This window comes from Pseudoxanthomonas sp. SORGH_AS_0997 (genome assembly GCF_031453535.1).
Taxonomy (GTDB): domain Bacteria; phylum Pseudomonadota; class Gammaproteobacteria; order Xanthomonadales; family Xanthomonadaceae; genus Pseudoxanthomonas_A; species Pseudoxanthomonas_A winnipegensis.
In genome coordinates this window covers 2,684,722-2,741,791 of the sequence record NZ_JAVIZI010000001.1, presented here as the reverse complement: position 1 = coordinate 2,741,791, position 57,070 = coordinate 2,684,722, and the positions used below count along the sequence as shown (strand labels likewise).

Below are 57,070 nucleotides of genomic sequence, written 5' to 3'. Positions count from 1 at the left end.
ACCGAGCTGGTCACCGGCGCCCCCGTGCTGGCCGATGCCAGCGCCGCGCTGGATTGCCGGATCAGCCAGATCAGCGATGTCGGCACCCACAGCGTGTTCTTCTGCGAGGTGGTATGTGTCGCGATGGCCGCGCAGGCCGGCGGCCTGGTCTGGTTCGACCGCGCCTATCACGCCCTCGGCGCCGGCTAGACCGCCGCGGCCTGAACGGGCGGGCTGCCCGCTTGCGACCCGGCGGGCGTGATACCGCTGTCCGCGTGGGTGGTGCGTGCTTGCGCTAGCATGCGCCGCGGGGCGATTGGCGATCGATCAAGGACTGAACCCTGCCGCGTCTGCGCGGCGGGATTTTTCGTGCCCGCGGCGCCTGCTGCCGTGGAACCCCCGCGGGGCCGCCCGCGCGCCGGGCGGTTGCGTTATGAGCAACAAACTCCCCGCCATGTGTTATCGACCTGCCACCACAGCCGAAACAGTATCGGTCTGCGGATTGCAACAGAGCGCGATCCCGTGTCGCCGGTGCCTGGGGAGGGGCCGGCTGCAAGGAGTTGTGGTCACGACGGCCGGCTTGGCCGAGCACTTCAGTCAGACGAATGCGCGTCCGCGCATCGCCCAACCGCTCCATACCTCACTGGGGAACCCATGAATCCGAAGTCCAACCGTCGATCGGGCCGCCATGCCGCCGACCTCGCACCCTCCCAGCTCCATCGCGCCGTGCTGATCGGCCTGGCCCTGCTGGCGCCATGGTCGGCTGCCGCCCAGGACACCGCAGCCGCCGACGCGACCTCGCCCAAGCTGCTGGGCAACGTCAAGGTCACCGCCAGCAAGATGTCCGCGGCCAGCACCGTGCAGGACACGCCGATCTCGGTGCAGGCACTGGGCCAGGAGGACTTCGACAAGACGGCCGCGACGGATTTTTCGGATTTCTATCATCAGATCGATGGCCTGTCGGTCCAGGACAACGGCCCGGGCGACAAGCGCTACGTGATCCGCGGCATCACCTCCAACGGGGCCGGCACGGTCGGCGTGTACCTGGATGACGTGGTGATCACCGGCTCCAACGAGCAGGATGGCGGCGGCCAGCAGGCCGACGTGAAGCTGTTCGACCTGGACCGCGTGGAGGTGCTCAAGGGCCCGCAGGGCACCACCTTCGGCTCAGGTTCGCTGGCTGGCACCATCCGCTACATCACGGCTCAGCCCAACACTTCGAGGTTCGAAGGCAAGATCAACACCTCGGTGCGTGCCACCAAGGGCGCCGACCTGGGCTACCAGAGCGATGTGGCGATCAACCTGCCGATCGTGAAGGACATCTTCGCCGTGCGCGTGGCCGGCTTCGGCACCGAGCTGCCGGGCTGGATCGACAGCAAGTTCGAGAAGGGCATCAACGGCGAGACCAGCAAGGCCGGGCGCGTCTCGGCGCTGTGGACCCCGACCGACGACCTCTCCATCACCGCCATGGCGATGCAGCAGAGCACCCAGCAGGACGGCAAGAGCTACTACAACCTCACCGGTTACGACGGCAGCGTCATCTCCCGCGGCAGCCACTACAACCAGGCGGACCTGACCCGAAACCCGTGGGACGAAAACACCCACCTCTACAACTTCAAGCTCGAATACGCACAGCCTTACGGCACCTTCACCGCCACCGCCTCGCGCTATGACCGCAAGACCAGCTACAGTCGCGATGCCTCGTACGTGGCCGGCCTGTACTTCGGCCTGGATCCGGAAACCACCGGGCGGAGCAGCCTGATTCAGCCCAACACCCGTGCGGTCAACACCTACGAAGCACGCTTCGCTTCGACCTTCAACGGGCCGGTGCAGTTCCTGGCCGGCCTGTACCAGCAGAACCAGAACCGCCTGTTCCGCAGCGTGTGGCCCTATTCCGATGCCTCGGGCAATCCCGAGATGGGCGGCCCGACTCTGCTCGAGCGCACCCTTCAGACCGGCCTGAAGGAGCAGGCCGCGTTCACCGAAGTGTCCTGGGCGGTCAACGACCAGTTCGACCTGACCGTCGGCGGCCGCTACTACAAGTTCGACCTGGAATCGCAGCCGCGCAGCATCACCCGCGCCGGCGGCAGCCCCGGCACCGGCTATGGCCTGGCCGGCAGCTCGTCGGACAACGGCTTCATAGGCAAGTTCAACGCCAGCTACAAGTTCACCCCCGACGTGATGGGCTACCTGCAGATCGCGCAGGGCTTCCGTCCTGGCGGTGTCAACGACCAGACCGCTGCCGAGCTCGCCAACGTCACGATCCCGGGCGGCTACGACGCCGACTCGCTGATCAACTACGAGCTGGGATTCAAGACCAGCTGGCTGGACCAGCGCCTGATCTTCAACGCCGCGGCGTACTACATCGACTGGAGCGACATCCAGGTCACCTCGCAGGCGACCTCCGGGACGCTGTCCTTCCCGTACACCGCCAATGGTGGCGGCGCGGACGTGACCGGCTTCGAGTTCCAGCTGCAGGCCCAGCCCACCGAGGGCCTGACCCTGGGCGTGTCGGGCAGCTACAACGACTCCAAGCTGTCCAAGAACAATCCGGCGCCCAGCGACGGCAACAAGGGCGACCGCCTGCCTTACTCGCCCAAGTGGACCGCCTCGGCCAGCGCCGATTACGCGTTCTCGCTGGCCAGCCTGGGCGAAGGCCTGGAAGGCAACATCGGGGCCGACTACTCCTACACCGGCGCGCGTGCCACCGACTTCAACGACAGCGTCAATACGTACATGCCGCTGGATGCGTACTCGCTGCTGGGCGCGCACGTGAGCATCGGCAAGGGCCCGTGGACGATCGCGCTGTCCGGTTCCAACCTGACCAATGACGACACCGCCATCAACTACGATGCGGTGGCCTACGGCGCCACCCCGTGGAACGTGTACATCAATCGTCCGCGCACCTTCGTGCTGAGCTTCTCCTACAAGCTGTAAGCGTTGTCCCCGGCGAGGCCGCCGTCCCACGACGGCGGCCTCGCCGTTTGATGTGAATCCCGAGAATTCAAGGCTGGTCTCCATGCTCCAACGCCTGTCGCGCGCCACGCTCTCCCTGCTCGCCATCGCGCTGTGCGCGCCGGCGATCGCGGCCGACGCCGCGTCCCGCCTATGGCTGGATGCCAGCAAGCCGGCTGCCGAACGCGCCCGCGCGGTGCTAGCGCAGATGACGCGGGAAGAAAAGCTCAAGCTGCTCAACGGCGACGTGGAACTGGACGACATCGGCACCGGCGTCAATCCGTGCATCGGCCACATCGCCGCCAATCCGCGGCTGGGCTTGCCCGAGCTGTGCATGGCCGATGGTCCGGCCGGCGTCAGCAATGGCACCACCGGCGTGACCGTGTTCCCGGCGCCGATGATGGCCGCATCGAGCTGGAGCCCGGACCTGCTGTATCGCTACGGCGTGGCGCTGGGCGCCGAGCACGCCGGCAAGCGCCACAACGTGGTGCTGGCACCGACCATCAACATCGCGCGCTCGCCGCGCTGGGGCCGCCTGGCCGAGACGCTGAGCGAGGATCCGTTGCTGACCGCGCGCCTGGGCACGGCGATCATCCAGGGCGTTCAGACCCACCCGATCATGGCCGACGCCAAGCACTTTGCCGCCTACAACCAGGAAACCGACCGCTTCGGCGATGCGCCTGGCTACAGTGCAGTGGATGTGCAGGTGGGGCAGCGGGCGCTGCACGAGATCTACTACCCCGCGTTCAAGGCGGCCGTGCAGGACGGCAAGGTCGGCTCGGTGATGTGCGCCTACAACCGGATCAACGGCGTGTATGCGTGCGAGAACGCGCAGGGCTTCGATGTGTTGCGCAAGGACTGGGGTTTCGATGGCTTCATCGTGGCCGATTGGTACTTCGGCCATCGCAGCCTGCTGCCGTCGGTCAAGGCGGGCCTGGATATTTCCATGCCGGGCGGCAAGAACCCCTTCGGATTCGAGGAATTCTACGGTGCGCCGCTGACGGCTGCGGCCGAGGACGGCCGCGTCACCGATCGCGATATCGATCGCCTGGCGCTGAGTGTGCTGACACCGATGTTCCGCCTTGGGCTGGTCGACCATCCGCTGCCGCGCGAGGTCAAGGCCGATGTGCGTACCCCCGAGCACACCGCGCTGGCGCGCGAGATCGCCGAGCGCGGCACCGTGCTGCTCAAGAACGATCGCGACGTGCTGCCGTTGTCGCCTTCGCTCAAGACCCTGGCGGTGATCGGCGATGACGCGGGTGCCAATGTCAGTGCGACCGAGCGCTACGGCGGCTTCGTCAACTATCCGGGCATGCGGATCGTGACGCCGCTCGACGGCCTGCAGCGCCGCGCGCCCAGGACCACCCAGATCAATTACGCCCCCGGCACTGCCGGCATCAAGCCGCTGCCGCTGATGGAGGGTCGTGCGTTGCAGGGCCAGGGCTGGACCGCGCGTTACTACGCCAACAACGACTTCGCGGGTGCACCGGCGATCACGCGTACCGAAGCGACGATCGACATGATCGACAAGGTGCCCGAGTCGCTGCCCAAGCCGTTTTCCGCGCGCTGGAGCGCGACGCTCGTGCCGAAAAGCAGCGGCCTGTACCGCTTCTCGGTGACCGGCGGCAGCGACCTGCGTCTGTTCGTCGACGGCGTGGAGATCGCCAGAACCTGGAAGCAGAGCTTCAGCGGCACCAGTCACGGCATCGCCCAGCTGACCGCCGGCAAGGCGGTGCGGCTGCGTGTGGATTACGCCAGCGGTGCGGGCCTGTCGCATCCCGGTGTGCGCCTGGGCTGGGAGCCCGCCTCCGATTCGAAGATCGTGGCCGCGGTCGAAGTGGCGCGCAAGGCCGAGGTTGCGCTGGTGTTCGTCGGAGACCACGTCTCCGAAGGCATGGATCGCACCTCGCTGTCGCTACCGGGTGATCAGGACGCGCTGATCGCCGCCGTGGCCGCGGTCAACCCGAGGACCGTGGTCGTCCTCAACACGGTCGGCCCGGTCACGATGCCCTGGCTGAACCAGGTCGCCGGGGTGGTGCAGGGCTGGTATCCGGGCGAAGAGGCCGGCAACGCGATCGCCGCGGTGCTGTATGGCGATGTGGACGCCACCGGCCGCCTGACCGTGACCTTCCCGCGTGGCGAAGACCATCCGCTGCTGCTTTCGCAGGCGCGCTTCCCCGGCGTCAATGCCCAGGCCGATTACGATGACGGTCTACTGGTCGGCTATCGCGGCTATCACGCCACGGGCGAGCAACCGCTGTTCCCGTTCGGCTACGGCCTGTCGTACACGCGCTTCGCGCTGTCCGAGTTCGCGCTGAAGCCGGTCGCCGGCCAGCAAGTGCCCGGGGCCAGCGTGCGCGTCACCAACATCGGCAGGCGCGCCGGCACCCAGACGGTCCAGCTGTACCTGACCTATCCGGCCAGCGCCGGCGAGCCGCCGCGCCAGCTGGTCGGCTTCGCCCAGGCCACCCTGGCGCCCGGTGCGAGCGCGGTGGTGGAGATTCCGGTCTCGGCCGCCGCCGGCAGGGTCTGGGACGCTGCTGCCAACGGCTGGAAACGGCCTGCAGGCGGCTATCTGCTTGAAGTGGGAACCTCGTCCGCGGACATCGTCGACGCCAGAACGTTCTGAGCGATACGCGGCGCGTCATGCCCCGGCGCGCGGGAATGGAGCACCTATGCTAATGTCACGGACGCGTTGCGCGCGGTAATACGCGAACGCTGTCATTCCAGCGCAGACGGAGCGAAGCGTCCGCCTGCCCACCAGCCGTTGCTGCGGGCCGCTTCAGCAGCACATCCCGCAGCGGCTTCGCGCCGGGTCCGATCTTCCTCGAGTGGACCAGACAGAGATCCAGTGGCACCGTGACGGCCTGCGGCAGGACGCGCACCAGTTCACCCGCGGCCAGCGCTGCGGGCGCGTCTCCATCGGCAGGCGCGCGGTTCCTGCGCCAGGCAGCGCGAATGCCAGACGCGAGACCGTGCTGCCCCTTGCACTGCCAGCCGCGCGTACAGCGCCCAGTTGGCGGGGCGGCGCGAACAGCCTCGCCCATCGCCGGGGCGCGTGCGCGGCCGCCGCAAGCGGCAGTCGCTGTCCGCGCCGGCCGTCTTGGCGACGAGGTCCCGGAGAGCAGCGCTGCGCCTGAAGCGATCCCACTGATCGAACGCTGTCGCGACGCCGGCGCGATCCATGCGCACCGCAACACCGCGCACTGGTCACCGCGTGCATCGTGCCGCTGCTGGTCCAGCGCCAGGTCGATCTGCTGACCTCGATCGGGGGGCCGTCCACGGGCACCGCCTGGGGAGGTAGTGCGGTTCTCAGCCCTGGATCGAGATGAAGATGATCACCAGCCCGACCGGCACGATGTAGCGCACGGCCATGCGCCAGGCGGAGAGCAGCGCCGGATGGGTCATGCGCAGCTCCTTGGCCACCACCTCGCGCGACAGCGCCCACCCGGCGATCAGCGCCACCATCAGGCCGCCCAACGGCATCAGGATGTTGGAGGTAAGGTAATCGAGCAGGTCGAACGGCGTCTTGGTGGAGGCAACGCCCAGCCAGGTCAGCGGATGCACGTCCTTCCAGCGGTTGAAGGAGAACACGGTGATGGAGCCGGTCAGCCAGATCGCCAGGCCCGAGAGCCAGGCGAGCCTGCGGCGCGAGGTGCCGGTGCGCTCTTCCAGCCAGGCCACGATCGATTCCTGCATCACGATCGTGGCGGTCAGCGCTGCAAAGGACAACAGCATGAACAGCAGCGCGCCGAACACCGCACCGCCGGGCATCTGCGAAAACGCGACGGGCAGGGTGACGAAGATCAGGCCCGGGCCCTGCGCGGGCGCCAGGTCGAACCGGAATACCAGCGGAAAGATCGACATGCCCGCCAGCAGCGCCACCAGCCCCTGCGCCATCGCCACGGTGACCACGGCCTTGGAGATCGAGTACTCGGGCTTCATATAGGCGCCCATGGTCATCATCACGCCGACGCCGATGCCCAGCGAGAAGAACGCCTGGCCGACCGCGGCGATCACGATGTCCCAGCTGATCAGCGAAAAGTCCGGCACGAACAGGAACCGCGCGGCCTTGCCGGCGCTGCCGTAGCTCACCGCGAAGACCAGCAGGCCGATCAGGATCAGAAAGCGAAGCGGTGTCAGGATCCCGGCCACGCGCTCGATGCCCTTGTTGACGCCGAAGCTGATCACGAAGGCGGTGGTGGCGACGAAGAAGCCCGAGCACGCCAGCATGGCGATGGGGCTGTCCATCATCGTAGCCTGCATCTGCGTGGCGCTTTCGGCGTCGACGCCGGAAAAACCGCGGGTGATGGACAGGACGAAGTAGTACAGCATCCAGCCGCAGACCACGAAGTAGAAGCTCAGGATCAGGAAGATGCTGGTCAGCGCGAGCCAGCCGAACGACTTCCACGCCTTGCCGATGCCGTAGCGTTCCACCAGCACCTGCATGTTGCCCACCACGCTGCGCCCGCCGATGCGGCCCAGCAGCATCTCGGCCATCAGCGCCGGGATGGCCAGCACCACCAGTGCGATGAAGTACAGCGCCACGAACAGGCCGCCGCCGTTGACCCCGGCCAGGTAGCTGAACTTCCAGACGTTGGCGATGCCCGCCTCGGTACCGATGGCAGCGATCAGGAACAGCAGGTTGGACGACCAGGCGCGGCGTGCGGGGGCTGCGATGCTCATCGGGTCACTTGTGCAGGTCGTACTTCATGATGCGGCCGTGGCGGCCTCCGATGTCGCGCTCCAGGCCATACACGTCGCCCAGTGGGCCGGTGCGCCGTGCGGTGACGGCATGGATCAGGGCGAGGTCTTCGGCATCCAGCGTCACGGTGCCCACCCGGCGATGGGCGTCCAGGTGCGCGGCGCTGGTGGCGCCGACGATCGCGGCGGCCACGTTGGGGCGGGTCAGCACGGTGGCGCTGGCGATCGTCGCGATGTCGCAGCCATGTTTGGCGCCGACAGCGGCCAGGGCATGCAACAGGTCCTGGTACAGCGCCCAGCCGCCGAAGTCCTCGATGATGAGCTTGTACTTGACCAGCGAGCGGTTGGCGAAGGTCCCGGTCGGCTCCGGCTTGCCCAGCCAGCGCTCGGACAGGAAGCCGCCGGCGACCGTGCCGTAGCACAGGAAGGCGATGTCGTTGGCCTGGCAGAATGCGTCCATGCCGTGCTCGGGGCGATGGTCCAGCACCGAGTACTGCACCTGGTGGCTGAGCACGCGCACGCCCGCATCAAGCAGTTCGGCCAGATGCGGCACATCGAAGTTGGTCACGCCGATGTGCTGGATCTTGCCCGCCCGCTGCAGGCGCGCCAGTTCCAGTGCCGCTTCCACATAGCCTGGAATCTCGAAGTTCCACCAGTGGAACTGCACCAGGTCCAGCGATTCCTGCTTGAGGCGGCGCAGCGATCGATCGATGCTTGATTCGACCAGCGCCGGATCGACGCGGTCCAGCGCGGCCAGGTCCGGCACGAACTTGGTGTGCACGCGCACCGATTTGGCCAGCGCGGGATAGGCGGCGCGGAAGTCGCCGATCATCTCTTCGACGCCGGTGTAGATGTCGGCGCAGTCGAAGGTGGTGATGCCGGCCTCGACGAAGCTGGCCATGTCCTTGAGCGCCTGGTCGCGGTCGATCGCGCCATGGTCGCCGGACAGATGCCAGCCGCCCTTGATCAGGCGCGAGATGTCATAGCCCGGCGCCAGCGTGGCGCGGGGCACACCGGTGGTGGCGCTCGCGGACGCCGGGAGGGCGACGGCGGTGGTGTCGGCGCGCCTGAAGGTGCGCTTGCCGGTGCGGGTGATCTTCAGGCGCACCGGGCAGTTCGGATCGGGGTTGGCGATCTCCTCGTCGGAGGTCATCCAGTCCAGCGGCGCGGTCTCCCGCTGCTTGGCCGCCAGCAGCGGCAGCACCGCCGACAGCGAGTAGATCGAGAATCCCTGGCCTGGCGGCAGGTAGAGCATCTCGCCCTTCAACTCGAAGTAGTCGCCCGGCTGGGCGCCGCTGTAGACCTTCACGCCCGGCGGGGCCACGGCTTCGACCTTGAGGTCGTAGAGTTCAAAGCTGTCGTTGTGTTCTGCAGCCACGGATTCCTGTTGCTCCATTGGGGCGAGAACGTGCCGGTCTCCATGCCCCTAAAGCGGGGCGGCGGCGCCATTCTCAAAAGGTGGTTGGGCAACGAGAGCATCCGTGAATCGAGTTGCCATTAGGGGCTGAGTTAGTTGCCGCGGCCGCAACGTTCTGTCGCCTAGGCACGGATCAGCGGGCGATGCGACCCTTGTCCAGCTGCGGCAGATCGCGCAGGTAGCTTTCCAGCATGGTCATCAGCTGCGCGGGGCCTGGCGGCAGGCGTCGGCCCAGGCGCCGGATCAGCGAGACCGGCGTCTGTTCGCTGAAGGCCGGGTTGTCCAGCGGCAACGCCACGAACTGACCCTTGGCCAGTTCCTTGGACGCGGCCAGCACCGAGAACAGGGTGATGAACTGCCCGGAGTGCAGCAAGTCGCGGATCATGTTGATCGAGTTGGAGGTCACGCACGGCTCCAGCGTGATCTGCTCGGCGGCCTCGCCCTGGCGCAGCAGCTGGCGGGTGCGGTTGGAGGCCTCGGGCAGGCAGAGGTTGTAGCTGGCCAGGTCGGACAGCCTGACGCTGTCGCGGCTGGCCAGCGGATGGTTGTGCTTCATCACCACGCACAGCGGCTGCGGTACGGCGTGCTGGATGCGGATGCGCGGATCGTCGGTCGGCCCATATATCAGGCCAAGGTGGGCCTCGTCCTCGGCCACCATGCGGGTGACCTCGTTGGAAGACACCACCATATGCACGCTCAGAGTGATGCCGGCATGGCGTTTGGTGAAGGCCGAGACCACCTCGGTCAGGCCCTTGCCGATGAAGCCTTCACCCAGGGCCAGCTTGACCCGGCCCGAGCGCAGCGATTTCAGGTCGGCCAGTTGCGACTCGAAGTTTTCGCCGTGAGCCAGTTGCTCCTGGTAGAAGCGGACGCCCAGCTCGCCGGCCTCGGTCAGGATGATGTTGCGGCGGCCGTGTTCGATCATGGTCACGCCAGCCTCCGCTTCCAGCTGCGCGATCTGGCGGCTGATCGAGGACACCGCCACCCCCAGCTTGTCGGCCGCCGCGCGCATGGAGCCCAGTCGGTGCGATTCGTAGAGGTAGCGGAAATTGAGGCTGTGCATGGCGGCCGGCGGCGGGGAACGCGACGCTGCTTTTATAGCAGGCACGGATCGCACGCGCCCGACGCCGGCGCGCAAGGCATGGCCTGGCGCGGCCTTCGCGATCGCTGCGCAGTTGGCGCCGTCCGATGAGGCGACATCGCGTCCTCGGGATCCGTCCCAGGCACCACTCGCGCCAGGTCGACCGGTCGCACGTCTACAGCAATCCCGCCCGACTTGTCCCTGAGTGCGTTTCGGGTGAATCGCTCGGAGCGGCGTAGTACCCTCTCCGCTTCGTACTGGCTTCGATGTGCAGGTCCAATAGATGCGCGAACGTGTTGCGGCGACCCCGCGCCGGCGCCGCAGCGCCTGGCCCAGATCGATCCCGCGCTCGGCAGCCTGGCCCAGTTGCGGGTATCTTCATAATGCAGGAAAGCCTCGCTCGCATACGATGGCGTGCGCGTATCGATTCAACGATGTAAGTGACTGATGTGAAAAGGGAAAAGGTTGTCCGTAGCGCCTATGATGGACTGGACGGACAGCTACGCCGCAGAAGGATTTTCGGGGCATTGGTACGTTATAGGTACAAGCCGAAAGCGCGCAGGAACAGAAAAGCCACCCTTGGCGGCTTTCTCGATGGTTTCACTGACGGGCAGCTGCGCAGGGTGTGCCCCCACACGCGTTGCTGGAGCCTATGGCCAACAAGCACAGTGCCAAGCCGCTGCCGTGACGCACTCGCCAAGGCCGCGACACCCCGACGTGGCTGAGTGGTGGGCTAGCGGTGAACACATAAGGCCAGATGAAGACACAAGAGAAGAAGCCGCCCAAAGGCGGCTTCTCTATTTACGCTTTACGCTCGCGGCAGGTTCGCCGCCATTTCCCTGTCTTTATAAAGCCTCTGATATAGCTTTTTTGCTAGGTCGTATTCGATTGGCGTACTAGTCTTCTTGAGTACGTCGTTCACTGTAATGCCGTCCTCGCACATGCTATATGAACCGCACTCAATCGCACTGGTTAGTCCTCCCGCGCCGCAGCCCCCAGACAGATCGCAAACAAGCATTTGCGACGCGATCCATTGGGCCTTGCTCAGTGCAATCTTTTCGCTCGCCGTTTCTGCGAGGTCTTGCCCGAACTGCCATTGTCCGCCATCGTTATCGCTTGATCCTGCCAAAATGCTAGCCGCGTTATAAATGGCCGAGGGGCTCTTGGAGGTTAGAAACAATTGCTCGGCAGATGCACGCTCAGCGCGGTTCAAACCCTTGCCGCTCGCAGCCTCCCAGGCAAGATCTTGAGCGAGGTTTACATCGTTCTCTCCCATAGCAAGCAGCTCATTCTGATAGGACTCAGAGCTTCCCGAGAAGTCCTTGCAAAAAGATTGCACATAGCGGCTGTAGACTTGATGCGACTGGGAACCGGCCTGCAGTCCGTATGACTTTTCGCTTGCTCTCCGGGCCCCGTCCTCACAAACACGAGCCGCGCTCACCAAATACGCGAGCCCTTGAGCTTTATCTGCAGGGCTCGCATTAATCACTCGCTGCCGCAATGACTCAAAAGAGCTCGAACCTTCCAAGGTGAGCCTCATTCCCGGAGCTCCAGGAATAGCCCGATCCACCTGAGGTTTGATGTTATTCACTTCAGCGGCTGGGCGGCTCTCAGCCTTTGCCAGCGCCTCAGTGGTCGCGAGCTGCTGCTCATGGCGGATAAAGATAAACGTGCCCGCTGCCAGAGAAAATAATGCGGCTGCTGTGGCCAGATATGACGCTTTCATTTGCATATCCCTGTCGCTACGAATTGAAGGCTTCCAGACGAAGTGATTCTGGTGTATTTCTGAGATTGTCCGGTCGTCGACATGAGGAGGGTTACCGTTTTTCCTAATTCCAGATAAGGGTCTACGCTAATATAATATTGCACCTCACGTCTCAAAACCACGTCTTCATCAGAGCATTCCCTATTCATGCTTCGAATTTGTTTAAGCTTTGTATTAACAGATACTCCTTCCGCAATTGGGACAAAGACGCCACCGCCAGCACCGCCGCCTCCAGAACCACCACTACCGGAACCTGGGCCAGTTCCGTTAATTGGACCCTCGTCTTCCCAGCATACGACTTGAGGGACGTTGTCTACATAGCCTGTCGTGCAAGTCTGGCCTGGCGATGTTTGGACTGCCAATGCTCGAGTAGTCACTAGCAGTCCTATGCCCACCAAGAGAACAGAAAAAGTGCTGCGCCAACTGCGAAGATCCATCTGCTGGTCCTTGTCGAATTGTTGGAAACAGATCCGTCACCAAGCGGCCAACCGCCGCGCCTTCCTTTTTTTATCTTGACGGGAGACCGCGGCAACATGTTGTGCGCGTCCTGGGACTAGTTGCAATGCCAGTTTTGGTCACCAGAAGCCGCTACCCCCGATGGACCAAGTCGCATGATTTACACCCCTCGGCCTTGGGTTGTCGTTGCTCGTCTCGCGAGTCCGCCAATTCACGGACGTCGTAGACGTCGCCGGACTGGGTCGTGTCGACCGCCCTCACCTAGGTCGGCTCCTCTAGCCGCCGGTCGATCAGCTGCCTGACCGATCGTCCTCATCGCTCACCGTCAAGCGCACCGCCTTGGGCCTCGGACGCGACCAATTTTTCGCTCATTCGATCGTCCCACGCCTTGCCGCCGTATTGGTGGGGGAGGTGGGGTTTGGGACTTGTGACATTTGCGGAGCACAATGGCGCGGTACTTGCCGCCGCGCGCTTGGTAGGTTGCCATCGGTGCACCGCGCCAAGGTGTACCACTGCGGGTGGTGTACCAGTGGTACAGCGCTGGGGAAAACGGGCGAAGATCAGGGAAAAATCGAGAATGTTGGCAGTAAGAGATGCAGGCTGAGCTACTGGAAAATAAGGGAAATGGCGCATTGAAGCTGTCTGTGGCCCCCATGATGGACTGGACCGACCGCCATTGTCGGGCGTTCCATCGGGTGCTGGCGCCGGGCGCCTTGCTCTATACCGAGATGGTCCATGCCAATGCGGTGCTGCAGGGCGATCGGGAGCGGCTGCTCGGCTATGACGCCTCCGAGCATCCGGTGGCGCTGCAGCTGGGCGGCAGCGAGCCCGAGCGGCTGGCCGCGGCCGCGCGCATCGGGCAGGACTACGGCTACGACGAGGTCAACCTCAATGTCGGCTGTCCCTCCGACCGGGTGCAGGCCGGGCGCTTCGGTGCCTGTCTGATGAAGGAGCCGGCGCTGGTGGCCGAATGCATCGCCGCCATGCGCGCGGCGGTGTCCATCCCGGTCACGGTCAAGTGCCGGCTGGGCGTGGACGAGCTGGAGGACTACGCGCACTTCGCCGGCTTCATCGACACGGTCGCCGCGACCGGCTGCGACACCTTCATCGTCCACGCGCGCAAGGCCTGGCTCGATGGCCTGTCGCCCAAGGAGAACCGCGAGATCCCGCCGCTGCGCTACGAGTGGGCCTACCAGCTCAAGCGCGAGCGTCCGCAGCTGACGATCTCGCTCAATGGCGGCATCGCCGACCTGGAGGCGATCGCCACGCACCTGACGCAGGTCGATGCGGTGATGCTGGGGCGCGCGGCCTATCACGATCCCTATCTGCTGCATCGTGCCGACGCGCGGCTGGCCGGCACGCAGGTGCGCCCGCGCGAGGAGCTGCTGCGCGCGCTGCGCCCTTACGTCGAGGCGGCGCTGGCGCGCGGTGTCGCGCTCAAGCACATCACCCGCCACGTGCTGGGCCTGTATGCCGGCCAGCCGGGCGGGCGCCAGTTCCGCCAGATCCTGAGCGAAGGTGCGCATCGCCCCGGCGCCGACTGGTCGCTGGTCGAACGCGCGCTGGCCGCCACCGGCGCGCCGCTGACCGCCGCCGCCTGAGGCCGGTGCGCCGGTGATCACGCGCGATCCGCAGGCCTTCCTCGCCCTGGCGCGCACGCTCGCGCCGGACTGGGGCGCCGCCACGGCGCGGGGCGTTTTTCTGGTGTCGCCCGACGGTTTTGCCCGAGCCGAGGAATCGGCCCGCGACAATGTCTACATGGCGAACGAGGGCTTCGACGCGGCCGCGGCACTGGCCGAGCACCGCGCCCTGCATCAGGCGCTGTCGGCGCAGCTGCCGGTGGTTGCCTTCGCCGGCGATGCGGCCACGCCCGATGCGCTGTTTCCCAACAACGTTTTCGCCACCGTGCCGGGCCGCGCGATCGTCGGGCGCATGCGCCATCCGGTGCGCCAGCGCGAGGCTGCGCGCGGCGATATCCGGGCCTTCTTCACCGACGTGCTCGGCTATGCGCTGGAAGACCTCTCGACCCAGGCCCATCCATGCGAGCTGACCGGGTCGCTGGTGATCGACCGCGCGCGCGGCCTGGCCATCTGCGGACTTTCCGAACGCTGCGACGCGCAGGGCGCGGCGCTGATGCACGCCGCCTTCGGCCTGCGGGCCACGCTGCTGGTGGACTTGGCGCCGGGCGAGTACCACACCAACGTGGTCCTGGCGCTGCTGGCCGGCCGCGCCGCGCTGGTCAGCCCCGCCGGCTTCGCCGACCCGGCACCGCTGCTGGCGGTGCTGCAGGCGCTGTACGGTCCGCATGTGATCGGACTGGACGCGGCCGAGCAGCACGCCTTCGCCGGCAATGCGATCAGCCTGAGGCCCGATTCGGTGTGGATGAGCCGCACCGCGCACCGGGCGCTGCGCCCGGCGACGCTGGCGTCGCTGGAGGCGGCCGGCCTGGAGCCGCGGTCCGTGCCGCTGCCCGCCATCGAGGCCGCCGGCGGTTCGCTAAGATGCTGTGTGGGCGAGCTTTTCTGATCCGGCCCGGCGCCTGAACGAGTCCGCATCCCCGTTCAGAAAATTCAGAACGGATTCACCGCGGCGCCCCAAGACTGGCCCCTTCCTCGCCACCGGAGTGTCGGTCGCGGTTCATCCCACCGCGCGAATAGCCGTTACGATTCCGTTATGACCAGCTCACGCGCTCTAGATGCCCTTTTAACCGCCGCGCTCCTGCTCGGCGCGACGTCTGCGGCGTGGGCGCAGGTCGATCCGGGCATCGCCCCGGTCCTCCAGCGTGGCCCGGGTGGCCGCCTGGACGCGGCCGACGCGGTGCGCCGCGCCCAGGCCGAGAGTGGCGGGCGTGTGCTGGGCGCCGAGCGCGTGCAGTTCGACGGCCGCGACATCATGCGGGTCAAGGTGATGGATCAGGACGGGCGCGTGCGCTACATGGACAGCGACTCGATGAGCCGGCTCGACACGAGTCGCGGCGATCCGGGCCCGGAACGCGGCGACTGACTTCCCGCCGATGCGTCCACGCGGGCCTAACCCCCCTCGCCCTTAAGCTGAACGGCATGGCGAGCCGTTCAGCTTGCCACCCCATACTCAGCAACGTCCCCATTTCAGTTAGGAAGACTCCATGCGCATTCTGCTGGTCGAAGACGAAGCTCCGCTGCGTGAAACCCTGGCCGCTCGCCTGAAGCGCGAAGGCTTTGCCGTCGATGCCGCGCAGGACGGCGAGGAAGGCCTGTACATGGGCCGCGAGGTGCCCTTCGACGTGGGCATCATCGACCTGGGCCTGCCCAAGATGTCGGGCATGGAGCTGATCAAGGCGCTGCGCGATGAGGGCAAGAAGTTCCCGGTGCTGATCCTGACCGCGCGTTCGAGCTGGCAGGACAAGGTCGAGGGCCTCAAGCAGGGCGCCGACGACTACCTGGTCAAGCCCTTCCACGTCGAGGAGTTGCTCGCCCGCGTCAACGCGCTGCTGCGCCGCGCCGCCGGCTGGAGCAAGCCCACGCTGGAGTGCGGTCCGGTCGCGCTGGATCTGGCCGCGCAGACGGTCAGCGTCAACGGCAGCAATGTCGATCTGACCAGCTACGAGTACAAGGTCCTCGAGTATCTGATGATGCACGCAGGCGAGCTGGTCTCGAAGGCCGACCTGACCGAGCACATCTACCAGCAGGACTTCGACCGCGACTCCAACGTGCTGGAGGTCTTCATCGGCCGCCTGCGCAAGAAGCTCGATCCGGACGGCGCGCTCAAGCCGATCGAAACCGTGCGCGGCCGCGGCTACCGCTTCGCCATCCCGCGCAACGAGGGCTGATGCCCGGGGCCGCGCCTTCCGCGCAGGCCCCGGCGGCAGGGCGCGAACGCATCGTCCGGTGGCGCCCGCGCTCGCTGCGGGCGCGCCAGCTGCTGGCCGCCAGCGTGGGCCTGGTGGCGTTCCTCGCGCTGGCCGGCGTGGCGCTGGACCGCGCCTTCGTCACCACGGCCGAGGACAACCTGCAGCGGCGCCTGGAAGGCTATGCGTATTCGTTCGCCAACAAGGTGGACTTCGCCCGCGACGGGTCGCTGATTAATCCATCGGATGCGGCGACGGTGATTGATCCGCGCTTCGGCCAGCCCGGTAGCGGGCTGTACGCGCAGATCGTGCTGCCCAATCCGGAGGCCGGCTGGGGGTCGGATTCGACTTTGGGCCCGTATCTGCCGCAGGGCAAGATGCTCAAGCCCAACGACAAGGTCTTCGAAGGCCCACTGGACATGGTCCAGCTGGACGGGCGCGACGGGGCGATCTATCGCTTCGGCCTGGGCACGGTGTGGGCCGCGCGCGGGCCCAAGAGCGAGTTCTCCTATTCGATCTACGTGCTCGAAGACACGCAGGTGCTCGACTCGCAGCTGCAGACCTTCCGCCATGCGCTGTGGGTCTATCTGGGCAGCGCGGGCGTGGTGCTGCTGCTGCTGCAGGGGCTGATCCTCAACTGGAGCCTGCGCCCGCTGCAGCGCGTGATCAATGAGCTCAAGCGGGTCCAGCGCGGTGAAGCCAAGGGCATGACCGAGCACCATCCGCGCGAGCTGGAGCCGCTGACCGAGAGCATCAACGCCTTCATCGATTCCGAGCGCGAAAACCTGGAGCGCCAGCGCAACACGCTGGCCGACCTGGCGCATAGCCTGAAGACGCCGCTGGCGGTGCTGCGCGCGCAGCTGGACGACGGCGTGCACGCCAATGCGCTGCGCGAGGAGCTCAACGTCCAGCTCAAGCGCATGAACGATCTGGTGTCCTATCAGCTGGCGCGCGCGGCCTCCACCGGCCACAAGCTGTTCTCGGCGCCGGTGGACATCGAGCCGCACGCCGACCAGATCGTGCGTGGGCTGGAGAAGGTCTATGCGGCCAAGGGCGTGATCTGCGAGTTCGAGATCGATCCGTCCGCGCGCTTCCACGGCGAGGTGGGCGACCTGCAGGAGCTGATGGGCAATCTGCTGGAGAACGCGTTCAAGTGGGCACGCTCGCGCGTGCTGCTGACCGTCGCGCCGATCAATTCCGCCGGCAATCGCCGCGCCGGCCTGCTGCTGGCGGTGGACGACGATGGCCCGGGCATCGCCGAGGACAATGTCGCCAATATCCTGCAGCGCGGCGTGCGCGGCGACGAGCGCGTGCAGGGCCATGGCATCGGCCTGTCGATCGTGCAGGACCTGGTGCGTGGCTATCGCGGCGAACTGACCGTCAGCCGTTCGCAGGAGCTGGGCGGCGCGCGGTTCGAGGTGAAGCTGCCTGAGGGGCTGTGAGTCGGCCCCAGCTGCGCAGGCAGCTTGGGAAGTAACGTCCTTCTTCGACTTTGACCCTCCTTGTTCGCCGCCGAGCAGGCGACGGAGTTGGACATCAGGAGCCGCGGGCAACTTCCTACCGTCGCGAAAGCGGGAACCCATGGACGTTGCGCGACCTGGGCGGACGTCCATGGATCCCCGCGTTCGCGGGGATGACGGCTTTTTGTTCTTGCCGTGCTACCGGACTCGACGCAGCAAGCTTCCCAAGCGAGGTTTGAGCCCGCAAGCTTCCTGATCGATTCCCGATTCCCGATTCCCGATTCCCGCCGCCGCGCCGCGGCGTTAGAACAGCGCCGGCGGCGCGCCGTACAGCCTGACCAGGTGTTCGGCGACTTCCGGCATCGCCTCGCGCAGCACCTGCGGGGCGGAGAAGTGGTATTCGCTGACCACGGCGAAGAATTCCTCCGGCGACTCGGCCGCATAGCCGTCGATGCGGGTGCGCTTGCCGGCGTCCACGCGCAGGCACAGGGCGTCGTAGTGCTGCTGGAAGTCCTTGGCCCAGGCGCGCTGCCAGCTGCCGGGCAGGGGCGGGCTGCCGTCGAGCACGCCGTTGAGGCCGTCGAGCTTGTGCGCCATCTCGTGCACGGCCACGCAGTAGCCGGCGGCCGGGTCTTCGATATCGGCCTGGACGTCGGCCCAGGACAGGATCAGCGGGCCGCTGTCCCAGGATTCGCCGGCCAGTTCGTCCTCCCACTCGTGCAGCACGCCGGCCGCATCGACATGGCTGCGCTGCACGCGGAACGCCTCGGGATACACGATCAGCTGCGACCAGCCGCGCAGCCCGCCGATGCCGAACTCCAGCAGCGGCAGGCAGCACAGCGCGGCCAGCTGCACGCGTGCATGCTCGTCCAGCTCCAGGCCACCCAGCGCCGTGATGGTCTTCTGATGGAGAAAGCGCGCCGCCAGGGCGCGCAGTGTCTCGCGCTGGGACGGCTGCAGGCCGCGGACCCACGGCAGGCCGTCGCTGGCCTGCTGCCAGAGGGCGTCATCGAGGGAGGGCGGCTGGCCGCGCAGCCAGCGCAACAGCGGCTGGATCAGCGGAACATCCCGGGCAGGAAGCTGTTCCACTTGGGCGCGCGCAGGCGCAGCACGCCTTCGTCGTCGCCACCGCCGCCCTGGCTGGTCGCCGGTGCGGCGGCGTGGCCGTAGCCGGACGCCGGACTGCTCTTGTCCGCTGTCGCGCCGGTGGTGGACTCGCCGGCGCGATTGCCCGACGCTGCCGGTGCGGTCGCGGCCACGGCAGTGCGCCCGTTCTGGGCCAGCACGGGCGAGGCGACGCAGGACAGCAGCACAACGGCAAGGCAGGCGCGAAGCATCGGAAGACTCCGGGGCGGGGCACACAGCGGCGAAACCCGATCATAACGCGCTTTTGACTTCCTGTACGCCATGACAGCGTCCGCCGCGCCTCCCCATAATGGCGGCCTGATGACCGCCCTCCCTGTTCAGTCTCCCGCGTCCGCCGAGCGCGAGCGCCAGCTCCTGTCGCGCCTGATGCGGGGGCCGGTCTCCGGCGACCTGCTGGCGCAGGAGACCGGGCTGACTCGGACCGCCATCTGGAAGCGGGTCCAGGCCCTGCGCGAGGCCGGCATCGCCATCGCCGGCAGCGCCGGTCAGGGCTACGCGCTGCAGGGCCCGCTGGAATTGCTGGACGCCGATGCTCTACGCGCGGCGCTGCCGGCCCAGGCGCTCGCCCTGATCGCCCAACTGGAGGTGGCCTGGAGCCTGGATTCCACCAACAGCGAGCTCCTGCGCCGCACCAGCCCGGACCACGGCTGCGCCGTGCTGCTGGCCGAGCGTCAGACCGGCGGCCGCGGCCGCCGCGGACGCAGCTGGGCCTCGCCCCTGGCCGCGCATATTTATCTGTCGGTGGCCCGGCGCTACAGCGGCGGCCTGGCCCGGCTGGGCGGGCTGAGCCTGGTGGCCGGCGTGGCGGTGGCCGAGGCGCTGCGCGCCCTGGGCCTGGCCCAGGTGGGCCTGAAGTGGCCCAACGATCTGGTGGTCGACGGGCGCAAGCTCGGCGGCCTGCTGGTCGAGGGCGGTGGCGAGGCCGGCGGCCCGGTCCGCGCGGTGGTCGGCATCGGGCTCAACGTGCGCATGCCGCAGGCGCAGGGCGAGGCGATCGACCAGCCCTGGATCGACCTGGCGGGCGCGCTGCCGACGCCGCCTGCGCGCCAGGCGGTGGTGGTGGCGGTGCTGGCGCAGCTGCTGCCGGCGCTGGCGCTGTTCGACAGCGAGGGGCTGTCGCCGTTCCTGCCGCGCTATGCCGCGCTGGATGCGCTGCGCGGACGCGCGGTGACGGTGAAGCTGGACGAGGGCGATGTGGCTGGCACCGCCGAGGGCATCGCCGAGGACGGCGCGCTGCGCGTGGCGACCACGCAGGGCCTGCGCGTCTTCCACGCCGGCGAAGTCAGCGTGCGTCCGGCATGAGTCGGGAGGCGATGCCGCAGCGCTGGCTGCTCGATCTCGGCAACACCCGGCTCAAGGCCGCGCCGCTGCAGGCCGACGGCCGGATCGGCGCGGTGATCGCGCTGGATCACGGACGCGGCGCCCTGCTGGACCAGCTGCGCGCGCAGCTGCCTGCGTATGGCGCGTCGGCTTGCCTGGCCAGCGTCGCCGCGCCGGCCCTGACCGCCGGCGTGCTGGAGGTCATGCAGGAACGCTTCCGGCTGGTCTCGCTGGCACGCACTCAAGCGCAGCTGGCCGGTTTGCGCGTGGCCTATGCCGAGCCGGCGCGGCTGGGCGTGGACCGCTTCCTGGCCATGCTCGGCGCGCGGGCGCGCGGCGCCGGGCCATGGCTGGTGGCCGGCGTGGGCACGGCGGTGACGATCGATCTGGTCGCCGCCGACGGGACGCACCTGGGCGGGCGCATCGCGCCGTCGCCGCAGCTGATGCGGCAGGCCCTGCACCGGGCCGCCGCGCAGCTGCCGGCCGAGGGCGGGGCGTTCGACGAGTTCGCCAGCGAGACGACCGACGCGCTGACCTCCGGCTGCGACGGCGCGGCGGTGGCCCTGATCGAACGCAGCCTGGCGCAGGGGGCGCAGCGCCTGGGCCAGACGCCGTCGCTGCTGCTGCATGGCGGCGGCAGCGCCCCGTTGGCGGCGCTGCTGCCGCAGGCGCAGCGCATCGACAGCCTGGTGCTGGAAGGCCTGGCCGTGTGGGCCGGGGTCTGCGCCGTGCCGGACCGATAGAATCCCGCGCCATGCTGATCCGTGCCCTGATCCTGTTGCTGGTCGTCCTCAACCTCGGCGTCGCCGCGTGGTGGCTGATGGCGCCGTCGTCGCCGGCGCCGGTGACGACCGCGCAGGTCGATGGTCTGCCCTTGCTGGAGACGCCCACCCCGCAGCAGCTGGCCCAGGCGCGTCGCGCCGCGGCCAGCCGTCCGGCGGTCGAGGCGCCACCATCGCCGCAGCTGGTCGAGGCCAAGCCGAGCACGGCCGTGCCCGCGACGCCGGCGCCGCAGGCCAAGCCGGTCGCGCCGCCCAAGCCGGCGCCCGTCGCCGCGCCCACGTCTGCGCCGGAACCGCCGCCCAAGCCGGCGCCGCTGGCCTGCACCGCGCTGGGTCCGTTCGACAGCGAGGCCGAGGCGCGCGCCGCCCAGGGCCGGCTCAAGCCGGCGCCCGCGTCGGCCAGGCTGCGCAGCCAGAACCAGCCGGCCCGCGCCTACTCGGTGATGGCGCCGTTCGCCGATCGCGCCGCGGCCGAGGACATGGCCCGGCGGATCACGGCCGCCGGCTTCGACGACCTGATGGTGATCTCCAACGGGCCGTCCTCGGGCGTGGCGCTGGGCCGCTACAGCACGCGCGAGGCCGCCCAGCGCCGCCAGCGCGACCTGGAGGCGGCCGGCTTCGATGCGCGCATGGAAGCGGTCGGTCCCGAGGGCCCGGTGCAGTGGTGGCTCGACGTGCGCGCCAGCGCGCCGGCGACCGCGCTGCAGGGCCAGGCCGGGGCCACGCGCGCCGTGGCGCAGGACTGCGCACGCGCCAGCGGCTAGAATGCGCCGCGACGCGTCATCGCCGCTTTAGCTCAGCAGGTAGAGCAACCGCCTTGTAAGCGGTAGGTCGTCCGTTCGATTCGGACAAGCGGCACCATCTCCCGCAAGGCCGAACGGGCGCCTTGTGCAACCGAAGCTGACCGCTGTTCAGCGTGTTCACGCAGTTTCGACGAGGCGCTCGGCAGCCTTCACATCAAGGTTTTCCAAAGGGGAAAGCCGGGAAACCAACTTCGGAGAATTCCCAATGAAGCGCACGATCTGCCTGCTGGTGCTGTCCGTTTTCTTCGCCGGTTCGCTGGCTGCCTGCAACACCGTCAAGGGCGCCGGCAAGGACGTCCAGAAGGTCGGCAGCAAGATGGAAGATTCCGCCGACAAGACCGGCGGCACCGGGACCAAGTAATCCCGCTGCAGCGTTCAAACGATTCAACAAGGAAGCCGGCGCAAGCCGGCTTCTTTGTTCGTGCGCGCCGGTGACAGGTGCGACAGGCGCGGTGCGCTAACGACCCCTCCACGCGCGGCTCATGCGCGCGCAACACGCCGCCGGGCAGGCTGCCCGCACGGCATCGATCCGCCGTGTTGAAACCATGAGGTGAACGCATGAACAAGGACATCATCGCCGGCAACTGGAAGCAGCTCAAAGGCAAGGCCCAGGCCAAGTGGGGCGACCTGACCGACGACGTGTTCGACGTGGCCGAGGGCAACGCCGAGTACCTGGCCGGCAAGCTGCAGGAGCGCTACGGCTGGGACCGCGACCGCGCACAGAAGGAAGTGAACGCCTTCGAGCGTTCGCTGGACGAGCGCCACTGATCTTTCCCGGGCGCAGCGTGATCAGGCAACGGGCCCCGCGCGGGCCCGTTGTCGTTTGCGGCCGTGCTGGCACGTGCGACGGGCAGGCAGCCGCTTGGGCCGGGCAGTGGCCGCGGGCGGGTAAACTGGACGGCCCGCTTGCCACCGCATCGCCTTCGCATGAGCACCCGCGTCCTGACCGGCATCACCACTTCCGGCACGCCCCACCTGGGCAACTACGTGGGCGCGGTCCGCCCGGCCATCGCCGCCAGCCGCGCCGCCGACACGGAGAGCTTCTACTTCCTGGCCGACCTGCACAGCCTGATCAAGGCGCAGGATCCGGCGCGCACGCAGCGCTCGACGCTGGAGATCGCCGCGACCTGGCTGGCCGCCGGGCTGGAGCCGGACAAGGTGTGGTTCTACCGGCAGAGCGACATCCCCGAGATCTCCGAGCTGACCTGGTTCCTGACCTGCGTGGCCGGCAAGGGCATCCTCAACCGCGCCCATGCCTATAAGGCGGCGGTGGACAAGAACGTGGCCGACGGCGAGGACCCGGATGCGGGCGTGACCGCAGGCCTGTTCATGTACCCGGTGCTGATGGCCACCGACATCCTGCTGTTCAATGCGCACCAGGTGCCGGTGGGACGCGACCAGATCCAGCACATCGAGATGGCGCGCGATTTCGGCCAGCGCTTCAACCATGTCTACGGCCGCGAGTACTTCACCCTGCCCGAGGCGCTGATCGACGATCACGTCGCCACCTTGCCCGGCCTGGATGGCCGCAAGATGAGCAAGAGCTATGGCAACACGATCCCGCTGTTCGCGCCGCCGGCCGAGCTGAAGAAGCTGATCTTCTCCATCCTCACCGACTCGCGCGCGCCGGGTGAGGCCAAGGACACCGAGGGCTCGCCGCTGTTCCAGCTCTACCAGGCCTTCGCCTCGGCCGAGGAAACGGCCGATTTCGCCCAGGCCTATGCCGAGGGGATCGGCTGGGGCGATGCCAAGCAGCGCCTGTTCGAGCGCGTCGAGCGCGAGGTCGCACCGCTGCGCGAGCGCTACGAGACGCTGATCGCCAAGCCGGCGCGCATCGAGGAGATCCTGCGCGACGGCGCGCAGCGGCTGCGGGCCAAGTACGCCACGCCGTTCCTGGGCGAACTGCGCGATGCGATCGGGCTGCGCGACCTGTCCTCGGTGAGCACGGTGCAGGCGCAGACGGCGCCGAAGGCGTCCTTGCCGGTGTTCAAGCAGTATCGCGAGGCCGACGGCAAGTTCTACTTCAAGCTCTCCGATGCGCAGGGCCAGGTGCTGGTGCAGAGCCGCGGCTTCGACGCGCCGCGCGATGCGGGGCTGCGCGTGGCGGCGATGAAGGAGGCGAGTTCCGCCGATGCGCTGCCGGCGGCCGATGTCGAGCTGCGCGTTCCCGCCGACGAAGTGCTGGCCGCGCTGGCCGCGCTGCGCTAGGCCGCTGCGCAGGCCTAGCGCGCGCTTTCTGGGACCTTGCGACCAAGGCCGCATCGTGCGTGCACGGGGTGCTGCCTAGAATCGCCGCATCTTTCCGATTCGGCGCGCACGCCATGAGCCAGCACGGCATCCACACGGTCGACACCGCCTTCCAGCGCGACCACTTCGACGCGTGCTATCTCATCGTCGAACACGGGCGCGGCGCGTTCGTCGATTGCGGCACCAACCATTCGGTGCCGCTGCTGCTGCAGGCGATCGCGCGGGCCGGGCTGACGCCGGCCGGCATCGACTGGCTGCTGGCCACGCACATCCATCTGGACCACGCCGGCGGTGCCGGCCTGCTGCTGCAGCATCTGCCCAACGCCCGGGTCGTCGCGCATCCGCGCGCGGCGCCGCACCTGATCGACCCCTCGCGCATCATCGCCGGCGCCACCGCGGTGTACGGCGCCGAGGAGATCGAGCGCAGCTACGGCCAGGTGCAGCCGGTGCCGGAGTCGCGTGTGGTGGTGACCGAGGACGGCCATGTGGTCGACCACAACGGCCGCCCGCTGCTGTGCCTGGATACGCCGGGCCACGCCCGGCATCACTACTGCGTCTGGGACGCGCGCAGTGGGTGCTGGTTCACCGGCGACACCTTCGGCCTGTCCTATCGCGAGCTGGACGGCCCGCAGGGGCCCTTCATCCTGCCGACCAGTTCGCCGGTGCAGTTCGAGCCCGAAGCGCTCAAGCAGTCGATCGCGCGGATGCTCGCCTATGAGCCGCAGGGCATGTATCTGACCCACTATGACCGCGTCGGCTCCAGCTACGCCGAGGTCGAGAAGCTGGCGCAGGATCTGTACGAGCAGATCAATGCGATGGAGGCCCTGGGCCGCGACGCCGATGGCAAGCCCGACCGCCACGCGAAGCTGCTCGAGGCCCTGTCGACGCTGTACCTGCAGCGCGCCCGCGCGGCGCAGGTGCCGCTCGAGGATGCGCAGATCGAACGCGCGCTGGCGATGGACATCGAGCTCAATGCGCAGGGGCTGGCCTGCTGGTTGGATCGGGAGCGGCGGTGAGTGTGGTGCGCGTGGGGGTGGCCTTTTAGGCGCTGCTTGGCGCCGTTGTTTGCAACTCCTGTCGCTTCTCGCAAAAGCGGAAAAGCTAATAGCACCCCCTCCCAGTCTCCCCCTTCGCTGCGCGAAAGGGGAGGGGCGTGAGCTGCGTCTTGTCTCCTGGTGCGCGCTTCTGCCCCCTCCCTTTGGCCGAAGGCCGAGGGGAGGGCTGGGGAGGGGTTGCTCTTCGCGACAACGTCAAAGGTAAAGGCAAAGGCACCCCCTCCCAGCCTCCCCCTTCGCTGCGCGAAAGGGGAGGGGCGCTATCCGGTCTTGTCTGCTGGGGGCGCTTCGTCCGCGCTCTTGGCTACGCGCTCAGCGACTGGCCGCCGTCGACGGCCAGGATCTGGCCGGTGATCCAGCGTGCCGCGGGCGAGGCCAGGAAGACGGCGGCGTTGGCGATGTCTTCCACCGCACCGAACTCGCCGAACGGAATGCGCTCGCGGATGCGCGCGTACAGCGCCGGCTCCCGGGTGCGGCGCTGCTCCCACAGGCCGCCGGGGAACTCGATGGAGCCTGGCGCGATGGCGTTGACGCGGATCTTCTCGCGCGCCAGTTCGGTGGCCAGGGTCAGCGTGTAGTAGTTCAGCGCCGCCTTGGCGGTGGAATAAGCAGCCGCGCGCGGCGTGGGCACCTGGCCGTTGATCGAGGAGATGTTGAGGATGCTCGGGGAGGCGCTGCGGCGCAGATGCGGCAGGGCCAGTCGCGTGCTGCGCACGGCGGACATCAGGTCGACGTCGAAGCCGGCCTGCCAGCTGGCGTCGTCGCTGCCGTGGCCGTAGCCGGAGGCGTTGTTGATCAGCACGTCGATGCCGCCGAACGCGCCGGCCGCGGCCTCGATCCAGGCCGCGATCTGCGCGGGATCGGACAGATCGCAAGGCAGGGCGTGCACGGCCAGACCATGCCGGGAGAGATCGGCCACCGCGGCCTGCAGCGGCGCCTGGCCGCGCGCGCAGATCGACAGCTGGGCGCCGGCCGCGGCGCAGCCCTGCGCGATGGCCAGGCCGATGCCGCGGCTGCCGCCGGCCACCAGCACGCGCAGACCCTGCAGGCTGGAAGTGTTCATCGCCTCGTGCTCCTGTTCGAAAACGCCCATGATGCGCCTGTGCCGGTGAGCGCCGGGGCGGTGGCGATGAGCGCGGCATTCGCGCAATGGCCCGTGGTGGCCTCACAATGCCCGGCCCTCCCGTGGACCACGCCATGCGCAAGACCTACCACCTGGATATCGAAGGCCGGCATCCCGAGCGCCTGCTGGAGGCGGCCAAGCACGACATCCGCAAGTACCTCAAGCGCGAGCGCCGTAAGCCCTTGCCGGCCGGCGCGGACATCTGGGATTTCGATGCGCGCTTCGGCCAGGACGAGGCGGGCGCGCAGCCGCTGCAGCTGACCGAACTCATCCGCGCCATCGACCAGCATGTCGCGGCCGGCGCCGTGCAGTTCTATGTCGAACTGCTGCGCAAGCCGGGCAACCGCAATGCAAGGCCGCGTGGGCGCGATGGTGCGGCTGCCGCGGATGAGGGCGAGGATCTGTACGACGGCGACTGAGGTCGCCTGACGGCGAGCGCTGGTTGCGACAAGGCGCGTCGAGCGCCGTGGCACGCGCCGCCTGGACGTTTCGCGCCTAGGGCCAGTCGTTACGCCCCTGCTGTGGTTCCCGTGAGAGCGGGAACTCAGGAGATTTGAAGCCAAGCGCTAACGTCCATGGGTTCCCGCTTTCGCGGGAACGACGGTTTTGCCAGGTCTTTCAGGTCGAAGACGCAGCAGGCTCGAAGCGGCGCTGCTGATCGCGTTGGGTGCGGACACGTTCGAGCAGCGCGCCTTGCTCCGCGCGCGTCGGCGCGAGGGCGATCAGGGCAGGCGCTTGCGCAGCGCCTGTTCGCGTGCGGCGTTTTCCGCCCGCAGCTGGGCCAGCGGGGCGACGCCGGCGGCCGCGCGCTCCTGGTCGCTGACCGCGCCCTCGCGCACCACCAGGGCACAGGTGGGCGGCGTTGCGCGCGCATCGCAGACGGGCTGGGTGCCGTACCACTGCTCGGGCTGCCGCGAGAGCAGCCAGCGATCGGTCGTGGCCGCCGCCAGCCAGTGCAGCTGCGCATCGTCCGGCGCCAGGGTCCCGCCCAGTGTCGCCAGCGCATGCGCCAGGGCGTAGTCCTCGCCGGTCAGACCGTGCTGGAAGATGGTGGCGGCCATGCGGTAATCGTCGGCGCTGTGCAGCGCGCCGGCCCGGATCATCGTGCGCACCTGTTCGCGGCGCTGTGCGTCGTGCTCGGCCATCGCCTTGGCGGCGGATTTCAGCGCGACTGGATCGGTCAGGGTCCGCACTTGGCCGCGTTCGGCCTGGTCGGCCTGGTAGAGCGCGGCCAGCGAAGTGTCGGTCTGGGACTGGGCCGCGGCGCCGCCGCAGGCCAGGGCGCCACAGGCGATGAGCAGGAGTGCGCGAAGCTGCATGGGATCTTCCGTGAGAGGCAGGGGCGAGTCTGACCGGGCCAGGCGCGCGCGTGCAACGCCAGCCCCGGCCCCCGACCGGGGCCGAGGCCGCCAGCGCGCATTGTTGGATGGGCGATACGGCTAAGGCCACGGACCTGCGGCCGAATCTCTGTGGGCGATCGCATCCGCGCGCGATGGGTCCCTCTCAGCGTTCGCCAGCGTCGCAGCAGGCCATCGGTGGATGTATCCCGCCTGCGCCTGCACGTTTCGTGATCAGCTCACGCCGGTTTGAGCACCGAGTCCAGCTGCGCCACGCACGAGAAATGCACGCTCTTCTGCTCGCCCAACTCCACTTTCTGGAAGGCCAGGTTGATCGGCGCCCAGATGGCCTGGTTCGGGAAGCGCAGCACGATGGAAGGGGAAGAACGACAGCGAGGATTCGGGCACGAAGCGCGCCGGATCGACCCAGGCGGCAGGATGCTCGCGTAGGGCGACTTCGCCGATGTAGCAGCCGAAGCGGAACAGCGTGGAGGGAATGCGGTCGGCGGGCAGGCCGTCGTCGTGCATCTGCTGCAGGATGCGGTCGACGTGGTGCAAGGAGTCCAGGCTGTAATCCAGGACGGTCCCGTCCACGTCCTTGGTGGCAGCGACGATGTTGGCGGCGTGCCGTTCGGCGAATTCCGGCGTCGGAGGGAATTCCAGCTTGAGCTTCATGTTCACGATGGGGCGTCCTGAGGGGCGGATGGAACAGGACGGGCCTGATGACATCCGGCGTCATTGCACGTGGTCGGTGGCGGCATTCTGAGGCGCCACCGCCGCCATCGTCCATCCGCTGAGATGCATGCGCGCCCAGGCCAGGACGCCCGTCGCGGCCTGGGCGATGTCGCCTGGCGCCGCGGATCAGTCCGCCAGCGCCAGATCGTCGATCAGCGCACGCAGGAAGCGTGCGGCTTCGCCACCGGTGCAGGCGCGGTGGTCGAAGGTCACCGACAGCGGGATGACCTTGTGCGATTCGAAGCCGCCCATCACCGGCGTCATCTGGAAGCGCGCGCGCCCGGCCGCGACGATGGCCACGCAAGGCGGGACCACGATCGGGGTGGCATAGCGGCCGGCGAACATGCCGAAGTTGGACAGCGAGATGGTGTAGCCGGTCAGCTCGCTGGCCGGGATCGAGCGCTCCTGCACCTGGGTACGCAGGCGGTTGACGCCTTCGCGCACGCCGCGCGCGTCCAGGATGTCGGCATTGCGCAGGGCGGGCACGAACAGGCCATCGTCGGTGTCCACCGCGATGCCCACGTCCACGTGCGGGTGCAGGGTCCGGGTCAGCGCCTCGCCGTCGAACCAGGCGTTCATCGCCGGCACCGCGCGGCAGGCGGCGACGAGGCCGCGTACCAGGCGCGCGGTGACGTCCTGGCCCGGCGCCCAGGCCTGGATGTCGGCGTCGTCGTTGAGCGTGGTCGCCACGACCTTGGCGTGCGCGTCGGCCATGACCCGCGCCATGTTGCGACGCACGCCCTTGAGCGGCTCGGGCTGGCCGCTGGCGCCGCTGCCCGGGGGCGAGGTGCGCATCGGCTTGCCGCTGGCCGACAGCGCGGTGCGCGCGCGGTCCGAGCTCCTCTCTCCCTGGGGTGCGGGTTCGGGACGTGCGGCAGCCGCTCTGGCCGCCGCACTCGCACCCCCGGCCGCGCTCCCGGTGGGCGCGGGGAGCAACAGCGAAGCATCGGCGGCGGCCTGCTTGACGTCGGCCATGGTGACCACGCCCTCGGCGCCGGTGGCGCGCACGCGCGTCAGGTCCACGCCCAGCTTGCGTGCCATCGCGCGCACGGCCGGCATCGCCTTGACGCCACCCACGGCGATCGCGGCCTCGGCCTGGACCGCGTCGGAGGACTGCATCGCGCCGACCACCGTGCCGGCATCGTCGCGCTCGTGGTCGAAACTCTCCACCGCGGGCGTCGGCGTGGGAACCGGCGCGGGTTTGGCGGCCGCAGCAGGCGCGGCGGGCTTGGGCGGGCCGTGGTGATGGCCGGTGTCCTGGCCTTCGGCGCGCTGGGGCAGGTTGGGATCGGGTTCGAACTGGGCCAGCATGGCGCCGGTCACCACCACCTCGCCGGCGGCGCCGGCCAGCTTGAGCACCTTGCCCGACACCGGCGAAGGCACCTCGACCACGGCCTTGGCCGTCTCCATCGACACCAGCGGTTCGTCCAGGCGCACCACGTCGCCCTCCTTGACGAACCATTCCACGATGGTCGCATCGGGCAGGCCCTCGCCCAGGTCGGGGAGGTGGAAGGTCTTGCTCTCGCTCATTGTCAGCTCTCTTGAATCAATTCGATCGCGCGGTCCGGGATCCAGCCGCTGCGTCCCTGTGCATCGTGCGCCCACCACCAGCCGGCGTGTTGGCGTTCCAGCGTGATCACATCGCCCGGGTCGGCGTCGAGTTCGCGCGTGTCGTAGTCCTGCTGGGCCGTGGCGCCGGCCTCGTCGATGCGGAACACGTCGGCCGGCATCCAGCCGCCCAGGCCCTGGGCCAAGGTGGCCCAGACGAAGTCGGGCCACTCGTGGTCGTGCTCGCCCAGCACCGCGCGCTCGCCCGGGGCCACGCGCACCGGCACGCGATCGGGCGCGCGGTGGCGGGTCAGCACGCGCGCGCGCCGCATGTCAGCCGCGTGCCAGCGTGCGCTTGGCCGCCTCGACCACGCGCTGGGCGCTGGGCATGTACTTCATCTCCAGGCGGAACAGGGGCATGTGCGTGTCCGGCCCGGTCACGCGTTCGACCGGGGCCAGCAGGTCGTACATGCACTCCTCGGCCAGGCGCGCGGCGATTTCCGCGCCGAAGCCCGCCGTGCGCGGCGCCTCGTGCACGATCACGCAGCGCCCGGTCTTGGCCACCGACTCGGCGATGGTGTCGAAGTCCAGCGGGGTCAGCGTGGCCACGTCGATCACCTCGGCGCTGATGCCCTCGGCGGCGAGTTGGTCGGCCGCCTCCAGCGCCTCCTTGACCTGCGCGCCCCAGCTCACCAGCGTCACGTCCGAGCCGTCGCGCAGGACGAAGCACACGTCCAGCGGCAGCGCCTCGCCGTCGTCGGGCACGCGCTCCTTGTACTGGCGGTAGATGCGCTTGGGCTCCATGTAGATCACCGGATCCGGGTCGCGGATCGCCGCCAGCAGCAGGCCGTAGGCGCGCTGCGGCGAGGACGGCATGACCACGCGCAGGCCGGGCACGTTGGTGAAGATGGATTCGTTGGCCTCGGAGTGGTGCTCGGGGGCGCGGATGCCGCCGCCCCACGGCACGCGCAGCACCATCGGGCAGTGCAGGCGCCCACGCGTGCGGTAGCGCAGGCGGGCGGCGTGGCAGACCAGGTGGTCGACCATCGGGTAGACGAAGCCGTCGAACTGCGCCTCGGCCACCGGCTTGAGACCCTGCGCAGCCATGCCCACGCTCAGGCCGGCGATGGTGGTCTCGTCCAGCGGCGTGTCCAGGATGCGCTGGGCGCCGAAGCGCTTCTGCAGGCCGGCGGTGGCGCGGAACACGCCGCCGTTGACGCCCACGTCCTCGCCCAGCACCACCACGGTGGGATCGTGGGTGATTTCCCAGGCCAGGGCCTGGGTGATGGCTTCGATCAGGGTGATCGGCGTGGCCGCCGGGGTCTCGACGGTCGGCATCGCGTGGGTCTCGCTGGTCGCTTCGTGCGCGGGCATCGGCTTGTGCTCATCCATGGCGCTGCTCCCGGGCAATGGCGTCGGCGCGCTGCTTCAACAGTTCCGGCGGCGGATCGGCGTAGAGGTAGTCGAACATCGCCTCCACCGGCTGCACCGGGGTGGCCAGATAGGCGTTGACCTCTTCGTCCACGCGCTGCCCGCACTGCGCCTTCCAGGCGCTTTCCTGTTCCTCGTCCCACAGGCCCTGCGCGGTCAGCCAGGCGCGCATGCGCGGGATCGGGTCGCGTTCCCAGGCGGCCTTGACCTCGGCCTCGTCGCGGTAGCGGCGGGCGTCGTCGGCGGTGGTGTGGTCGGACAGGCGATAGGTGACGAACTCCAGCACCGTGCCGCCCTGGCCGCTGCGCGCGCGCTGCATGGCCTGGTCCATCGCATCGAGCACGGCGATCAGGTCGTTGCCGTCCACCTGCAGGCAGAACAGGCCGCCGGCCAGGCCTTTCTGCGCCAGAGTTTCGGCACCGGTCTGCGCCGAGCGCGGCACCGAGATGGCCCAGCCGTTGTTGACCACGCCCAGCACCAGCGGCAGCTGGTAGGCGCCGGCCGAATTGAGCGCGGCGTAGAAATCGGTCTTGGACGAGCCGCCGTCGCCGCAGGTGCTCACCGCCACGCGGTCTTCGCCGCGCAGCTTGAACGCCAGCGCCGCGCCGGCCGCGTGCAGGCATTGGGTGGAGATCGGCACCGACCAGGAGAAGTCCTGGCGCGGGACTTCGAAATCGTTGCCGCGCTCGTCGCCGCCCCAGTACAGCAGCACCTCGCGCGGCTTCACCCCGCGCATGAACTGCGCGCCGTACTCGCGATAGCTGGGCGCGAACACGTCCTGCGGGCGCATGGACGCGCCGATGCCCACGTGCGTGGCCTCGTGGCCCAGGCACGAGGCATAGGTGCCCAGCTTGCCGGTGCGCTGCAGCGCGATGGACTTGGTGTCGAACACGCGCACGAACAGCATCTGCTTGAACAGCTCGACCAGCCGGCCGGTGTCCTTGGCCAGTTCGGGCAGGGGGCGCCCGTTGGAAGTGCCGTCGGGGTTGAGGTACTGCAGGAATTCGATCTGGAAACTGGCTGCCAGGGACATGGCATCGTCGGTCTTGCGGAATGAGGACTTCATCATAGCCGCGCCATGGTAATGACCCGGTGCGGCTTTTCCTTCATGCAGCGCAGCAGCAACCGGTTCCCGTTCACCCCGTTTCACGCAAAAAAACGCGGCCCATCAAGGGCCGCGTGGGTTTTTGCCGGGATGTGTCGTCCTGCTTACCTGACCGCGGTGGAAAACCGTGTGCCGTTGTTGGACGTGTCGCGCTCGGCCGAGGTGGTCGACACCCGCGCGTCGAGCTGGACCGTGGATCCGCGCCGCGCCGTGCCCGTGGTCACCCACAGCGGGAACGCCGCCTGCGCGCCATCGGCCAGCGGCGTGCGCGTGGTGCAGCGCAGCTGGGTATTGCGCAGCGAGCCCTCGCGCCGGCAGCTCCAGCCGCGCGGCGGATCGATCAGCGTCAGCACGTTCAGCGTGTTGCCTTCGATCAGCACCTGCGCATTGGCCGCCGGCTGGCCGGCGTTGGCCACACGCACCACATAGCGCGTGTAGAACTGCGGGGCGCGGATGCTGGCCGGGCCTTCGACGGACACCGACACATCGGCGGTCGGCGGCGCGGTCACCTGCACCTGGGCCACGGCCTGGTTGTTGCTGCTGTCCGGGTCGAAGGTCTGCGAGGTCGCGGCCACGGCCAGGGTGACGCCGGTACCGGACTGGCTGGCCACCGAGGTCGCGCTGACGCTGAAGTCGGCCGTTGCGGCGTTGTCCAGCGTGGCGCTGTTGCAGGCCACCGAGGTCATGCCGTCGGCCACCTGCGCCGCATCGCAGCTCCAGCCGGCCGGCGCGACGACCGTCATGTCCGGCAGCGCGCCGGCCAGCGAGAAGCCCACGCCCGGGGCGTTGGCGCCTTCGGGCCCGTTGTTGCGCACGTTGACCGTGTAGTGCAGCGGCTGGCCGGCGACGACGCTGGCGGCGTCGGCCGTGGCGGTGATCGCCAGGTCGGCCTTGGGCGCCAGTTCGAAGTAGGCCACCACCGGATCGTGGTCGGACAGGCGGGCCGGCGAGGTCGCATCGTTGCGCGCCACTTCCGGGAAATCGGCGTTGATGCGCGCGTGGTCCATGCCGAAGGCGGTGGTGGCCAGCACCAGCGCGTCGTTGACCAGCACATGGTCCAGCGTCTGCGCGCTGCCGCCGAAGGTGTAGGAGTAGTTCTGGCCGGCGGCGAGCAGTTCGCCCAGGTTGGTCAGGTCCGGATTGACCAGGTCGGCGCCGTCGCCGGGCACCAGGGTCTGCGCATCGGGGCTGGGCAGCCCGGTGATGGTGCCCAGCGCATCGACGTAGCCGTCGTTGAACTGGAAGGCGTTGAAGTCGCCCAGCACGGTGATGCGACGCTCCGGGTTGTCGGTCTGCAGGCCCTGGATCAGGTCGGCCAGGAACACCGCCTGCGCCTGGCGCTTGGCGCGCACGCGCTCACCGGCGGCGTCGAGCGTGTCGGCGCCGTTGAGCGAGCGCTGATGCACGGCGATCACGGTGATCGGGAAGCTGCGGCCGTCGGCCCAGTGCACCACCGCATCCAGCGCCAGCGGCGGGCGGTCGTTGAGCAGGCTGGTGGCGCCGGAGGGCTCAGTCCAGGTGGTGTCCTTGCCGTACTGGGTCACGCCGGAGACCTCCACGCGCGCCACGCTGGCGCCGACCGTGGCGGTCTTGACCAGGAAGCCCACGTCGATACCGCCCACATCGTTGCCTTCCTGCAGGTAGGGCACGTACTGCGGATCGGCCAGGCCCTGCGCCACCGCGTCGGCGTTGACCTTGTCGGCCACCTTCTGCAGCGTGGCCAGGTTCTCCATCTCCACCACCGCCAGGATGTCGGGCAGGCGCAGATAGTCGCGGATGGCGACCGAGGCCTTGGACAGGCGGTTGGCGAAGGCCGAGGGCGTCAGCGTCGGCGCGCCGTTGCCGTCGGCGGTGGTGTCGAAGAAGCGCTCCATGTTGTAGCCGGCCACGGTGAACTCGTTGGCGTTCGGCGCGCGCGCCGGCATCGGGCCCGGGCCGGCGACGGTGTCCACCGCCACGCTCGGGTCGCGCACGATCACGTAGTGGCGATAGCTGTAGTCCAGCGGGCCGGTCAGGCCACTGACCACCGCGCCGACGGCCAGGTCCAGCGCGGTGCTGGCGCCGCCCAGCGTGTCGCTGTCGATGGTCAGGATTTCCGGATTGCCGTCCCACTGCGGGATGGCGCCGGAGACCGGCGTGGGCGCCTCGATGCCCGGCTCGCGGAACGGGCGGGCGGTGTCGCCGATGACCGCGTAGAACTGGCCGTCGGTGGTGCCGGTGGCGTTGACCTCGTTGGTGAAGCCGCCGGTCGGGCCGACCACGCGCAGCTGCGGCACGGTCACGCGCATGCCCTCGAAGCGCTCCAGTTGGTCCAGGCCGCCGCCGGCGGTGAGCATCGAGGCATTCAGCGCGATCGGCGCCGGCAGCGCCTGGCCGCTGGCCAGCAGCGTGGCGGTGACGCCGCCGCTGAGTTCGGTCAGCGGGCGCTGGTAGGGATCGGCGCTGGGCACGTATTCCTGCACGGTGCCGGACACGCGCACCAGGTTGCCGACCACGGCCGCGGCCGGGCGCGTGCTGCCGGTGTAGACATACAGGCCCTCGGAGGTGGCCGGATCGGCGTCGACCTCGGCGTCGGGCGTCTGGATCCAGAAGCCGACGTTCTTGACCGCGGTGACGATGCCGGTGGTGTAGACCAGCGCGCCCTTGCGCGGCGACTCGATGCCCGCGCCCTGGATGTCGTGGATGGCGGTCAGCGACAGATCGTCGTTGACGATGGTGCCGGTGGCCTTGGCCGTGCCCAGCAGCGCCGCGCCGGACAGGTTGGACAGGGTGAGGCTGAAGGTCTCGTCGGCCTCGGTGACGCTGTCGTCGATGAGGGCGATGGACACCGTGGCGCTGGTCTGGCCCGCGGCGAGGGTGACGCGGCCACTGCTGGCGACGTAGTCGCTGCCGGCCGTGGCGGTGCCGTCGGCCGTGGCGTAGTCCACCGCGATGCCGCCGGACGGCGCCGGCTGGCTCAGGGTCAGGGTGAACACCAGCGGGCCGGCCCCCTCATCGCCCGAGGCGTCGGCGATGGACAGCACCGGCGTGCCGGCCGCCCCGCAGATCACCGCGGCGCTGGCGCGGTTGCGCGGAGTGGGCGCGCCGGTGGCGAAATCGGTGGCGTTGTCGTTGCCGTCGGTGCAGCCGTCGCCGGCGCGCAGCACCGCCAGGGTGTTGCTCGGCGCCGGGGTGGGGCCGCTGCCCTCGTAGCAGCTGGCCGTGCCGCCGAAGCCGACCAGATCCACCGCCCCGCTCGGGCAGGCGCCGCTGAGCGCGGTGGCGCTGGCCACCAGGGCGACCTTGCCGGCGGTGCCGGACATGGCGATGCCGCCGCTGGCATCCGGCGTGGGCAGGGCAGTGCTGCCGCCGCTGCCCTTGGCCTCCTGCACCAGGTAGTAGCCGCCGGCGGGCAGGCTGCCGCTCAGCGCGGTGACCGCCCAGCTGGTGCCGCTGGCGCTGGCGTACTGCACGCTGTAGCCGGACAGGTCCACCGCCGCGGTGCCGGTGTTGTGCAGCTCGATGAAGTCGTTGGTGTAGGTGGCGCCGCTGTTGCCGCCGCCGCCGTAGACCTGGCTGATCACCACCTGCGCCTGCGCGCACTGCGCGCCGCCCAGGCCCAACATCGCAAGCGCCAGCAGGCGCGACCAACGCGTCGTCATCGACGGCTTCTCCATGGCAAGGCTTCGGGGGATGGGGCCCGGTTCCGCCGGCCCGCGTCCGGACTATGAACGAAGCCTGAGTAAATTGCATGACAGCCATCGGCCGCGACACCGTGACACCCGGCGATGCCGGGGCGGTGCGGGCGCTACCATGCCGCTCCCCTCGGGATGGCCGAACGCATGCAGATCCAGGACAACCAGCGGCCGCTGGAAGACGGCATCCACACCGACCTGGCCGGTCGCACCACCTATGGCGGCTATCTGCGCCTGGACCAGCTGCTGGCCGCGCAGCAGCCGCTGTCGGCGCCGCCGCACCACGACGAAATGCTGTTCATCGTCCAGCACCAGGTTTCCGAGCTGTGGATGAAGCTGATGATCCACGAGCTGAGCGCGGCCATCGGCCACCTGCGGCGCGACGAGGTCTGGCAGACGCGCAAGGTGCTGGCGCGCGCCAAGCAGGTGCTGCGCCAGCTGACCGAGCAGTGGTCGGTGCTGGAGACGCTGACGCCCTCGGAATACATGGGCTTCCGCGATGTGCTCGGCCCGTCCTCGGGCTTCCAGTCGCTGCAGTACCGGCAGCTGGAATTCATGCTGGGCAACAAGAACGCGGCGATGCTCAAGGTGTTCTCGCACGATCCGGCCGGCCAGCGCGCGCTGGCCGCCGCGCTGGAGGCGCCGAGCCTGTACGAGGAGTTCCTGCGCTACCTGGCGCGTTTCGGCCATGCGGTGCCGGCCCAGCACCTGGAGCGCGACTTCAGCCACGCGCACGTGCGCGATGAGGCGCTGCTGCCGATGTTCGAGCGCATCTATGCCGACACCGACCGCTACTGGCGCGAATATTCGCTGGCCGAGGACTTCGTCGATCTGGAGACGCAGTTCCAGCTGTGGCGCTTCCGCCACATGCGCACGGTGATGCGCGTGATCGGCTTCAAGCGCGGCACCGGCGGCTCCTCCGGCGTGGGCTTTCTGAAGCAGGCGCTGGAGCTGGAGTTCTTCCCCGAGCTGTTCCAGGTGCGCACGGTGGTGGGGCTGACAGGCCCGTCAGCCTGAATCCGGCGCGATTGGTTTCATTTGACGCAATGACCCGCCTGCGGCCATCCTGCGCCGTCCCCCGCGCGGGGCGTTTTTTTGTCTACGCACGATTCAAGAGGGGAATCTGACGCATGACCGCCCAGTCCAACTGGTCCACGCTCGAGCCCGCGCCGCCGGCCAATGGCGATCCGCCGAAGTTCGACAACCTGATGGGGCATCCGCGACCGCTGTGGATGCTGTTCATGACCGAGTTCTGGGAGCGCTTTGCCTTCTACGGCATCCGCTGGGCCCTGGTCCTGTACATCGTGGCGCAGTTCTATGGCGGCGATGCGTCCGGGCAGGCCGATGCCAGCCGCACCTACGGCGCCTACCTGGCGCTGGTCTACGCGGCGGCGATCTTCGGCGGCTACATCGCCGACCGGGTGATCGGCTATCAGCGCTCGATCCTGCTCGGCGCGGTGGTGATGGCCGCGGGCCTGTTCCTGATCTCGGTGCCTAACCACCAGGTGTTCCAGCTGGGCCTGTCGACCATCATCGTCGGCAACGGCCTGTTCAAGCCCAACATCTCGACCATGGTCGGCAAGCTCTACGGGCTGAAGGACGAGCGCCGCGATTCGGGCTTCACCATCTTCTACATGGGCATCAACATCGGCGCGATGATCGCCCCGGTGCTGACCCAGTACCTGGCCGAGCAGGTCTTCGGCACCCAGGCCATGCCGTCCTACAAGATGGTGTTCATCGCCTCGGGCGTGGGCATGCTGGTGTCGCTGGTGTGGTTCTACATCGGCCGCCGCGGCCTGGGCGGCATCGGCACGCCGCCGGCCAACGCGCAGGGCATGGGGCGCACCTGGCTGGTGGCGGTGGGCTGCGTGCTCGCCGTGCCGGTGGTGTACTTCCTGCTGGCCATGGGCGCCAACGCGCTGGCCTGGGTGCTGGGCGTGATGTTCATCGTGCTGTCGGTGCTGCTGCTGGTCGAGGGCGTCCGCGAGGGCCGGGTCCAGCGCGACCGCGTGATCGCCATGCTGATCATCTTCCTGTTCAACGTGCTGTTCTGGTGCTTCTTCGAACAGGCCGGCAGCAGCTTCACCTTCCTGGCCGATGAGATCGTCAACCGCCAGTTCGGCGACTGGACCTTCCCGACCGCGTGGTTCCAGTCGGTCAACTCCATCGCCATCATCACCCTGGCGCCGCTGATCGCCTGGCTGTGGGTGCGCATGGGGCGCTTCAATCCTTCCATCCCGCGCAAGTTCGGCCTTGGCCTGCTGTTCAACGGCTCGGCCTTCCTGCTGCTGATGTTCGCCCTGTCCACCCTGGTCAGCGACGCCGGCAAGATCCCGTTCTGGACCTTGTTCATGGTCTACGTGCTGCAGTCGGTGGGCGAGCTGTGCCTGTCGCCGATCGGCCTGTCGATGGTGACCAAGCTGGCGCCGGTGCGCCTGGTCGGCTTCGGCATGGGCGGCTGGTTCCTGTCCACCGGCATCGGCAACAACCTCTCGGGCATCTTCGCCGGGCTGGTCAGCGGCGAGGGCGGCATGACCGTGGCCTCGGCGCAGCACGCCTATACGATGGGGTTCTGGATCCTCACCGGCTTCGGCGTGGCGCTGTTCCTGATCGCCCCGCTGGTCAACAAGCTGATGCACGGGGTGAAATAAGCCCCGGTCCGCACGGCGCCGCGGCGGCTCAGCTCGCGGCGGCGTGTGGGAATGGAGGCGGGTGCTTCAGGCGCCCGCGTGCCCACGCACGAAGGCGGCCGCCAGCCGTATCGCATCGGCGCCATCGCGGTCGCCGCGCAACGCACGCACCAGCCGCGCCGGCGTCATGCCGGTGAATCGGGTCAGGTCGTGGGTGGCATGCGCCTGGTCGCAGTAGCCGTGCTGCGCCGCGCAGCCTCGGCGATGGGCGAGGCCGCGCCATCCAGCGTCCGTAGCAGCCCCTGCAGGCGCCGCACCCGCGCGTACTCCTTGGGCGTCAGGCCGACCGCCGTGAGGAAGCGCGCCTGCAGCGTGCGCAGGGACACGTCCAGCCGGTCGGCCAGCGCGGTCATGCGCAGATCGCCCTCGGCGCTGTCCAGCAGCGCGGCGGCCTGTTCGGCCAGTGGGTCCAGCGCGAAGCCGGCGCAGTACACCTGCAGCAGATCCCACAGCGGCTGTTGCGTCCCGGCGCTGACGCTGGCCTGGGTCGCCTGCGCGAAGCGCTGCGCGAATGCAGGGTCCAGGGTGTAGAGGTCCGGGGCCTGTTCGCGCAGGGTCGGCAGGCGCTCGCCGGCGACCAGTCCACTGGCGGCCGCGGTCAGGCGCACGCCGATGCAATGCACCGGGCCGTCGGCCTGCAGCCGGATGGGGCCGCGTTGCTGCGCGGCGAAGCAGAACGCCTGGTCCGCCCGCAGCTGTCCGTCGGCCCCGTGGAAGCGCAGGGGCACGCCCAGCTCGGCCAGCAGTTCGCAGCGCCCGTCCGGGTACACGGTCTGGATGGCCGCGTCGGGCGTGGCGTCGCGCAGCTCCCACAGACAGTCCACGTAGCGGCGCAGCGCCGGCGGCGGCGTGTGTTCGGCGTAGTGCATGGCTGGGCATCGAACCGCCGCGCGCGTGTTTTTACAAGCCTTGCCTGCCGTAGCGTCGCTAAGGTCGCCTCATCTTCTGGACGGGGGTGCGAGATGCGGATGGCAGCGACGATGATGGTGGTGGGGTTGGGACTGTGGTCGGGCGCTGCGCAGGCCGCTGTACTGGACCTGGCGTGGCTGTCCGGTCGCTGGTGCGGGGGCGAGGCCGGGCGGGTCATCGAGGAAGCGTGGCTGGCGCCTGTCGGAGGCGAGCTGATCGGGATGTCGCGGACCGGCAAGGGCGAGACGACGCAGTCCTTCGAGTTCATGCGCATCGTGCGCGAGGGCGAAGGCCTGGCGATGCGCGTCCAGCCCAATGGCGAGACGGCGACGGTGTTCCCCATGGTGGCCAGCGGCCCGGGCTGGATTAGGTTCGGCAACCCCGCGCACGATTTCCCCAACACGATCGAGTATCGGCGCCAGGGCGAGCGCCTCAATGCCTGGATCGCAGGCCCGGGCCCGGATGGGAAACCCCTGCGCGTCGACTTCGACTACACCCGCTGCGCGCCGTGAGGGTGCGATCAGGACCCCGGGGCGCATGCGGCGTCTTCTGAAACGAAAACGCCGCGGGAGACCGCGGCGTTTCCTTCTCGGCGTTGCCGCGCGCTCAGCCCAGCGGCGGGTTGCGGTCGGCCGAGGACACCGGGCTGACCGGGGCGTCCTTCAGCCCGGCCAGCAGGTTGTCCATGCCGCTGCCGGCCAGGCGCTGCATCAGCGTGTGCAGCTGGGCGACCTCGGCCTCGTCGAGGACCGAGAGCAGGCGGCGTTCGCACTCGAGCACCAGCGGGGCCACGGTGTCGTGCAGGTCGCGGCCCTTCTCCGACAGCGCCAGCACCGAGCGGCGGCGGTCGTCGCCATGGATGTCGCGGCTGACCAAGCCGCGTTCGAGCAGGCGCGCCACCGCGCGGCTGACCGCCACCTTGTCCATCGCGGTCTGCTCGGCCACCTCGCCGGCGGACAGGCCGGGATAGCGACCGAGCACGCACATCGTGCGCCACTCGGTCATCACCAGGCCGAAGCGGCGGTAGTACTCGGCGGAAATGGCCTGGCTGACGCGGTTGGACAGCACGCTCAGCTGGTAGGGGACGAAGGTTTCCAGCTGCAGGGTCAGCGGCTGGGCCGGTGGCAATGGGTCGGGCTGCTTCATGGTGCGGTGCGGCTTGTCAGCTTGTTTCAAATGAAACTATGCTGTCGCCAAATCCTTTGCAAGGTGGGAGAAATGTCCGTGAGCGCCCAGCCCTCCATCCAGGCCCCGCAGACCAAGCCGCAGGTTGCCACGTTCGACAACCCAATGGGCATCGACGGCTTCGAATTCGTCGAATTCGCCGCCCCCGCCGGCCAGGGCGGCCAGCTGCACGACTACTTCCGCAAGCTCGGCTTCACCCAGGTGGCGCGGCACAAGACCCGGGCCATCAGCACCTATCGGCAGAACGACTGCACCTTCCTGATCAACGAGGACCCGGATTCCTTCGCCGCCGACTTCGCCGCCGAGCACGGGCCGAGCGCCTGCGGCTTCGCCATCCGGGTCAACAAGCTGGCCGAATGGGCCCGCGTGCAGGCGCTGAAGAACGGCGCCGAGCAGATCGGCCCGCGCGAGCTGACCAAGGCCGTGGCCGCGCCGGTGATCAAGGGCATCGGCGGCTGCATGCTCTACATCGTCGACCGCTACGACAGCACCGGCACCATCCACGACCCAGACTACGAGTGGCTGCCGGACGCCGAGCGCATGCCCAAGGGCTTCGGCCTGACCTTCATCGACCATCTGACCCATAACCTCTACCCGGGCAACATGGCGCAGTGGGCGGATTACTACGAGCGGCTGTTCAACTTCCGCGAGATCCGCTACTTCGACATCAAGGGCGCCAAGACCGGCCTGCTGTCCAAGGCGATGACCGCGCCGGACGGCATGGTGCGCATCCCGCTCAACGAATCGTCGGACCCCAAGTCGCAGATCAACGAGTACCTGGACATCTACAAGGGCGAGGGCATCCAGCACATCGCCTGCTTCACCGACGACATCTATGCCACGGTCGAGCAGATGCGCGCGGCGGGCGTGGACTTCCTGGATACGCCGGAGACGTATTTCGAGGTGATCGATCAGCGTATCCCGGACCACGGCGAGGACGTCGAGCGCCTGGCGCGCAACAAGATCCTGATCGACGCCGATCCGGAGACCGGCAAGCGCAAGCTGCTGCAGATCTTCACCCAGAACGCGATCGGCCCGATCTTCTTCGAGATCATCCAGCGCAAGGGCAACGACGGCTTCGGCGAAGGCAACTTCAAGGCGCTGTTCGAAAGCATCGAGCGCGACCAGATGCGGCGCGGCGTGCTGTAAGGCGTGTCTTGAGCCCCTCTCCCTGTGGGAGAGGGGTTGGGGTGAGGGTCCGGCGAAGTCCAGATGGCGAACGACGCTATGCTTCCAGCAAGCTTCCAGACAGGACGTCTGCCCATGCCAGGACGCATCGAGCCACCGCTGCCGACGCGGACGCTGCGCTACGCGCGCACGTTACGTCGCGAGATGACCGATGCCGAGCGGCTGCTCTGGAAGCAGCTGCGCGGTGGTCAGCTGGAAGGACTGAAGTTCCGGCGGCAGCATCCGATTCCGCCTTATATCGCGGACTTCTGCTGTATCGAGCGCAGGATGATCGTCGAGCTGGATGGCGGCCAGCATTCGCAAGGTCGCGATGCTGCACGCACGGCGTTTCTTGAATCGCAGGGGTGGCGCGTGCTGCGGTTCTGGGACAACGAGGTGTTGTTGGAGGTTGAGGCGGTGGTCGAGGCGATCTCGCATTTCGCCTACGGACGTACCCTCACCCCAACCCCTCTCTCCCACAGGGACTTCCTCCGGTCGCCGGGGGGAGAGGGGCTTTAGTGAGCCGCGAGACGTAGACAGGTGGGTGGGTCCATGAATGCGACGCAGTACATGACCGGCTTCGGCAACGCGTTCGCCAGCGAGGCGATCGCCGGGGCGCTGCCGGTGGGGCGCAATTCGCCGCAGCAGGTGGCCTTCGGGCTGTATGCCGAGCAGCTGTCGGGCACGGCGTTCACCGCGCCGCGCGGGCAGAACCGGCGCAGCTGGCTGTATCGGATCCGGCCGGCGGCGATGCATGGCGGCTTCGCGCTGTTCGAGCAGGCGCCCGACTTCCACAACGGCTTCGGCCCGGGGCCGGTCAGCCCGGACCAGCTGCGCTGGTCGCCGCTGCCGCTGCCCGAGGCGCCGACCGACTTCGTCGAAGGCCTGTTGACCATGGCCGGCAACGGCGCGGCCGAGGCGCAGCACGGCGTGGGCATCCATCTGTACGCGGTCAACCGCGATATGGCGGGGCGCTGGTTCTACGATGCCGATGCCGAGCTGCTGATCGTGCCGCAGCTGGGCCGGCTGCGGCTGGCCACCGAGTTCGGCGTGATCGAGCTGGAGCCGCAGCAGGTCGCGGTGATCCCGCGCGGCGTGCGCTTCGCGGTGACGCTGCCCGATGGTCAGGCGCGCGGCTATGTGTGCGAGAACTTCGGTGCGCCGCTGCACCTGCCCGAGCTGGGGCCGATCGGGTCCAACGGCCTGGCCAATCCGCGCGATTTCGAGACGCCGGTGGCCGCCTACGAGGACATCGAGGGCGACTTCGAGCTGATCGCCAAGTTCCAGGGCCATCTGTGGCGCGCGCCCATCGGCCACAGCCCGCTGGACGTGGTCGCCTGGCATGGCAACGGGGCGCCGTACCGCTACGACCTGCGTCGCTTCAATGCGATCGGCTCGATCAGCTTCGATCATCCCGATCCGTCGATCTTCACCGTGCTGACCTCGCCCAGCGATACGCCGGGCACGGCCAATCTGGATTTCGTGATCTTCCCGCCGCGCTGGCTGGTGGCGCAGGACACCTTCCGCCCGCCGTGGTTCCACCGCAACGTGGCCAGCGAGTTCATGGGCCTGGTGCACGGCGCATACGACGCCAAGGCCGAAGGCTTCGCGCCGGGCGGGGCCTCGCTGCACAACGGCATGACCGGGCACGGGCCGGATGCGGCCACGTTCGAGAAGGCCTCGCATGCGGACCTGTCCAAGCCGGACGTGATCACCGACACGATGGCCTTCATGTTCGAGACGCGGGCGGTGCTGCGGCCCACGCGTCAGGCGATGGAGGCCGCGCACCGCCAGCGTGACTACCAGCAGTGCTGGGCAGGCCTGAAGCGCAACTTCCAGCCGCCGGGCTGAGGCCTGTCGGGGCGGCAGGCGTCGGCGTCTCCAGCGCGTGCAGCTGGTCTTCGGGCAGCACCTCGCGCAGGCGGTCGGCGATGCGCTGCACGTAGCCGGTGGAGGTCAGGGCCGGCAGCAGCTGCAGCGCCTCGCGCATGGTCTGGACCGCCAGGCCATCGTCGGCGGCGCGCTGCAGCTGGGCGTGCAGGCGCAGGGCGTCGGGATGGCGCTGCAGTTCGAGCATGCCGAGCAGGTATAGACGCGCGGCCACCATCGAGCGTCGGTGCGCCGCAGGCGCGGTCATAGCGGGCGCCGCTGGCGCGTGTGCAGGCCGCGGTTGCGGAGCGGGTTCTTCGGCCAGGCCCAGGTAGCCGGCGCGGATCAGCGCGGCCACGTGCAACGGCGTGTCGGCGCCCAGCATCGCGGTCAGCGCCTCCAGGCTGCGCTGGCCATCGGCCAGGATCAGCACGCGCCGCTGGCGCATGTCCAGGCCCGCGCGATGGGTCTGCAGGGCGGCGTGGGCCTGGTCGGTCTTGCGCGGGCGCATGCGAAGGCGGCTCGGAGGGAGGCGCGCGCAGCCTGCGTGGCGTCCATGAAGCGGCGGTGACACCGGTGGCGTGCATGTGCGCAAGTGCGGGCGCGGTCCGGGTTTGCGTGAGATTCACCGGCGCCCGCTAGGCTGGGGCGGACCGATATCCGCCTTCGAGGAGCCCGCCTGCATGAAATCCCTGCTGCCCCTGACTGCCGCGCTGGCCCTCACCCTCGCCGCGTGCAAGCCGGCTGACACGCCGCAGCCCAGCACGCCGGCCGCCTCCGAGCCGGCCGCCTCCGCGCCGGCGCAGGCCTCGCCGCCGCCCGCGACCGGCGAAGCGGACCCCCAGGCCAATGTGCCGGCCACCTGGCAGGGCTATGGCGATCTGAAGCTGGGCAGCACCGCCGACGCCGCGCGTCAGGCCTGGGGCGGCGAGCTCAACAGCAGCACGCCCTCGGAGGGCGGCGCCTGCTATCAGCTCACGCCCAAGTGGGCCACCGACAAGGCCGACGTGGCCTTCATGATCGAGGGCGATCACTTCGTCCGCTACGACGTGACCACGTCCAAGGAAGTCGCGCCCGGCGGCGGCAAGGTCGGCATGGACGAGGCCGCGCTGCGCGCGCTGTACGGCGACAAGCTGCAGTCGATGCCGCACAAGTACGTCGAAGGCGGCAAGTACCTGAGCGTGGACGGGCAGGGCGGGGCGAAGCTGGTCTTCGAGACCGGCGCCGACGGCGTGGTCACCAGCTGGCGCGTCGGCCTGCCGCCGCAGATCGACTACGTCGAGGGCTGCGCGTAACGCGGAGTGTGGGAGGGTGTGTCTGTGGGGGCCATTGTCCCTCCTGATCGGGGCGCGCCCACTTTGTAGAGCGGAGCTTGCTCCGCTGCCTTTCGACCCGGTCATCGGGAACGCCCGGCGGAGCGAGCCCCGCTGCTTTTCGACCGGATCATCGGGAACGCCCCAGCGGAGCGAGCTCCGCTCTACAGGTGGGGTTCCCCTCAGGCCTTGCGCGGAAACAGGTAGATCACAGTCCCCACCACCATCGCCGCGCCGACCGCCAGCAGGTTGGCCAGGCTGGCGCTGCACAGCAGGCCCAGGGTGAGCAGTAGCGCTAGCACGGGGATCAGCGGGCCACCGGGCAGGCGCAGGGCGTTGGGGTTCTCGCGATGTTTGCGCGCCAGCACCAGCACCGCCGCCGCAGTGCCGATGTAGGCCAGCAGGCGGGTCACCATCGACAGCAGGGCGAGTTTCTCGAACGAGCCCGACAGCGCCAGCGCCACCGACAGCACGCCCTGCACGATGATCGCCGCGGCCGGCGTGCGGAAGCGCGGATGCACGCCCGCCAGGAACTTCGGCCCGAAGCCGTCCTGCGCCAGCGCGAACAGGAAGCGCGGCCCCAGCATCACCGTGTTGCTGGTGGTGCCCAGGATCGAGATCACCGCGCCCACGGTCAGCACCAGCGCCAGGCCCTCGCCGCCGAAGCGCGCGGCCGCATCGGCCAGCGGCGTGGCCGACTCGGCCAGGCCGGGCAGGGTGCCCATCGCCACCACCTGCACCGCGGCGTAGATCAGCGTCACCAGCGCGATCATGGTGATCAGGGCGAAGGGCACGTCGCGGCGCGGGTTGCGGAATTCGCCGGCGGCGGCCGGGATGTTCTCGAAGCCGGCATAGGCGAACAGCAGCAGCAAGGCCGCCTGGCCCAGGTTGGGCAGGTCGCGCAGGTCCGGCGCGGTGCCGGCGAAGGCCAGCGACCAGTCCATGTAGAACAGGCCGACGACCACGAACAGCAGCAGCGGCACCAGCTTGCCGATCACCAGCGCCACGCCGGTGCGCGCGGCCGAGCGCACGCCGATCACGTTGATCGCGGTCAGCAGGCCCAGCGAGCCGATCACCACCACCAGGCGGCCGGCGCCGCTGGCGGCCGCCGGCCAGAAGCGCGAGACCGCATCGGCCAGGCCGTTGCCCAGCGCCGCGGCCGAGCTGATGCGCGTGAGCCAGATCATCCAGCCGACCTGGAACCCCGCGTAGCGGCCGAAGGCCTCGCGGGCGTAGAGATAGCTGCCGCCCGGCTGGTCGAAATAGCTCGCCGCCTGCGCGTAGCACAGCACCAGCAGCGCCACCGCCACGCCGGCCAGCAGCACCGCCCACAGGCTCAACGGCCCCATCAGCGCGACCGTGGCCGCGGGCAGCAGGTAGATGCCGCTGCCGATGACGTCGTTGATCGACAGCCCGACGATCTGCCAGCGGCTGACCGCGCGGACCAGCGTGCCCTGCGCGGGCGTCGGCGCGGCGCTCACGGCTGCGCGCCCGCGGGCAGCGGCGGCAGCGACCAGGCGCGTTGCAGGCGCTGGTACTCGGGCCGGGGCAGCAGCACGAACAGCGGCCGGCGCGCCGGATCCAGCCAGGCCTGCAGCGCCTCCATGCTGGCCGGGGCCATGGCCGTGCAGCCGGCGGTCGCCTCGCCGGGCTTGCGCCACAGGTGGGCGAAGATGCAGCTGCCCGCGCCCGGCGTGGCCTTGGCGTTGTGTTCGATCACGAAACCGCGGGCGTAGCGCGGATCGCCGTCGTTGTGCAGATCCAGCCGCATGTGTTCGCTGGCGCCCTTGACGGCCTGCGCGCCGACCTGGCGTTCGTCGACGATCCGGTTGTAGAGCGGCGAGTCCGGCACGTCCACGCACCAGCTCGAGGCCTGCATCTGCTGGTAGGCGAGCCTGGTGTCGACCGCGGGCGCATAGCCGAAGGCCTCGCCGATGCCGTAGATCCCGGCCGGGCTGCGGCCATCGCCCTCGCGCTTGCGCGGACCCTCGTGCTGGGCGGGGAACAGGCCTTCGCCCCAGGCGCTGCCCTGCTTGCCGATCGCCACGGCGAAGGCCGGGGCCGCCGGTTTCCAGCCGGCTCCATCGCGCTCGAAGGTCTGCAGCCGGCCCTGGGTGTCGTCCCAGCCGCCGGTGGTGACCACCACCAGCTGTTGCGCCCGGGCCATCGCGGCCGGGGTGGTGGTGCCTTTGGCCAGGGCCGGCTGCGTGGTCAGGACCAGCAGCGTGCACAGCAGGAAGTGGGGCAAGCGCAGGGACATGGACGCTCCGCGGGGCAGGGGGTCAGGCGTCGAGCAGGTGCTGGACGCGTTCCAGGTTGACCGCCAGCTGGCGCTCGCGGTCGGGGTTGGTCTGGCACAGCAGCACGAACACGAAGTCCAGCAGGGACTGCAGCGAACAACGGTACAGCAGCTGGGCGATGTGCGGGGCCGGATCGTGCGCGGACACCACCAGCGCCGCATCGGCATGCGCGCGCAGCGGGTTGGCGGTATGCCGGGTGATGGAGACCACCGCGCCGCCGGCGTCCTGGAACTGGCGCGAGATCTGCGACAGCTGCGGCACCTGGCCGAACTCGGACAGCAGGATCAGCACGTCGCCCGGCCGCGCGGCCGAGACGTTGGTCATCATCAGGATCGCATCGGCGTGATGCACGGTCAGCACGCCCAGCAGCGACAGGCGCATGGCGAACTCGCGCGCGAACAGTCCGTCGTCGCCCAGCCCGCACACGAACACCTTCTGCGCCTGGTCGATGCGCGCGACGATCTGCTCGATGCGCGCGCGCGGGTTGAGCAGGCGCGTCTCCTCCTCGGCGGCGGCCTTGCTGCGGCGCAGGCTGTCTTCCAGCCGAGTGTAGGCATCGCCGCCGTCGGCGGGCGCGGCCGGATCGGCCGGCTGGCCGCCATTGCCGCGCGCGATGGCCTGGCCGACCGAATACTTCAGATCCGGATAGCCGCGGAAGCCGAGCTTCTGGCTGAACTTCACCACCGAGGACTGGCTGATGCCCAGCGCGCTGGCCAGCTGCTGGGAGGAGTAGTCGCGCAGCAGGTGGGCGTTGTCGAGGATGTAGTCGGCGATGCGCCGCTCGATGGCGGACATGCGCTCGCGTTCGGCGCGGATCTTGAGCAGGGGGGGCATCAGCCGGTGCTCCTGCACAAGTTGTTGCCGTTGCCGTTGCCGTGGCTGGTGCCGTGGCCGTTGCCGTTGCTGTTGTGCTCTTTCCGTCCCCCTCCGCAGCGGCGATGCCGATGGGTCAAACCCCGCAGGGGCGCCGCGCATGGATGCGCGGCGTTTCCGGTCGGGGCAGGATGCCCCGTCCGGAAATTCCCGTCGGCAGCGCGGACCCGGCGCGCCGCAGGCGCGGCGGGCGCGAGGACTGGGGTGTGCTTTCTTTGGCCTACCTTTCTTTGCACAAGCAAAGAAAGGTAGGTCGTGCCCCGGAGGGGCGCGAAAGCCTTTGCTGTTACATGCTGCTCCGCGTTGGAGGAGTGCCGCATGGAGCCAAGGAGAACGCGAACGCGTTTGAGGGTTGCGTGGTTCGCTTTCCTCCGATCGAGAGAGCGAGCGCGCTGGTGTTGCAGCTTCTGTTCAAAGCAGGGGCAACGGCCAAAGCGTTTCTCGCCCTGTCGGGCGCGAGTCACTTTTCTTTGCTTGTGCAAAGAAAAGTAACCAAAAGAAAGCACACCCCGTCCTCGCGCCCGTCGCGCTACGCGCGCCGGGTCCGCGTGACCGGCGGGGATTCGCGGAAGGGGCATCCTGCCCCTGCCGCGAACGCCGCGCATCCATGCGCGGCGCCCTTCGGGTGTTTCCCCGCCGGTCCCGCCGCTGCGGAGGGGGCCCGGAAAAGCACAAGCAACGGCAACGGCAGAAGCAGAAGCAGAAGCAGAAGCGCCTCCCGTCGTCCCCGCGAACGCGGGGACCCGGTGACTTGCGTGCAGGAGAGGCAGAGGCGCTGGATCCCCGCCTTCGCGGGGATGACGGCCGCAAGGACGCGTGGCGTTCCGGAGAAGGCGCATGTGCCTCACGGCGCGAGCAGCTCCAGTCCCTGGATCTCGCGGATGCCCAGCCCCGGCGCATCCGGGATGCTGATCTCCGACTCGTCGAACAGCACCCCGCCCACCACCGGATTGAACTGGCCCAGCGAGGGCCCGTCCAGATCGATCTTGGTGATCACATTGGCCTTGGCCACCGCCAGATGCACCGCCGCGGCCACGCTGATCGAGGACTCGATCATGCAGCCGATCATGCAGTCCACCCCGTACAGCGCGGCGATGTCGGCGATGCGGATGGCATTGGACAGCCCGCCGGTCTTCATCAGCTTGATGTTGATGATGTCGGCGGCGCGGCGCTGGATCAGGTCGAACACCTGCTGCGGCGCGAACACGCTCTCGTCGGCCATCACCGGCGTGTTGACCCGCTCGGTGACGTACTTGAGGCCGTCGATGTCGGCCGCCTTGACCGGCTGCTCGAGCAGTTCGAGCACCACGCCGGCGTCCTCGAGCTTGCCCATGGCATAGACCGCCTGCTTGGCGGTCCAGCCCTGGTTGGCGTCCAGGCGCAGCAGAGCGCGGCCCTCGACCGCGGCGTGGATCGCCTTGACCCGCTCGATGTCCAGGCCGATGTCCTTGCCGACCTTGATCTTCAGCGACTCGAAGCCGCGCTCCAGCGCGGACAGCGAGTCGGCCACCATCTTGTCGATGTAGTCCACGCTGATGGTGATGTCGGTGGTGATCACCGGATCGCCGCCGCCCAGCAGCTGGTACAGCGGCGCGCCGTAGCGCTGCGCCCACAGGTCGTAGAGGGCGATCTCCACCGCGGCCTTGGCGCTGGTGTTGCGCTCCATTGAGGACTGCACCAGCGCCGTCAGATGGTTGAGGTTGGCGATGTCCTGGCCGATCAGGCGCGGGGCGATGAAATGGCGGATGGCCTCGATGATCGAGCCATGCGTGTCGCCGGTGATCACCGCGGTGGCGGCGGCCTCGCCGTGGCCGGTGTGACCGCTGTCGGTACGGATCAGCACGATCACGTCCTCGACCGTGTCCACGGTGCGCAGCGCGGTCTTGAACGGGGTCTTCAACGGCACGCGCAGCATGCCCAACTCGATGTGGGTGATCTTCATTCTTGGGCTTTCGGGCGGATGCGCTGGATGTTGGTGATGCGGTCGACATAGCTGGCGGTGTCGCTGGCCAGCATCGGTTCGAGCGGGGTGACCGACACGCCGTTGAGGTGGCCGGCCACGCGCTTGCCGTCGGCGCCGGCCCAGCCGCCGCCGGCGGTGTCGTGGATGACGTAGGTCAGGCCGTTGGCGTGGCCCAGCACCACCATGACGTGCCCCGGGATGTAGACCAGGTCGCCGAGGGCGAGCTGCCTGACCGCGGTCAGGCGCTTGGCGTCGGGGTCGTCGGGGGCGAAGGCGATGCGGTCCAGCGCCGGGCTGACCGCCTGCTGCGAGGTATTGCGCGGCAGCAGCACGCCGAAGCTGCGGTAGACCTCGGAGGTGAAGCCGCTGCAGTCGCGCGCATCGTAGGAATGGCCCCAGCCGTAGCGCTCGCCCAGGAACTTGAAGGCCTGGGTGATGAAGTGGCGCGGGGTCAGCGGCAGGTAGTCGGCCGCCGTGTCGGCCGTGCGCGGCAGCAGCGCCGGCACCAGCGCCAGCGAGCCGTCGGCGCTGCGGATCGGCAGCTGGATCACCCAGGCGGTGTAGGGCAGCTGGCCGTTGACCGGCCGGGTCGGCGCCCAGTCGGCCAGCACCGGCACGCGCACGCCCATGTCCAGCTGCAGCTGCGAGACCTGCGGCTGCTCGGGCGTGAACACCGTGGTGGCGGTGGCGCCGGTGACCACGCGGTACGGCCCGTGGGCGCCGTAGTCGAACACCTGCTGGGCGCTGCCCAGGCCGACGAAGCGCTTCTCGATCCAGGCGCTGTAGCGCTCGGAGGCGACGAACAGCCACTGCCCGTCGCGGCTTTCGTGCAGCACGGCCACCGCATCGCCGGGGAACAGCGCGCTTTCCTGGAAGCGGTCGATGTCGTGGTCGTCCACGCTGCTGAAGACGCGCCGCGCGGTCGGGAAGGTGCGCAGGTCGGCGCGATGGGTGACCAGGCCGTAGCGCAGCGGCGTGGCGGCGGGCACGGCGTCCAGCGCCAGGCTGGCCTGCAGCGCGTCCAGGGCGGCGGCATCCAGCGCCTGGCCGTCGAGGCCGTAGAGCGTGCGCGTGGGCCGCACCGACAGCGCCTGGATCGCCTCGACCACCTGCGCCCTGGGCAGCTGCGCGGGCAGGGCGCGCAGGTCGTGGATGGCCGGGTCGTCGCGGCGCATGCGCGCGTTCTGCGCGGCGATGCCGGCGCGGTCCAGCAGCACGCGGTCGGGCTGCGGCTGCCTGGCGATCCAGTAGGCGGCGGTGAGCTTGGGCGGATCGACGCCGACCACGCCGGTGACCGGGTCGATGGCGACCTGCGGCACCGGCACGCGCGCGGCCAGCGAGCCGATGGCCAGCAGCGACAGCAGGGCGCAGCAGGCGGCCGCGCGCAGGGCGTGGGCCGGGGAAGGCGGGCGCGTCATGGGGTGTCGCTCCGGAATCGATGAAGAAAAATAATTATTCCTCGTGATCTGAAATGCAAGAATAAATTATTGACCAGGCGCAGCCTGCGTGCTAATCGTGTCGTCCTCCGCCGCTGCCCGACGACCGCCTCGACGTGGACGCCTCGACCTGCCCCGGTTCCTCCTCCGCCACCCGCCTGGCGCGCAGCGCGCTGCTGTGCCTGGTCCTGGCGACCGCGCCGCAGGGCGCGCGCCCGGCCGCGCCCCCTGCGATGGTGCCCGAAGTGATCGCGCAGGTGGACCGCGGCCAGTTCCGGCAGGCGCAGGCCGGCATCGATCAGGCCCTGGCCGACGCCACGCTGGACGCGGCCACGCGCCAGGCCCTGCTCGACCAGCGCGAGCGGATGCGCCGCATCCGCCTGGATTTCAGCCTGGACCGCGCCGCGGCCTTCGCCAGGGTGCAGCAGGCGATCCCCGACCTGCGCCAGGACGAGTTCGACGCCTGGGACGCGCAGGGCCTGATCGAGCACATGGACATCGACGGGCAGCGCTGGTGGTTCAAGCGCGCCCCGTCCAACCTGTTCCTGCTGAGCAGCCAGGCCGTGGCGCGCCGCGCCCAGCCGCGTGCGCCCTCCGACGGCCCCAACGAGCGCCTCAACGATCATCACCGCGAAGTGCTGCGCGAGGCCAAGGCCAGCGGCCGCACCAGCGTGGCGCCGCGCCGCATCGAGGTGACCCAGTCCCTGACCGTCAAGGCCGATGCGGTGCCCGATGGCGAAACCATCCGCGCGTGGATTCCCTATCCGCGCGCCATCCCCGGCCAGCAGGAAGACATCGTGTTCCTGGACAGCACGCCGGCCGGCGCGCGCGTGGCCGGGACCGACGCGCCGCAGCGCACCGCCTACCTGGAGGCCACCGCGCGCAAGGGCCAGCCCACGCGCTTTGCCGTGCACTACGCGGTGACCGTGTATGCGCGCCACTTCGCCATCGACCCGGCCAAGGTGGTGGCCACCCCAAGCGACCCGGCGCTGAAGCCGTTCCTGGCCGAGCGTCCGCCGCATGTGGTGTTCACCCCGCAGCTGCGCGCGTTCTCCCGGCAGGTGGTGGGCGATGAGACCAACCCGTACCGCATCGCGCGCAAGCTGTTCGCCGCGGTGGACAAGATCCCGTGGGCCGGGGCGCGCGAGTACTCGACCATCAGCAACATCTCCGACTACGCCCTGCACGCCGGTCACGCCGACTGCGGCCAGCAGACCCTGCTGCTGATCGCGCTGCTGCGCATGAACGGCATCCCCGCGCGCTGGCAGAGCGGCTGGGTGTTCTCCGACGATGCGGTGGGCTACGACAACATCCACGACTGGGGTTGGCTGTACCTGGCGCCCTATGGCTGGGTGCCGATGGACGTGACCACCGGGGCGCTGGACAGCGCCGACCCGGCCGAGCGCGACTTCTACTTCGGCGGGCTCGACGCCTACCGCATGGCCTTCAACGACGACTGGTCGGTGGGCTTCGCCCAGCCCAAGGCGACGTGGCGCTCGGACGATGTGGACTCGCAGCGCGGCGAGGCCGAGTGGCGTGGCGGCAACCTCTACTACGACCAGTGGAGCTACGACTTCAAGTGGCATGTGGCGCCGCTCACGCGGGCGCCCTGACCCCTTTCGATCTTCCCCACCATTTCACCTGAAGGAGAGAGCAGGATGAAAGCCAAGCAGTACAAGCGCGTCGCGTTGTGTGTGGCCCTGGGCGCGTGCCTGGGCGCGATGGCGCCGGCCATGGCGCAGAGCACGACCGGCGCCATCGCCGGCCGCGCCGCCGTCGGCGACACGATCACGCTCACGCACCAGGCCACCGGCCTGACGCGCACGGTCACCGTCGGCAGCGATGGCCAGTACCGCCTGGCGCAGCTGCCGGTGGGCGAGTACCGCCTGGTGGTCGAACACGCCGGCGGCGGCGCCGGCGCGCCGCTGGAGGTCAGCGTGCCGCTGGGCGGCACCACCACGGTCAACCTGGGCGACGCCGGCGCGGTCACGCTCGATGGCGTGCGCGTGGTCGGCGCCAAGGTGATCAACCAGGTCGATGTCCATTCCACCGAGACCTCGTTCAACATCAGCCGCCAGGAGCTCTCGCGCCTGCCGGTGGACCAGAACCTCAGCGCGGTGGCGCTGCTGGCGCCGGGCGTGGTGTCCTCGGGCGCGACCTTCGGCGGGCTGACCTTCGGCGGTTCGTCGGTGGCCGAGAACGCGGTCTACATCAACGGCCTGGACGTGACCGATCCGTATCGGCGCCAGGGCTTCTCCTCGGTGCCGTTCGGCTTCTTCCAGGAAGTGCAGGTCAAGACCGGCGGCTACTCGGCCGAGTTCGGCCGCAGCACCGGCGGCGTCATCAATGCGGTGACCCGCTCGGGCGACAACACCTTCCGCGCCGGCGTGGAGTTCACCGCCGAGCCCTCGGCCTGGGCCGCGTCCAAGAAGGACCACTTCCACCACGACGGCACCCTGGACGAACGCGACCGCACCAGCCGCGATGCCAGTTCGTTCTACAAGACCAATGTCTGGGCCTCCGGCCCGCTGATCCGCGACAAGCTGTTCTTCTTCGGCATGTACGAGATCCGCGACAGCCAGCCGCGCGACATCGACACCACCCAGGCCTTCTACACCAAGGGCGACAACGACTTCTGGGGCGGCAAGCTGGACTGGCACATCACCGATGACCACCTGCTGGAACTGCTGGCCTTCTCCGACAAGGCCGACACGGTCACCGACGCCTACGGCTACGACTGGGACAGCGGCACGCGCGGGGCGTGGGTGGGCAGCAGCAATGCGGCCACCGGCGGCAACAACTGGTCGCTGACCTATACCGGCCACTTCGGCGACAACTTCGTGGCCAAGGCCCTGTACGGGGTGAACAAGCGCAGCGAGGACAGCGGCAGCCCGCTGGATGCGGCGTGCAGCATCGTCACGCGTTCGGGCAGCTATACCGCGGCCTTCGGGCCCAGGACCACGCAGGAAGGCTGCCACCCGAGCAATTCCAGCATCAACAGCCGCGAGGACGAGCGCAAGGCCGCGCGCCTGGACTTCGAGTGGACGCTGGGCGATCACCTGCTGCGCTTCGGCGCCGACCAGGAAATCATGGATTCCACCAGCGCCCGGGTCTATCCGGGCGACGGCCGCAGCTATCAGGTGCAGGCGACCACGCCGGGCAGCGTGCTGCCGGGCGGCGGGGTGGTGCCGGCCGGCGTCAACGCCATCGTCGATGCGCGCTACTACGTCACCGGCGCGCCGGTGCGGGCCAAGGCGCAGGCCATCTACGTGGAGGACAACTGGAACGTCACGCCCAACATCCTGCTCAATCTGGGCGTGCGCGCGGACAAGTTCGAGAACACGCTGCTGGCCTCGGGCGCGACCTTCGCCAAGGCCGACTTCTCCGACATGGTGTCCCCGCGCGTGGGCTTCAGCTGGGACATGCGTGGCGACGGCACGACCAAGCTGTTCGGCAACGCGGGCCGCTATTACATCCCGCTGACCAACAAGCTCACCGACTACTTCGGCGGCGGCACCACCGACGAGCACACCTACTACGTGCTCAACGGCTGGTCCGAGCAGCGCCACCCGGTCACCGGCGATCCCTACCTGCTGCCCAACCTCGGCGCGCAGATCGGCCCGGTCAATACCGACGGCAACGCGCCGGCGCCCAGCGACCTGCGCACCACGGTGGCCAAAAACATCAAGCAGGTCTACCAGGACGAATACATCCTGGGCTTCCAGCAGGCCATCAGCGAGGCCTGGTCCTATGGCGTCAACCTGACCTATCGCAAGATGACCCGCGCGGTCGAGGACGCGCGTATCAACCATGTCGAGGGCTGCCCCTGGTACTCGGGCGACTGGCCGATCATCAACCCGGGCGAGAAGACCACGCTGTGGTGCCCGACCACCGAGGACTGGGTGAGCTTCGACTCGTCGAAGGACGGCTACAAGGCCGGCGGCAGCGGCGCGATCATGGGCTACAAGAAGCCGCGGCGCACCTACAAGGCGGCCGAGTTCCAGATCGACCGCGCCTGGGACGACAAGTGGTTCTTCAACGCCAGCTACATCTATGCGCGCAGCGAGGGCAACATCGAGGGTCCGGTGAACTCGGACACCGGCTACAACGACACCAACCTGGTGCAGTACTACGACCATCCGGCGGTCAACGAGCGCTACGGCGTGCTGTTCAACGATTACCGCCACCAGGTCAAGCTGCGCGGCGGCTTCAAGCTCAACGACATGTGGAGCTTCGGCGCGACGCTGGCGGCGCACTCGGGTGGGCCGATCACCGCCTTCGGCGTGGTCTGGCCCAACGACAGCCGCGCGGCCGGCGGCCCCGGCGAGTACAGCGGCGGCGGCTCGGGCTGGCTGTGCACGGCCAACTGCGGCGACTGGCGCACGCGCCAGCTGGTGTACACCGAGCGCGGCGCGTTCGGCCGCATGCCCTGGGTCTACAACCTGGGCGCCAACGTGACCTGGACCCTGCCGGTGGAGGGCATCGACCTGAAGGCGCGGCTGTCGGTGTACAACCTGCTCAACCGGCAGACGGTGATCAACGTGCATTCGCGCTACGAGAGCGCACCGGGCACGCCGATGCCGTATTTTGGCGAGGGCACGGTCTGGCAGGAGCCGCGCTGGACGCAGTTGGTGGTGACCTGGAACTTCTGACGGCAGGTGCGCGGGCGGCCCGTCGCGCACGGGCTGTCCATCGCGACGGGAACGGCATGTTCAAGCACACAGGCAAGGCGCTGGCCCTGGCAGCGCTGCTGCTCGCATCGGGTGCGTCGGCGGCGGCCGATGCGCCGGCGCAGGCGTCCTTCGACACGCTGTTCGACCAGGCCATGACGCGCTACCGGCTGCCCGGCCTGGCGGTGGGCGTGGTCGAGGACGGCAAGGTGGTCTACCTGCGCACGGCGGGCGAAACGCGCGCCGGCAGCGGCGAGAAGATCGACGCCGACACGCTGTTCAAGATCGCCTCCAACACCAAGGCCATGACCACCGGCGTGCTGGCGCGGCTGGTGGATCAGGGCAAGCTCAAGTGGGACGACCCGGTCACCAAATACCTGCCGCAGTTCCGCATGGCCGATCCCTGGGTCACGCGCAACTTCCAGGTGCGGGACCTGCTGATCCACAACAGCGGGCTGGGGCTGGGGGCGGGCGATCTGATGCTGTGGCCCGAGCCCAACGACTTCACCCGCGCCGACATCATCGCCGGGCTGGCCTATCTGCAGCCCATGCACAGCTTCCGCGCCCACTACGCCTACGACAACCTGATGTACGTGGTCGCCGGCGAAGTGGCGGTCAAGGCCGGTGGCAAGCCCTACGACCAGCTGGTGCGGCAGGAGCTGTTCGGCCCGCTGGGCATGAGCCGCTGCCAGGTCGGCGCGTTCGAGCGCGATGCGGTGGGCAACCTGGCCCAGCCGCACATGGTC

The 57,070-nt window shown here is 68.9% G+C and carries 47 protein-coding genes and 1 tRNA gene (2 of these 48 running past the window's edge); 27 read left to right on the top strand and 21 right to left on the bottom strand.

Going from position 1 to position 57,070, the window contains the following annotated elements; all coding sequences use genetic code 11:
- The 3 genes from QE438_RS12005 to QE438_RS11995 form a co-directional block, all read left to right on the top strand.
- Positions 1-189: the final stretch of a flavin reductase gene (locus tag QE438_RS12005; protein WP_205956213.1), read on the top strand. Its footprint begins 309 nt before the window's first position; 189 of the gene's 498 nt are visible here — the last part of the coding sequence; its start codon lies beyond the left edge, outside the window; it ends in the stop codon at positions 187-189.
- A 444-nt stretch (positions 190-633) separates the two neighbouring features.
- On the top strand, positions 634-2,916 hold the full coding sequence (locus QE438_RS12000) for a TonB-dependent receptor (RefSeq protein WP_306995387.1): 2,283 nt from the start codon (positions 634-636) through the stop codon (positions 2,914-2,916).
- 82 nt (positions 2,917-2,998) lie between these two features.
- Complete coding sequence (locus tag QE438_RS11995; RefSeq protein ID WP_306995389.1) at positions 2,999-5,563, top strand: glycoside hydrolase family 3 C-terminal domain-containing protein; 2,565 nt, start codon at positions 2,999-3,001, stop codon at positions 5,561-5,563.
- Positions 5,564-6,246: 683 nt separating this feature from the next.
- Here the strand turns inward: QE438_RS11995 and QE438_RS11990 are convergent.
- From QE438_RS11990 to QE438_RS11975, 4 genes are all read right to left on the bottom strand, one after another.
- Complete coding sequence (locus QE438_RS11990; protein ID WP_306995391.1) at positions 6,247-7,620, bottom strand: sodium-dependent transporter; 1,374 nt, start codon at positions 7,618-7,620, stop codon at positions 6,247-6,249.
- A gap of 4 nt (positions 7,621-7,624) precedes the next feature.
- The gene (locus QE438_RS11985; protein ID WP_307183922.1) at positions 7,625-9,016 is read right to left on the bottom strand and encodes an aldo/keto reductase; all 1,392 of its coding nucleotides are present in this window, start codon (positions 9,014-9,016) and stop codon (positions 7,625-7,627) included.
- 172 nt (positions 9,017-9,188) lie between these two features.
- On the bottom strand, positions 9,189-10,118 hold the full coding sequence (locus QE438_RS11980; protein ID WP_165394684.1) for a LysR family transcriptional regulator: 930 nt from the start codon (positions 10,116-10,118) through the stop codon (positions 9,189-9,191).
- 826 nt (positions 10,119-10,944) lie between these two features.
- Positions 10,945-11,862 (bottom strand): hypothetical protein, encoded by a 918-nt coding sequence (locus QE438_RS11975; RefSeq protein ID WP_306995395.1) that lies wholly within the window; start codon positions 11,860-11,862, stop codon positions 10,945-10,947.
- A gap of 1,088 nt (positions 11,863-12,950) precedes the next feature.
- On the opposite strand from QE438_RS11975, the gene dusA reads away from it, so the two are divergent.
- The 5 genes from dusA (at position 12,951) to QE438_RS11950 (ending at position 17,625) form a co-directional block, all read left to right on the top strand.
- Positions 12,951-13,958 (top strand): tRNA dihydrouridine(20/20a) synthase DusA, encoded by a 1,008-nt coding sequence (gene dusA / locus QE438_RS11970; protein WP_306995397.1) that lies wholly within the window; start codon positions 12,951-12,953, stop codon positions 13,956-13,958.
- Positions 13,959-13,971: 13 nt separating this feature from the next.
- Complete coding sequence (locus QE438_RS11965; protein ID WP_306995399.1) at positions 13,972-14,883, top strand: arginine deiminase-related protein; 912 nt, start codon at positions 13,972-13,974, stop codon at positions 14,881-14,883.
- A gap of 147 nt (positions 14,884-15,030) precedes the next feature.
- Positions 15,031-15,360, top strand: coding sequence for a hypothetical protein (locus tag QE438_RS11960; protein ID WP_306995401.1), 330 nt, complete (start codon positions 15,031-15,033; stop codon positions 15,358-15,360).
- A 121-nt stretch (positions 15,361-15,481) separates the two neighbouring features.
- Entirely contained in the window at positions 15,482-16,165 is a 684-nt protein-coding gene (locus QE438_RS11955; protein WP_130516330.1) for a response regulator transcription factor, read from the top strand.
- A complete protein-coding gene (locus tag QE438_RS11950) occupies positions 16,165-17,625 on the top strand; it encodes a sensor histidine kinase (RefSeq protein WP_130525069.1) in 1,461 nt (486 codons plus the stop codon). The genes QE438_RS11955 and QE438_RS11950 overlap by 1 nt, the downstream gene beginning before the upstream one ends.
- Before the next feature lie 321 nt (positions 17,626-17,946).
- Here QE438_RS11950 and QE438_RS11945 read toward each other — a convergent pair whose 3' ends face one another.
- Positions 17,947-18,732 (bottom strand): M90 family metallopeptidase, encoded by a 786-nt coding sequence (locus QE438_RS11945; protein ID WP_205953497.1) that lies wholly within the window; start codon positions 18,730-18,732, stop codon positions 17,947-17,949.
- A complete protein-coding gene (locus tag QE438_RS11940; protein WP_130516336.1) occupies positions 18,699-18,980 on the bottom strand; it encodes a hypothetical protein in 282 nt (93 codons plus the stop codon). The genes QE438_RS11945 and QE438_RS11940 overlap by 34 nt, the downstream gene beginning before the upstream one ends.
- Before the next feature lie 109 nt (positions 18,981-19,089).
- Here QE438_RS11940 and birA point away from each other — a divergent pair, with 109 nt between their 5' ends.
- From birA to QE438_RS11900, 8 genes are all read left to right on the top strand, one after another.
- Positions 19,090-20,091, top strand: a complete 1,002-nt coding sequence (gene birA, locus QE438_RS11935; protein WP_306995406.1) for a bifunctional biotin--[acetyl-CoA-carboxylase] ligase/biotin operon repressor BirA — start codon at positions 19,090-19,092, stop codon at positions 20,089-20,091.
- Positions 20,088-20,852 (top strand): type III pantothenate kinase, encoded by a 765-nt coding sequence (locus tag QE438_RS11930; RefSeq protein ID WP_307183923.1) that lies wholly within the window; start codon positions 20,088-20,090, stop codon positions 20,850-20,852. Before birA ends, QE438_RS11930 begins: the two co-directional genes overlap by 4 nt.
- Before the next feature lie 11 nt (positions 20,853-20,863).
- The gene (locus QE438_RS11925; RefSeq protein ID WP_306995408.1) at positions 20,864-21,655 is read left to right on the top strand and encodes an SPOR domain-containing protein; all 792 of its coding nucleotides are present in this window, start codon (positions 20,864-20,866) and stop codon (positions 21,653-21,655) included.
- Between the two features lie 21 nt (positions 21,656-21,676).
- Positions 21,677-21,752 (top strand) — tRNA-Thr (locus QE438_RS11920).
- A gap of 147 nt (positions 21,753-21,899) precedes the next feature.
- Positions 21,900-22,055: an entericidin A/B family lipoprotein gene (locus tag QE438_RS11915; RefSeq protein ID WP_130516342.1), complete on the top strand. Its 156-nt coding sequence runs from the start codon at positions 21,900-21,902 to the stop codon at positions 22,053-22,055.
- Positions 22,056-22,252: 197 nt separating this feature from the next.
- Complete coding sequence (locus QE438_RS11910; RefSeq protein ID WP_130516345.1) at positions 22,253-22,462, top strand: CsbD family protein; 210 nt, start codon at positions 22,253-22,255, stop codon at positions 22,460-22,462.
- A 159-nt stretch (positions 22,463-22,621) separates the two neighbouring features.
- Positions 22,622-23,902: a tryptophan--tRNA ligase gene (locus QE438_RS11905; RefSeq protein WP_306995412.1), complete on the top strand. Its 1,281-nt coding sequence runs from the start codon at positions 22,622-22,624 to the stop codon at positions 23,900-23,902.
- 113 nt (positions 23,903-24,015) lie between these two features.
- Positions 24,016-24,957 carry an MBL fold metallo-hydrolase gene (locus QE438_RS11900; protein ID WP_306995413.1) on the top strand — a complete coding sequence of 314 codons (942 nt, stop codon included), beginning with the start codon at positions 24,016-24,018 and terminating at the stop codon, positions 24,955-24,957.
- A gap of 343 nt (positions 24,958-25,300) precedes the next feature.
- Here the strand turns inward: QE438_RS11900 and QE438_RS11895 are convergent, their stop codons facing one another.
- Positions 25,301-26,059, bottom strand: a complete 759-nt coding sequence (locus tag QE438_RS11895; RefSeq protein WP_306995416.1) for an SDR family oxidoreductase — start codon at positions 26,057-26,059, stop codon at positions 25,301-25,303.
- Between the two features lie 134 nt (positions 26,060-26,193).
- Between QE438_RS11895 and QE438_RS11890 the strand changes: the two genes are divergently transcribed.
- Positions 26,194-26,538, top strand: coding sequence for a DUF6172 family protein (locus QE438_RS11890; RefSeq protein ID WP_306995418.1), 345 nt, complete (start codon positions 26,194-26,196; stop codon positions 26,536-26,538).
- 303 nt (positions 26,539-26,841) lie between these two features.
- Here QE438_RS11890 and QE438_RS11885 read toward each other — a convergent pair whose 3' ends face one another.
- The 7 genes from QE438_RS11885 to QE438_RS11855 all read right to left on the bottom strand — a co-directional run bounded on the left by QE438_RS11885 (position 26,842) and on the right by QE438_RS11855 (position 35,916).
- Positions 26,842-27,438 carry a hypothetical protein gene (locus tag QE438_RS11885; protein WP_306995420.1) on the bottom strand — a complete coding sequence of 199 codons (597 nt, stop codon included), beginning with the start codon at positions 27,436-27,438 and terminating at the stop codon, positions 26,842-26,844.
- A 252-nt stretch (positions 27,439-27,690) separates the two neighbouring features.
- Complete coding sequence (locus tag QE438_RS11880; protein WP_309734299.1) at positions 27,691-28,137, bottom strand: hypothetical protein; 447 nt, start codon at positions 28,135-28,137, stop codon at positions 27,691-27,693.
- A gap of 180 nt (positions 28,138-28,317) precedes the next feature.
- Positions 28,318-29,721 (bottom strand): dihydrolipoamide acetyltransferase family protein, encoded by a 1,404-nt coding sequence (locus tag QE438_RS11875; protein ID WP_306995425.1) that lies wholly within the window; start codon positions 29,719-29,721, stop codon positions 28,318-28,320.
- A 2-nt stretch (positions 29,722-29,723) separates the two neighbouring features.
- Entirely contained in the window at positions 29,724-30,071 is a 348-nt protein-coding gene (locus tag QE438_RS11870) for an SH3 domain-containing protein (RefSeq protein ID WP_306995427.1), read from the bottom strand.
- A 1-nt stretch (position 30,072) separates the two neighbouring features.
- Complete coding sequence (locus tag QE438_RS11865) at positions 30,073-31,077, bottom strand: alpha-ketoacid dehydrogenase subunit beta (RefSeq protein ID WP_130517586.1); 1,005 nt, start codon at positions 31,075-31,077, stop codon at positions 30,073-30,075.
- Between the two features lie 46 nt (positions 31,078-31,123).
- Positions 31,124-32,203, bottom strand: coding sequence for a pyruvate dehydrogenase (acetyl-transferring) E1 component subunit alpha (gene pdhA, locus QE438_RS11860; protein WP_130517584.1), 1,080 nt, complete (start codon positions 32,201-32,203; stop codon positions 31,124-31,126).
- A gap of 176 nt (positions 32,204-32,379) precedes the next feature.
- Entirely contained in the window at positions 32,380-35,916 is a 3,537-nt protein-coding gene (locus QE438_RS11855) for a Calx-beta domain-containing protein (protein ID WP_306995429.1), read from the bottom strand.
- 180 nt (positions 35,917-36,096) lie between these two features.
- On the opposite strand from QE438_RS11855, the gene QE438_RS11850 reads away from it, so the two are divergent.
- Together QE438_RS11850 and QE438_RS11845 are read left to right on the top strand one after the other, a co-directional pair.
- Positions 36,097-36,966 carry a tryptophan 2,3-dioxygenase family protein gene (locus QE438_RS11850; RefSeq protein ID WP_130517588.1) on the top strand — a complete coding sequence of 290 codons (870 nt, stop codon included), beginning with the start codon at positions 36,097-36,099 and terminating at the stop codon, positions 36,964-36,966.
- A 113-nt stretch (positions 36,967-37,079) separates the two neighbouring features.
- Complete coding sequence (locus QE438_RS11845) at positions 37,080-38,600, top strand: oligopeptide:H+ symporter (protein ID WP_130525058.1); 1,521 nt, start codon at positions 37,080-37,082, stop codon at positions 38,598-38,600.
- 182 nt (positions 38,601-38,782) lie between these two features.
- Here the strand turns inward: QE438_RS11845 and QE438_RS11840 are convergent, their stop codons facing one another.
- Positions 38,783-39,508 (bottom strand): DUF6597 domain-containing transcriptional factor, encoded by a 726-nt coding sequence (locus QE438_RS11840; RefSeq protein ID WP_309734286.1) that lies wholly within the window; start codon positions 39,506-39,508, stop codon positions 38,783-38,785.
- A gap of 99 nt (positions 39,509-39,607) precedes the next feature.
- Between QE438_RS11840 and QE438_RS11835 the strand changes: the two genes are divergently transcribed.
- The gene (locus QE438_RS11835) at positions 39,608-40,060 is read left to right on the top strand and encodes a DUF6265 family protein (protein ID WP_306995434.1); all 453 of its coding nucleotides are present in this window, start codon (positions 39,608-39,610) and stop codon (positions 40,058-40,060) included.
- A 94-nt stretch (positions 40,061-40,154) separates the two neighbouring features.
- Here the strand turns inward: QE438_RS11835 and QE438_RS11830 are convergent, their stop codons facing one another.
- Positions 40,155-40,694, bottom strand: a complete 540-nt coding sequence (locus tag QE438_RS11830) for a MarR family winged helix-turn-helix transcriptional regulator (protein WP_130516372.1) — start codon at positions 40,692-40,694, stop codon at positions 40,155-40,157.
- A gap of 78 nt (positions 40,695-40,772) precedes the next feature.
- Between QE438_RS11830 and hppD the strand changes: the two genes are divergently transcribed.
- From hppD to QE438_RS11810, 4 genes are all read left to right on the top strand, one after another.
- A complete protein-coding gene (gene hppD / locus QE438_RS11825) occupies positions 40,773-41,882 on the top strand; it encodes a 4-hydroxyphenylpyruvate dioxygenase (protein ID WP_306995438.1) in 1,110 nt (369 codons plus the stop codon).
- A 114-nt stretch (positions 41,883-41,996) separates the two neighbouring features.
- Positions 41,997-42,419 carry a DUF559 domain-containing protein gene (locus QE438_RS11820; protein ID WP_306995440.1) on the top strand — a complete coding sequence of 141 codons (423 nt, stop codon included), beginning with the start codon at positions 41,997-41,999 and terminating at the stop codon, positions 42,417-42,419.
- A gap of 33 nt (positions 42,420-42,452) precedes the next feature.
- Complete coding sequence (gene hmgA, locus QE438_RS11815; RefSeq protein WP_306995442.1) at positions 42,453-43,751, top strand: homogentisate 1,2-dioxygenase; 1,299 nt, start codon at positions 42,453-42,455, stop codon at positions 43,749-43,751.
- Positions 43,752-44,452: 701 nt separating this feature from the next.
- On the top strand, positions 44,453-45,064 hold the full coding sequence (locus QE438_RS11810; protein ID WP_306995444.1) for a lectin: 612 nt from the start codon (positions 44,453-44,455) through the stop codon (positions 45,062-45,064).
- Positions 45,065-45,264: 200 nt separating this feature from the next.
- On the opposite strand, the gene QE438_RS11805 is transcribed toward QE438_RS11810, so the two are convergent.
- The 5 genes from QE438_RS11805 to QE438_RS11785 all read right to left on the bottom strand — a co-directional run bounded on the left by QE438_RS11805 (position 45,265) and on the right by QE438_RS11785 (position 51,636).
- The gene (locus QE438_RS11805; protein WP_306995446.1) at positions 45,265-46,563 is read right to left on the bottom strand and encodes an APC family permease; all 1,299 of its coding nucleotides are present in this window, start codon (positions 46,561-46,563) and stop codon (positions 45,265-45,267) included.
- Positions 46,560-47,249, bottom strand: a complete 690-nt coding sequence (locus QE438_RS11800; protein ID WP_306996337.1) for a L,D-transpeptidase family protein — start codon at positions 47,247-47,249, stop codon at positions 46,560-46,562. The genes QE438_RS11805 and QE438_RS11800 overlap by 4 nt, the downstream gene beginning before the upstream one ends.
- Positions 47,250-47,364: 115 nt before the next feature.
- Positions 47,365-48,216 carry a MurR/RpiR family transcriptional regulator gene (locus QE438_RS11795; protein ID WP_306995448.1) on the bottom strand — a complete coding sequence of 284 codons (852 nt, stop codon included), beginning with the start codon at positions 48,214-48,216 and terminating at the stop codon, positions 47,365-47,367.
- Between the two features lie 883 nt (positions 48,217-49,099).
- Entirely contained in the window at positions 49,100-50,197 is a 1,098-nt protein-coding gene (locus tag QE438_RS11790) for a dipeptide epimerase (RefSeq protein ID WP_130528137.1), read from the bottom strand.
- Positions 50,194-51,636 carry an SH3 domain-containing protein gene (locus QE438_RS11785; protein WP_306995451.1) on the bottom strand — a complete coding sequence of 481 codons (1,443 nt, stop codon included), beginning with the start codon at positions 51,634-51,636 and terminating at the stop codon, positions 50,194-50,196. The genes QE438_RS11790 and QE438_RS11785 overlap by 4 nt, the downstream gene beginning before the upstream one ends.
- 251 nt (positions 51,637-51,887) lie before the next feature.
- On the opposite strand from QE438_RS11785, the gene QE438_RS11780 reads away from it, so the two are divergent.
- The 3 genes in view from QE438_RS11780 to QE438_RS11770 are tightly spaced (at most 56 nt apart) and all read left to right on the top strand, a layout consistent with a single transcriptional unit that may run on beyond the window.
- The gene (locus tag QE438_RS11780; protein WP_306996339.1) at positions 51,888-53,267 is read left to right on the top strand and encodes a transglutaminase domain-containing protein; all 1,380 of its coding nucleotides are present in this window, start codon (positions 51,888-51,890) and stop codon (positions 53,265-53,267) included.
- A gap of 45 nt (positions 53,268-53,312) precedes the next feature.
- Entirely contained in the window at positions 53,313-56,306 is a 2,994-nt protein-coding gene (locus QE438_RS11775; RefSeq protein WP_306995453.1) for a TonB-dependent receptor, read from the top strand.
- Between the two features lie 56 nt (positions 56,307-56,362).
- Positions 56,363-57,070, top strand: partial view of a serine hydrolase gene (locus QE438_RS11770; protein ID WP_306995454.1) — the 5' portion only. Its footprint extends 888 nt past the window's final position; 708 of the gene's 1,596 nt are visible here — the first part of the coding sequence; it begins with the start codon at positions 56,363-56,365; its stop codon lies off the right edge, out of view.

Excerpts from the sequence above, each read along its gene's own strand:
- QE438_RS12000 (WP_306995387.1), top strand. The coding sequence starts at position 634 with ATGAATCCGAAGTCCAACCGTCGATCGGGCCGCCATGCCGCCGACCTC.
- QE438_RS11995 (WP_306995389.1), top strand. The coding sequence starts at position 2,999 with ATGCTCCAACGCCTGTCGCGCGCCACGCTCTCCCTGCTCGCCATCGCG.
- QE438_RS11990 (WP_306995391.1), bottom strand. The coding sequence starts at position 7,620 with ATGAGCATCGCAGCCCCCGCACGCCGCGCCTGGTCGTCCAACCTGCTG.
- QE438_RS11980 (WP_165394684.1), bottom strand. The coding sequence starts at position 10,118 with ATGCACAGCCTCAATTTCCGCTACCTCTACGAATCGCACCGACTGGGC.
- QE438_RS11975 (WP_306995395.1), bottom strand. The coding sequence starts at position 11,862 with ATGAAAGCGTCATATCTGGCCACAGCAGCCGCATTATTTTCTCTGGCA.
- dusA (WP_306995397.1), top strand. The coding sequence starts at position 12,951 with ATGCAGGCTGAGCTACTGGAAAATAAGGGAAATGGCGCATTGAAGCTG.
- QE438_RS11960 (WP_306995401.1), top strand. The coding sequence starts at position 15,031 with ATGACCAGCTCACGCGCTCTAGATGCCCTTTTAACCGCCGCGCTCCTG.
- QE438_RS11955 (WP_130516330.1), top strand. The coding sequence starts at position 15,482 with ATGCGCATTCTGCTGGTCGAAGACGAAGCTCCGCTGCGTGAAACCCTG.
- QE438_RS11950 (WP_130525069.1), top strand. The coding sequence starts at position 16,165 with ATGCCCGGGGCCGCGCCTTCCGCGCAGGCCCCGGCGGCAGGGCGCGAA.
- QE438_RS11940 (WP_130516336.1), bottom strand. The coding sequence starts at position 18,980 with ATGCTTCGCGCCTGCCTTGCCGTTGTGCTGCTGTCCTGCGTCGCCTCG.
- birA (WP_306995406.1), top strand. The coding sequence starts at position 19,090 with ATGACCGCCCTCCCTGTTCAGTCTCCCGCGTCCGCCGAGCGCGAGCGC.
- QE438_RS11930 (WP_307183923.1), top strand. The coding sequence starts at position 20,088 with ATGAGTCGGGAGGCGATGCCGCAGCGCTGGCTGCTCGATCTCGGCAAC.
- QE438_RS11925 (WP_306995408.1), top strand. The coding sequence starts at position 20,864 with ATGCTGATCCGTGCCCTGATCCTGTTGCTGGTCGTCCTCAACCTCGGC.
- QE438_RS11915 (WP_130516342.1), top strand. The coding sequence starts at position 21,900 with ATGAAGCGCACGATCTGCCTGCTGGTGCTGTCCGTTTTCTTCGCCGGT.
- QE438_RS11910 (WP_130516345.1), top strand. The coding sequence starts at position 22,253 with ATGAACAAGGACATCATCGCCGGCAACTGGAAGCAGCTCAAAGGCAAG.
- QE438_RS11905 (WP_306995412.1), top strand. The coding sequence starts at position 22,622 with ATGAGCACCCGCGTCCTGACCGGCATCACCACTTCCGGCACGCCCCAC.
- QE438_RS11900 (WP_306995413.1), top strand. The coding sequence starts at position 24,016 with ATGAGCCAGCACGGCATCCACACGGTCGACACCGCCTTCCAGCGCGAC.
- QE438_RS11895 (WP_306995416.1), bottom strand. The coding sequence starts at position 26,059 with ATGAACACTTCCAGCCTGCAGGGTCTGCGCGTGCTGGTGGCCGGCGGC.
- QE438_RS11890 (WP_306995418.1), top strand. The coding sequence starts at position 26,194 with ATGCGCAAGACCTACCACCTGGATATCGAAGGCCGGCATCCCGAGCGC.
- QE438_RS11885 (WP_306995420.1), bottom strand. The coding sequence starts at position 27,438 with ATGCAGCTTCGCGCACTCCTGCTCATCGCCTGTGGCGCCCTGGCCTGC.
- QE438_RS11875 (WP_306995425.1), bottom strand. The coding sequence starts at position 29,721 with ATGAGCGAGAGCAAGACCTTCCACCTCCCCGACCTGGGCGAGGGCCTG.
- QE438_RS11870 (WP_306995427.1), bottom strand. The coding sequence starts at position 30,071 with ATGCGGCGCGCGCGCGTGCTGACCCGCCACCGCGCGCCCGATCGCGTG.
- QE438_RS11865 (WP_130517586.1), bottom strand. The coding sequence starts at position 31,077 with ATGCCGACCGTCGAGACCCCGGCGGCCACGCCGATCACCCTGATCGAA.
- pdhA (WP_130517584.1), bottom strand. The coding sequence starts at position 32,203 with ATGTCCCTGGCAGCCAGTTTCCAGATCGAATTCCTGCAGTACCTCAAC.
- QE438_RS11855 (WP_306995429.1), bottom strand. The coding sequence starts at position 35,916 with ATGACGACGCGTTGGTCGCGCCTGCTGGCGCTTGCGATGTTGGGCCTG.
- QE438_RS11850 (WP_130517588.1), top strand. The coding sequence starts at position 36,097 with ATGCAGATCCAGGACAACCAGCGGCCGCTGGAAGACGGCATCCACACC.
- QE438_RS11845 (WP_130525058.1), top strand. The coding sequence starts at position 37,080 with ATGACCGCCCAGTCCAACTGGTCCACGCTCGAGCCCGCGCCGCCGGCC.
- QE438_RS11840 (WP_309734286.1), bottom strand. The coding sequence starts at position 39,508 with ATGCACTACGCCGAACACACGCCGCCGCCGGCGCTGCGCCGCTACGTG.
- QE438_RS11835 (WP_306995434.1), top strand. The coding sequence starts at position 39,608 with ATGGCAGCGACGATGATGGTGGTGGGGTTGGGACTGTGGTCGGGCGCT.
- QE438_RS11830 (WP_130516372.1), bottom strand. The coding sequence starts at position 40,694 with ATGAAGCAGCCCGACCCATTGCCACCGGCCCAGCCGCTGACCCTGCAG.
- QE438_RS11820 (WP_306995440.1), top strand. The coding sequence starts at position 41,997 with ATGCCAGGACGCATCGAGCCACCGCTGCCGACGCGGACGCTGCGCTAC.
- hmgA (WP_306995442.1), top strand. The coding sequence starts at position 42,453 with ATGAATGCGACGCAGTACATGACCGGCTTCGGCAACGCGTTCGCCAGC.
- QE438_RS11810 (WP_306995444.1), top strand. The coding sequence starts at position 44,453 with ATGAAATCCCTGCTGCCCCTGACTGCCGCGCTGGCCCTCACCCTCGCC.
- QE438_RS11800 (WP_306996337.1), bottom strand. The coding sequence starts at position 47,249 with ATGGCCCGGGCGCAACAGCTGGTGGTGGTCACCACCGGCGGCTGGGAC.
- QE438_RS11795 (WP_306995448.1), bottom strand. The coding sequence starts at position 48,216 with ATGCCCCCCCTGCTCAAGATCCGCGCCGAACGCGAGCGCATGTCCGCC.
- QE438_RS11790 (WP_130528137.1), bottom strand. The coding sequence starts at position 50,197 with ATGAAGATCACCCACATCGAGTTGGGCATGCTGCGCGTGCCGTTGAAG.
- QE438_RS11785 (WP_306995451.1), bottom strand. The coding sequence starts at position 51,636 with ATGACGCGCCCGCCTTCCCCGGCCCACGCCCTGCGCGCGGCCGCCTGC.
- QE438_RS11780 (WP_306996339.1), top strand. The coding sequence starts at position 51,888 with ATGGTGCCCGAAGTGATCGCGCAGGTGGACCGCGGCCAGTTCCGGCAG.
- QE438_RS11775 (WP_306995453.1), top strand. The coding sequence starts at position 53,313 with ATGAAAGCCAAGCAGTACAAGCGCGTCGCGTTGTGTGTGGCCCTGGGC.